General features: G+C 66.3%; 42 protein-coding genes and 1 pseudogene. 24 read left to right on the top strand and 19 right to left on the bottom strand.

Going from position 1 to position 41,501, the window contains the following annotated elements:
* Positions 1–62: 62 nt before the first annotated feature.
* Positions 63–1,295 carry an extracellular solute-binding protein gene (locus tag VHL31_RS01825; RefSeq protein ID WP_329659492.1) on the bottom strand — a complete coding sequence of 411 codons (1,233 nt, stop codon included), beginning with the start codon at positions 1,293–1,295 and terminating at the stop codon, positions 63–65.
* 68 nt (positions 1,296–1,363) lie between these two features.
* Between VHL31_RS01825 and VHL31_RS01820 the strand changes: the two genes are divergently transcribed.
* The 4 genes from VHL31_RS01820 to VHL31_RS01805 all read left to right on the top strand — a co-directional run bounded on the left by VHL31_RS01820 (position 1,364) and on the right by VHL31_RS01805 (position 5,117).
* Positions 1,364–1,510, top strand: coding sequence for a hypothetical protein (locus tag VHL31_RS01820; protein ID WP_329659491.1), 147 nt, complete (start codon positions 1,364–1,366; stop codon positions 1,508–1,510).
* Between the two features lie 204 nt (positions 1,511–1,714).
* Positions 1,715–2,413, top strand: a complete 699-nt coding sequence (locus tag VHL31_RS01815; RefSeq protein ID WP_329659490.1) for a GntR family transcriptional regulator — start codon at positions 1,715–1,717, stop codon at positions 2,411–2,413.
* Positions 2,414–2,941: 528 nt separating this feature from the next.
* The gene (locus VHL31_RS01810; RefSeq protein ID WP_329659489.1) at positions 2,942–3,640 is read left to right on the top strand and encodes a hypothetical protein; all 699 of its coding nucleotides are present in this window, start codon (positions 2,942–2,944) and stop codon (positions 3,638–3,640) included.
* 328 nt (positions 3,641–3,968) lie between these two features.
* Positions 3,969–5,117 carry an MFS transporter gene (locus VHL31_RS01805; RefSeq protein WP_329659488.1) on the top strand — a complete coding sequence of 383 codons (1,149 nt, stop codon included), beginning with the start codon at positions 3,969–3,971 and terminating at the stop codon, positions 5,115–5,117.
* Positions 5,118–5,161: 44 nt separating this feature from the next.
* Here the strand turns inward: VHL31_RS01805 and VHL31_RS01800 are convergent, their stop codons facing one another.
* Together VHL31_RS01800 and VHL31_RS01795 are read right to left on the bottom strand one after the other, a co-directional pair.
* A complete protein-coding gene (locus tag VHL31_RS01800; RefSeq protein ID WP_329659487.1) occupies positions 5,162–5,782 on the bottom strand; it encodes a glutathione S-transferase in 621 nt (206 codons plus the stop codon).
* A 193-nt stretch (positions 5,783–5,975) separates the two neighbouring features.
* Positions 5,976–6,581, bottom strand: coding sequence for an invasion associated locus B family protein (locus VHL31_RS01795; RefSeq protein WP_329659486.1), 606 nt, complete (start codon positions 6,579–6,581; stop codon positions 5,976–5,978).
* A 500-nt stretch (positions 6,582–7,081) separates the two neighbouring features.
* On the opposite strand from VHL31_RS01795, the gene VHL31_RS01790 reads away from it, so the two are divergent.
* The 3 genes from VHL31_RS01790 (at position 7,082) to VHL31_RS01780 (ending at position 11,673) form a co-directional block, all read left to right on the top strand.
* Entirely contained in the window at positions 7,082–9,154 is a 2,073-nt protein-coding gene (locus VHL31_RS01790; protein ID WP_329659485.1) for a hydantoinase/oxoprolinase family protein, read from the top strand.
* 11 nt (positions 9,155–9,165) lie between these two features.
* Positions 9,166–10,953, top strand: coding sequence for a hydantoinase B/oxoprolinase family protein (locus VHL31_RS01785; RefSeq protein ID WP_329659484.1), 1,788 nt, complete (start codon positions 9,166–9,168; stop codon positions 10,951–10,953).
* A gap of 528 nt (positions 10,954–11,481) precedes the next feature.
* On the top strand, positions 11,482–11,673 hold the full coding sequence (locus VHL31_RS01780) for a hypothetical protein (protein ID WP_329659483.1): 192 nt from the start codon (positions 11,482–11,484) through the stop codon (positions 11,671–11,673).
* 18 nt (positions 11,674–11,691) lie between these two features.
* Here VHL31_RS01780 and VHL31_RS01775 read toward each other — a convergent pair whose 3' ends face one another.
* Positions 11,692–12,543: a DUF2189 domain-containing protein gene (locus tag VHL31_RS01775; RefSeq protein ID WP_329659482.1), complete on the bottom strand. Its 852-nt coding sequence runs from the start codon at positions 12,541–12,543 to the stop codon at positions 11,692–11,694.
* A gap of 204 nt (positions 12,544–12,747) precedes the next feature.
* Here VHL31_RS01775 and ccoN point away from each other — a divergent pair, with 204 nt between their 5' ends.
* Genes ccoN through ccoS form a run of 8 tightly spaced genes read left to right on the top strand, consistent with a single transcriptional unit; the run spans position 12,748 to position 20,541 of the window.
* Positions 12,748–14,223: a cytochrome-c oxidase, cbb3-type subunit I gene (gene ccoN / locus VHL31_RS01770; protein WP_329659481.1), complete on the top strand. Its 1,476-nt coding sequence runs from the start codon at positions 12,748–12,750 to the stop codon at positions 14,221–14,223.
* Between the two features lie 15 nt (positions 14,224–14,238).
* On the top strand, positions 14,239–14,967 hold the full coding sequence (gene ccoO, locus VHL31_RS01765; RefSeq protein WP_329659480.1) for a cytochrome-c oxidase, cbb3-type subunit II: 729 nt from the start codon (positions 14,239–14,241) through the stop codon (positions 14,965–14,967).
* 19 nt (positions 14,968–14,986) lie between these two features.
* A complete protein-coding gene (locus VHL31_RS01760; protein WP_329659479.1) occupies positions 14,987–15,145 on the top strand; it encodes a cbb3-type cytochrome c oxidase subunit 3 in 159 nt (52 codons plus the stop codon).
* Entirely contained in the window at positions 15,142–16,071 is a 930-nt protein-coding gene (gene ccoP, locus VHL31_RS01755; RefSeq protein WP_329659478.1) for a cytochrome-c oxidase, cbb3-type subunit III, read from the top strand. Before VHL31_RS01760 ends, ccoP begins: the two co-directional genes overlap by 4 nt.
* Positions 16,072–16,086: 15 nt before the next feature.
* Positions 16,087–17,586: a cytochrome c oxidase accessory protein CcoG gene (ccoG, locus tag VHL31_RS01750; RefSeq protein ID WP_329659477.1), complete on the top strand. Its 1,500-nt coding sequence runs from the start codon at positions 16,087–16,089 to the stop codon at positions 17,584–17,586.
* Positions 17,583–18,134, top strand: coding sequence for a FixH family protein (locus tag VHL31_RS01745; protein ID WP_329659476.1), 552 nt, complete (start codon positions 17,583–17,585; stop codon positions 18,132–18,134). The genes ccoG and VHL31_RS01745 overlap by 4 nt, the downstream gene beginning before the upstream one ends.
* Entirely contained in the window at positions 18,131–20,368 is a 2,238-nt protein-coding gene (locus VHL31_RS01740; RefSeq protein ID WP_329659475.1) for a heavy metal translocating P-type ATPase, read from the top strand. The genes VHL31_RS01745 and VHL31_RS01740 overlap by 4 nt, the downstream gene beginning before the upstream one ends.
* Positions 20,365–20,541 (top strand): cbb3-type cytochrome oxidase assembly protein CcoS, encoded by a 177-nt coding sequence (ccoS, locus tag VHL31_RS01735; protein WP_329659474.1) that lies wholly within the window; start codon positions 20,365–20,367, stop codon positions 20,539–20,541. Before VHL31_RS01740 ends, ccoS begins: the two co-directional genes overlap by 4 nt.
* Here ccoS and VHL31_RS01730 read toward each other — a convergent pair.
* On the bottom strand, positions 20,532–21,818 hold the full coding sequence (locus VHL31_RS01730) for an RNA polymerase sigma factor (RefSeq protein ID WP_329659473.1): 1,287 nt from the start codon (positions 21,816–21,818) through the stop codon (positions 20,532–20,534). The two genes, ccoS and VHL31_RS01730, sit on opposite strands and share 10 nt — an antisense overlap.
* Before the next feature lie 45 nt (positions 21,819–21,863).
* Complete coding sequence (locus tag VHL31_RS01725; protein ID WP_349262337.1) at positions 21,864–22,292, bottom strand: YciI family protein; 429 nt, start codon at positions 22,290–22,292, stop codon at positions 21,864–21,866.
* A 262-nt stretch (positions 22,293–22,554) separates the two neighbouring features.
* On the opposite strand from VHL31_RS01725, the gene VHL31_RS01720 reads away from it, so the two are divergent.
* The 3 genes from VHL31_RS01720 to VHL31_RS01710 all read left to right on the top strand — a co-directional run bounded on the left by VHL31_RS01720 (position 22,555) and on the right by VHL31_RS01710 (position 24,767).
* The gene (locus tag VHL31_RS01720) at positions 22,555–22,704 is read left to right on the top strand and encodes an entericidin A/B family lipoprotein (protein ID WP_329659471.1); all 150 of its coding nucleotides are present in this window, start codon (positions 22,555–22,557) and stop codon (positions 22,702–22,704) included.
* An 83-nt stretch (positions 22,705–22,787) separates the two neighbouring features.
* Positions 22,788–22,946 carry a YqaE/Pmp3 family membrane protein gene (locus VHL31_RS01715; RefSeq protein WP_349262336.1) on the top strand — a complete coding sequence of 53 codons (159 nt, stop codon included), beginning with the start codon at positions 22,788–22,790 and terminating at the stop codon, positions 22,944–22,946.
* A gap of 759 nt (positions 22,947–23,705) precedes the next feature.
* Positions 23,706–24,767: a polysaccharide lyase gene (locus VHL31_RS01710; RefSeq protein WP_329659470.1), complete on the top strand. Its 1,062-nt coding sequence runs from the start codon at positions 23,706–23,708 to the stop codon at positions 24,765–24,767.
* Positions 24,768–24,801: 34 nt separating this feature from the next.
* On the opposite strand, the gene VHL31_RS01705 is transcribed toward VHL31_RS01710, so the two are convergent.
* The 7 genes from VHL31_RS01705 to VHL31_RS01675 form a co-directional block, all read right to left on the bottom strand.
* Positions 24,802–25,227, bottom strand: a complete 426-nt coding sequence (locus tag VHL31_RS01705; protein ID WP_329659469.1) for an ester cyclase — start codon at positions 25,225–25,227, stop codon at positions 24,802–24,804.
* Positions 25,228–25,393: 166 nt separating this feature from the next.
* Complete coding sequence (locus tag VHL31_RS01700) at positions 25,394–25,819, bottom strand: ester cyclase (RefSeq protein ID WP_329659468.1); 426 nt, start codon at positions 25,817–25,819, stop codon at positions 25,394–25,396.
* Between the two features lie 97 nt (positions 25,820–25,916).
* Positions 25,917–26,864, bottom strand: a complete 948-nt coding sequence (locus VHL31_RS01695; RefSeq protein ID WP_329659467.1) for a TonB family protein — start codon at positions 26,862–26,864, stop codon at positions 25,917–25,919.
* 10 nt (positions 26,865–26,874) lie between these two features.
* Positions 26,875–27,318, bottom strand: coding sequence for a biopolymer transporter ExbD (locus tag VHL31_RS01690; RefSeq protein ID WP_329659466.1), 444 nt, complete (start codon positions 27,316–27,318; stop codon positions 26,875–26,877).
* On the bottom strand, positions 27,319–28,044 hold the full coding sequence (locus VHL31_RS01685; RefSeq protein WP_414653624.1) for a MotA/TolQ/ExbB proton channel family protein: 726 nt from the start codon (positions 28,042–28,044) through the stop codon (positions 27,319–27,321).
* 74 nt (positions 28,045–28,118) lie between these two features.
* Entirely contained in the window at positions 28,119–28,532 is a 414-nt protein-coding gene (locus tag VHL31_RS01680; protein WP_329659464.1) for a hypothetical protein, read from the bottom strand.
* A gap of 154 nt (positions 28,533–28,686) precedes the next feature.
* Positions 28,687–29,478, bottom strand: a complete 792-nt coding sequence (locus tag VHL31_RS01675) for an ATP-binding cassette domain-containing protein (protein ID WP_329659463.1) — start codon at positions 29,476–29,478, stop codon at positions 28,687–28,689.
* A 951-nt stretch (positions 29,479–30,429) separates the two neighbouring features.
* Between VHL31_RS01675 and VHL31_RS01670 the strand changes: the two genes are divergently transcribed.
* The 3 genes and pseudogenes from VHL31_RS01670 to VHL31_RS01660 all read left to right on the top strand — a co-directional run bounded on the left by VHL31_RS01670 (position 30,430) and on the right by VHL31_RS01660 (position 33,537).
* Positions 30,430–31,731: a sugar ABC transporter substrate-binding protein gene (locus VHL31_RS01670; RefSeq protein ID WP_329659462.1), complete on the top strand. Its 1,302-nt coding sequence runs from the start codon at positions 30,430–30,432 to the stop codon at positions 31,729–31,731.
* Positions 31,732–32,102: 371 nt separating this feature from the next.
* Positions 32,103–32,690 (top strand): annotated as a pseudogene (locus VHL31_RS01665) (carbohydrate ABC transporter permease); the annotation flags it as partial.
* A gap of 1 nt (position 32,691) precedes the next feature.
* A complete protein-coding gene (locus VHL31_RS01660) occupies positions 32,692–33,537 on the top strand; it encodes a carbohydrate ABC transporter permease (protein WP_329659461.1) in 846 nt (281 codons plus the stop codon).
* Between the two features lie 15 nt (positions 33,538–33,552).
* Here the strand turns inward: VHL31_RS01660 and VHL31_RS01655 are convergent, their stop codons facing one another.
* The 5 genes from VHL31_RS01655 to VHL31_RS01635 are packed head-to-tail and all read right to left on the bottom strand — an operon-like array spanning position 33,553 to position 38,177.
* Positions 33,553–34,617, bottom strand: coding sequence for a Gfo/Idh/MocA family oxidoreductase (locus VHL31_RS01655; RefSeq protein ID WP_329659460.1), 1,065 nt, complete (start codon positions 34,615–34,617; stop codon positions 33,553–33,555).
* Entirely contained in the window at positions 34,614–35,807 is a 1,194-nt protein-coding gene (locus VHL31_RS01650) for an extracellular solute-binding protein (RefSeq protein WP_329659459.1), read from the bottom strand. Before VHL31_RS01650 ends, VHL31_RS01655 begins: the two co-directional genes overlap by 4 nt.
* A complete protein-coding gene (locus VHL31_RS01645; RefSeq protein ID WP_329659493.1) occupies positions 35,804–36,595 on the bottom strand; it encodes an IclR family transcriptional regulator in 792 nt (263 codons plus the stop codon). The genes VHL31_RS01650 and VHL31_RS01645 overlap by 4 nt, the downstream gene beginning before the upstream one ends.
* Positions 36,596–36,608: 13 nt before the next feature.
* Positions 36,609–37,067 carry a MaoC family dehydratase gene (locus tag VHL31_RS01640; RefSeq protein ID WP_329659458.1) on the bottom strand — a complete coding sequence of 153 codons (459 nt, stop codon included), beginning with the start codon at positions 37,065–37,067 and terminating at the stop codon, positions 36,609–36,611.
* A gap of 12 nt (positions 37,068–37,079) precedes the next feature.
* The gene (locus VHL31_RS01635) at positions 37,080–38,177 is read right to left on the bottom strand and encodes a lactonase family protein (protein ID WP_329659457.1); all 1,098 of its coding nucleotides are present in this window, start codon (positions 38,175–38,177) and stop codon (positions 37,080–37,082) included.
* A gap of 123 nt (positions 38,178–38,300) precedes the next feature.
* Between VHL31_RS01635 and VHL31_RS01630 the strand changes: the two genes are divergently transcribed.
* The 3 genes from VHL31_RS01630 to VHL31_RS01620 all read left to right on the top strand — a co-directional run bounded on the left by VHL31_RS01630 (position 38,301) and on the right by VHL31_RS01620 (position 41,156).
* Complete coding sequence (locus VHL31_RS01630) at positions 38,301–39,461, top strand: CaiB/BaiF CoA-transferase family protein (RefSeq protein ID WP_329659456.1); 1,161 nt, start codon at positions 38,301–38,303, stop codon at positions 39,459–39,461.
* Complete coding sequence (locus tag VHL31_RS01625) at positions 39,458–40,588, top strand: extracellular solute-binding protein (RefSeq protein ID WP_329659455.1); 1,131 nt, start codon at positions 39,458–39,460, stop codon at positions 40,586–40,588. The genes VHL31_RS01630 and VHL31_RS01625 overlap by 4 nt, the downstream gene beginning before the upstream one ends.
* Before the next feature lie 190 nt (positions 40,589–40,778).
* Positions 40,779–41,156: a hypothetical protein gene (locus tag VHL31_RS01620; RefSeq protein ID WP_329659454.1), complete on the top strand. Its 378-nt coding sequence runs from the start codon at positions 40,779–40,781 to the stop codon at positions 41,154–41,156.
* Between the two features lie 30 nt (positions 41,157–41,186).
* Here the strand turns inward: VHL31_RS01620 and VHL31_RS01615 are convergent.
* Positions 41,187–41,501, bottom strand: a 315-nt coding sequence (locus tag VHL31_RS01615) for an ATP-binding cassette domain-containing protein (RefSeq protein WP_329659453.1), incomplete at its 5' end; no start/stop codon positions are given.

Here is a 41,501-nt window from a genome sequence, read left to right as displayed (position 1 = left end):
CGAGCCAACAGCGAATGTCGGTGATCTGCATGGAGTGTCCCTGGAAGGATGGGCCGGACGCGTCAGGCGTCGTCCAGACCCTTCATCATGACGTCGACGGCCTGTTCGACCGTCGCGGAGCCGATCAGCACGCTTTGCATGGCGGGTAGGACGACGTCTTCGCGCCAATGGTTCGAACCGATGAAGCTCGGGGGCGGCTCGCCGGTGGGCAGCGTGTCGCTCGCGGCCTTGTAGACCGGGTTGTCGGCGACGCGCGGGTGCTTCAGTGCTTCGGTGGAGGCCGGGAAATAGCCGGTCGCCTCCAGCATCGCGATCTCCGGCTCGACTTCGCCCCAGTAGCTCGCCCACTTCCAGGCTTCATCGGCCTGGGTGTCACGCATCAGGCCGTTATAGCCGTAGGAGACGCGGCGGTAGGCATTGGCCGGGCCCGCCGGCACCTGGGCGGTCATGAACTGCTCGCCTTGCTTCAGCGCCTGGGAAATCTCGACCAACGAGCCGGTATGATGCCAGATCATGCCGGTCTGACCGGTGCGAAAGCCCTCCATGACCTGGCGATAGCTGTCGCCGGCCGCGCTCGGCGGGACCGCCTTGCGCTTGGTGGCGAGGCCCGTCCAGTAGTCGACGGCCTCGATCGCGAGCTGGCGGTCGAGTAGTCCGCGGCCATCCTGGACCTGCAGGGCCCCGAACTGGCGGAGGACGCTGACCATGTAGGTGTCGCCGCCCTGGCCGCCGCGCATGCCGTAGCCGTACCGTCCCTTCGACGGGTCGGTCAGCTTCTCGGCGATGTCGGCGAATTCTTCCATCGTCTTGGGCGGGCCATCAATGCCGGCATCCTGGAACCAGTCGGTCCGATAGTAGATCCAGTCGACGAAGGTGAAGGCGGGGGCGCCGTAGATCTTGCCGTCTCGGGTGATCGTGTCCCATGCGGTCTGGGGAAAGTTCCCCTTGAGGTTCCAGGATTCGATCCGGTCGGAAAGATCAACCAGCCCCTCCATGGCGACCAGATCGTCGATCCGCTCCGCCAGGACCATCAGCGTGTCCGGCTGACTCTGGGTCAGGACGGCGGAGGTGACCTTCGCCATGAACTCGCTGTTCGGGATGTTCTCCTGGACGATGCTCGATCCGGCATTGGCCGACTGGAACATCGAGATGATGCGCTGGAGCCCGGCGAACTCGCTCTGGCTGGTCAGCGGGTGCCAGTAGGTCAGGCGAGCGTCTGCACGTGCCGCGCCGCGCGGGCAGATCGAGGCGCCTGCCGCCAGGGCAGCAGCCAGCATCATGTGACGACGGCTCAAGGATGGAGTGGATCCCATGGCGGCCTCCCTCAGGCTTCATGCTTTCAAGCCGCATCCAGGCGCGTTAGGTGGGCTGGCCTTTTCCTGATGCTCCCGGCCAGATGCATCCTCCATGTGCAGAGCGGATCACCTACGTGATGCTGCTGCAGCAGGACGAACAAGCCCACCCGATCGTGCCTTCTGGCTTTGTTGATTTTATTAACTGGACCATCTGATGGCATCAGATGGTGGATATGGCAACAGGCTTTTGGCGTATCAGATGTGGGGTACGTTGGAGACGAGGCTGACCGGACCTGTTCTTCTCTGGCGGCCTGGGCTGCAATCTCTGTCGTCTCCTCCTGGAACGTCGACGGAGCGTTCTTTCTCCGGATAGATTCGCTACGTTGCTCCACCAACATCGACGTGCGGATATGCGTTGAATGACCTCATCTGATCCAATCAACGAGAGTTTACAATCTGATGAGAAGCGGCCGATCAAGGCCGGCCAGGTCGCGTATCAGCGCTTCAAGGAAATGCTGTTCGCCCAGCGAATCCAGACCGGCGCCGTGTTGACCCAGGCCGAGCTGATGACTCTTCTGGACGTGCCGATCGGGCCGCTGCGCGAGGCACTTCAGAGCCTGGAGAACGAGGGGCTGGTCACCATGCTGCCGCGCTCCGGCATTCGGATCGTCAAGCCGGACCTGACCTTGATTCGCAACGCCTTCCAGCTGCGCCGGATCATCGAATGCGAGGCCGTCCGGAAGTTTGCGGAGCGCGCGACGTTGGCTGAGATCGACCGCTGGATCGAGCGCCACCGCAGCGTGATGGAAAAGAGCCAGGCCGGCATGGCCGCAGAGGCATTGATGGAAGAAGCGAGTGGAACCGACGCCGCCTTCCACACCGTCCTGGTTGCATCGCTGCGCAACCCGCTGATTGACGAGATCTACGAGCGGACCAAGGACCAGATCCGGTTGATCCGGCTGGACAACCTTTATCTGCTCTCGGGCGTGGCGGTGGCGAACACCATGATGGAGCACCTCCGCATCCTGGAAGCTGCGCGATTGCGGGATCATCCGGCGGTCGTTCGCGCCATGGAAGATCACCTCGCCGCCTCGCTGCACCGCGCGATCGGTCTCTAGAGCGTCGTTGACCGTGCATGCGTCCGCAGGACAGCCCCGAGGTCTTGAAGCGACGTCGGGGCTGTTCGATCGGCAACGCGAACCCGAGCCCGTCGCGCTGGGCTGCTTCACCTGCCGCCTTGGCCCCGACTTCCATCCAAGCGCAAGACCTTCGCCAAGCTCAAGGCCCGCGGGCATCCTCGTGCGGATCGGATGCGAGTGCGCCGGTCATCGCTCCGGCGACAGGCTTCCCGCGATCTTCGGCCACGCGACTCCCTGTCAGGTGCGGCCCAGCCGCCTGGCTGAAGGCTCGCCGCACCAACCACCCGTTGAAGGCCAGGCTGTTCGCATCCACCCATCCGGCAGGTTCGCCCCGGGCCCCGACGCCTCGCGCACGCCCGCCATTCGTCCGGAGCGAGCCGAGCGACCACAGGAGCGAAGAATTCAACATCAATGGATGTAGAATATCGACGTGGCCGCTTGAGATGCAATTCCGGGCCCGGCTATGGCACTTGCCTGATCAAGTCTCCGCAGAAGAGGCACGACATCATGGACAGGAAGTGGAAGTTCGCGGTTGCCGGCAGCCTGGTCGTAGTCCTGGCCCTCATCGCGAAGTTCGGCAGCGACAGCATGGAGAGCATCGGTGTCCTGGGCACGGCAGCGGACGGCGGGACCGGCGCTTTCCCATGGCAGCCGGGAGGCCTCGTTCTGTCTCCATGGTTCTGGATCGGGATGATCCCGGTTCTCGTCGCCTTTTATGCGGCTCACCGCGCAGGATGGCTACGGTCTGCCTCCTCACGGTCTGCGAAGGCGACGGCGCCCTCCGTCCTGTCCCGCCAGCGCCGGCTGACCCAACCGCCGGACGATGCATTGATGGACATCATCCTGGAGACGTTTCCCAGGGACGGGACCTGGGAGCTCATGGTCCGGCATGACGACCCGGAAGCATGCACCTTCGGGCTCGAGATCCGCACGTTCATGGAAGACCATGGCTTCCAGGTCGCGGGCACGGGAGTCATCCGGGCGGTGCTCGAACAGCCCACGCGGGATCTGCGCCTCGAGCGACGCGGTCCTCGCTACCGGCTCATCGTCGGCAGCGCCATGCCGGCCACCGGCAAGCCTCCCCGGTCCCAGGGCATGGCCAGACACCGTCCCTGGTCGGCGTGGCGATCCTGGCTTGGACCGATCGGGCCGCAGAAATTGCTCGCACCCTTGCGGTGGCCCAGGGAGCGGGCATCGGTCGAATAGCCCCTGCGGTCAGGCGCCGCGATGCCGGACGCTGGGGGATGTCCGGGCGCTTGTCCTGGCGCACGCTGCCATGGAGCACAGGGTCACCCGGCCGGCTCGGACCGCGGGAGGCTCCAGCCTGTCATAGGGACGCAGCCTGGCGGCAGAGCCGAAGCGTCGGTTGATTGTCCCGCGGATCCCCGGCATCTCCGTCGGCGCGTCCGGCGGCCAAGAAGGCCGCACCGCCCGTTCGCCTGAGGGCACCAGCGGAAATCTTCGTCCCGCCGTTCCGGCCGGGCGACATTTTTTCGCCGCCTGGCGGTCCACCCGCGTCACGACGGTACCCGCCATGGCATCGACCCAAACGTTGGCCTTCAGTCCCGGCCGACCCGAGCAGCTCTCCACGCGCATCGCCTTCTTCATCACCGGCTTCGGCATGGCAGCCTGGGCGCCGCTCGTGCCGTTCGTGCAGAGCCGCGTCGGGCTCGACGAGGGTGGGCTGGGCTGGCTGCTCCTGTGCCTGGGCGCCGGCTCGATGATGGCCATGCCGGTGGCAGGTGCGCTCACGGCGCGGTTCGGGTGCCGGCGGGTCCTGATCGGAGCTAGTATCCTGGTCTGCCTCACCCTGCCGCTGCTGGCGACGCTGTCCAGCCTGCCGCTGCTGGCCGTCGTCCTGCTCGCATTCGGTGCCGCGGTCGGTTCGCTCGACTGTGCGGTCAACATCCAGGCGGTGATCGTGGAACGGGCCAGCGGGCGCACCATGATGTCGGGCTTTCACGGCCTGTTCAGCGTCGGCGGCATGGCCGGGGCCGGTGGCGTCAGCGCGCTGCTCACGATGGGCGCATCGCCGCTCCTGGCGAGCTTGTGCGTGGTGGCCGGCATCCTGGCCGCGCTGGCGAAGGCCGGCCCCTATCTGCTGCCCTATGGAAGCAGCGGCGACGGACCGGCCTTCGCCATCCCGCATGGCATCGTGCTGTTCATCGGCATTCTCTGCTTCGTCGTGTTCCTGACGGAGGGGGCGGTCCTGGACTGGAGTGCTGTATTCCTGGCGTCGGTGCACGACGTGCGGCCCTCCCTGGCCGGCCTTGGCTATGCCGCGTTCGCATCGGCCATGACCCTCGGCCGGCTCACCGGCGACGCCATCGTGCGCCGGATCGGCGGCAGCACCGCGATCATGCTGGGCGGCCTTTGCGCCGCCGCAGGCCTGGCGCTGGCGACACTGGTGCCGGCCTGGGAGGCGGCCCTCCTGGGTTACGCCCTGGTCGGTGCCGGATGCGCCAACATCGTGCCGGTGCTGTGCACCGCGGTTGGGCGCCAGAAGGTCATGCCGGAACATGTCGCCATGCCGGCGGTTATCACGATCGGCTATGCCGGCATCCTGGTAGGACCTGCCGCCATCGGCTTCGCCGCCGAAGCCACCAGCCTGTCGACCGCCTTTCTCGCCATCGCCGTCATGCTGGTCGGGGTAGCCGCGAGCGGTCGTGCCTTCCGATCCTAGCCAGCAGGGACTTGGACCGTCACCCGGGCATCGCTTCACGCACCTCAGGCGGCGGTCGTAGCGGGGTCGGCGACGGCCGGCGGGAAGGGCACGAAGCCGGGGAGTGCTTCGACCCGGCGCAGCCAGGCGTTCACGTTGGCGTAGCCGGCGAGATCGACATGACCTTCGGGTGCGCGTCCGACATAGCTGTACAGAGCGACGTCGGCCAGCGTGGGTCTTGCGATCGCGATCCACGCGCGATCGGCGAGTTCCGCGTCCAGCACCTGGAGCAGCGCGTGCGCCCTGGCCGTCACCTCTTCCGCATCGCGCTTGGCACCGAAGACGGCGACCAGCCGTGCCGCCGCGGGGCCATGGGCGAGCTCGCCCGCTGCAACCGACAGCCAGCGCTGCACGGCGGCAGCTTCGGCCGGATCGTCCGGCAGCCAGTCCGTCCGGCCCAGCTTCTTGGCGACATACACCATGATGGCATTGGAATCGGCCACAATCGTGCCGTCGTCGTCCAGTACCGGCACCTGCCCGAACCGGTTCAGACGGAGGAATTCCGGCCTCTTGTGTGCGCCGGCCAGCAGATCGACGTGGCTCACCTCGTGAGCCTGGCCGACCAGCGAAAGGAAGAGATGCGCCCGATGCGCATGGCCCGACAGCGGATGATGATGGAGCTTCATGACCGGCATTCCCTTGCTTGACCGCGGGATGGGTCGCCCGATCCCGTCATCCAGACTGGCCGGCCGCCGGTGTGGGCAGAAGCTGCGCAATGTGGAAGGCCGTCTTCCGGGCCATGGAATGGTGCCGGCCTGCCGACCGGCGCTCCTTGACGGGGACGGCCGGACGACCGCCATGCTCATCCGGATGGCTGGTTCAGCCGGGGGCGTCGGCCTCCAGGGCGGCCTTCAACCCTTTGAAGGAAACGGGCAGGGCCACCAGCTTGCGCGCACCGTTGACATATTCGAGGCGCCCAGGTCCCGGCGCCGTCTTCAGGTCGTCCACGAGATCGTCGGGAACGACGACGTTGGCCAGGCAATCCTGAAGGCAGATGGTGAACGGGGCGGCCAGGCCGGCCTTGGTCTCGGCGTCCAGGAAGAGCGTGGCTCCGCTGGGCAGCCAGGTCCCGAGCGGGAGCTGCACCACGAGGCGCAAGGGACCGTCCTTTTCCAGCCGGCCCAGCACGAGCCGCGCGATCAGGCCCTGCCGGTCCGCCAGCTGGATCCCCTGCGTCACCTCGCAGAACCGCTCGCCCGGTGCGCCACCGGCCTTGGGCAGGCAGCGCACCAGCCAGTCGCCATAGGTCGCCGTCGTGACGCTCGGCTGGTCGAGCATGGCCGGGTCCGGCTTGGCCGACGGCGGAGGTGCCACCGGCGCATCCGCAGCGCCTGCCAGGGCCGGCACGAGCAGGAACAGTCCTGCGAGGGCAGCGCGGGCCTTGCGGCTCGGACGAAGGCTACCGGACGGAAAGATCGAGCGCATCAGACAAGGCTCCCCCTTCAGAATCGACAGGCTGCCCGAGCATCGAGGAGCATGGATCGCATCAAGCCCGGCATAGGGGCGCCCGTACCGGTTGTCGAACGGGATCTGGCAGGTCGCCCGCCAGGAGTCCGCTGACCATGGCGGCCTTGTCGCGCTGCAGCGCGACGGGAAGAAGCGGAGGTGGCCGTGCAGCGGCTTGCAGCCGCCTTGTGGGCAATCAGCAACCCCTGGTTGGCACGCTAGGCCTGTGCGGCCGCAAGTGCGCATTTGTGGGCTGCCCGGTATTTGATCGTTCTGTGCATGAATTGGGCAGGCGCTGCTGTCATTGCTTGCGAAGATCTGTCGGCCGGACCTCATTTTCCTGTCGAAGATCGGGTATATCTGGCTGGCTACTGTTCTTGACATCTTTCGGTTGCAGGGAGAGTTTTCGGCCTGCCCGTCTGGTGCGGTGCATCCGCCGCTTCCACGGCTAACCGACAGCCGCTCAGCACAAGGTCATCATGGCGTATCGTATCTCCGTCGATACCGGCGGCACCTTCACGGATGTGGTCGTGGCGGACGCCACGGGCACCATGACCATCGGCAAGGCACTGACCACGCACGAGCGCATCTTCGACGGCATGAGCGACGCCATCGCCGATGCCGCCGAGCAGCTCGGCACGACGCTCGGCCAGCTGCTGGCGGTAACGCGCCTGCTGATCTACGGCACCACCCGCGCCACCAACGCCATCGTCACCAAGCGGATCGCCAAGACCGCTTTCCTCGCCACACGCGGCTTTCCCGACGTGCTGCTCCTCAAGGAAGGCGGCAAGTTCAATCCGCACGACTTCTCCAAGGACTTCCCGGAGCCCTACATCCCGCGCAGCCACACCTTCGAGATCACCGAGCGGATGAGCTCGGAGGGCACCGTCTCCGTCCCGTTCGACGAGGCGCAGGCGCGCGCGACGCTGAAGAAGATCAAGGCACGCGGGTTCGAGGCGCTGGCCGTCTGCTTCCTCTGGTCCATCGCCAACCCGGCGCACGAGCAGCGCATGGGCGAGCTCATCGCCGAGATGCTGCCGGGCCTGCCGGTCACCTTGTCCCACCAGCTGATCCCCGTGGTGCGCGAATATCGCCGTGCGTCGGCCACCGCCATCGACGCCTCGCTGAAGCCGCTGATGCAGGCCCACCTGAAGGGCCTGGAGCGCGATCTGCGTGCGGCCGGCTACAAGGGCGAGATCCTGATCAGCACGACGGCCGGCGGCTGCGGGCATATCGACGCCATCACCGAGAAGCCGATCTACACGGTGGGCTCCGGTCCGGCCATGGCGCCGCTGGCCGGCATCGTGTTCTCCAAGCTGGAGAATCTCGGCGACAACGTCATCATCTGCGACACGGGCGGCACGACCTTCGACGTCGGCCTCGTGCGCGACGGCCGCCTGACCTTCAGCCGGGATACCTGGCTCGGGCCGATGTACACGGGCGATCTGCTCGGCATCTCCGCGGTCGACATGCGCTCGATCGGTGCTGGTGGCGGCTCGATCGCCTGGATCGACGAGGGCGGCCTGATGCGGGTGGGCCCGCAATCGGCGGGCTCCATGCCAGGCCCAGCCTGCTATGGCCGCGGCGGCACGCTGCCGACCGTGTCCGATGCCGCGACCGTGCTGGGCTACTTCGATCCGCACAACTTCCTGGGCGGCCGGATGCGGCTGGACGTCGAGGCCGCACGGCGTGCGGTGGCCAGCGTGGCGGAGCGGATCGGCCTGACGGTGGAGGAGGCGGCCTACCGCATCATCAGCCTCGCCAGCGACCTGATGATGCGCGCGGTGGGCGACATCACCATCAACGAGGGGGTCAGCCCGCGCGAGAGCACGATCGTGGCAGGCGGCGGTGCGGCCGGCCTCAACATCATGAAGATCGCGGAGGAACTGGGCTGCCGCCGCGTGGTGCTGCCGAAGGTGGCATCTGCCCTGTCCGCGGCCGGCATGCAGCATGCCGACATCGTGGCCGAGGAAGCGGCGAGCCTCGTCACGCTTTCGACCAGCTTCGATGTCGATGGCGTCAATACGATGCTGAAGGACTTGGCCGGCAAGCTCGAGTCGTTCCGGGCGGGGCTTGCCAGCGGGAGCGACGACTATGCAGTCGAGTGCATCGCCGAGGCGCGCTACCTGTCCCAGGTCTGGGAGCTCGACACGCCCCTGCCCAAGCACCGCTTCGACGGACCGGAGGATGTCGCTGCCCTGGTGGAGAGCTTCCACCAGGTCCACGAGCGGGTGTTCGCCGTGCGCGACACCTCCTCGCCGGTCGAGGTCGTGAACTGGCGCATGCGCCTGGTCGTGCGCCTGAGCACGCCGCCGCTGACCTCTCCGGAGGCCCCGGAAAAGCCGTCGGGCGAGGCGCGCCATCATCGCAACTGCTACTTCGGAGGCTCCCAGCCGGTCTCCACCGGCATCTTCCGCTCCGAGGAGCTGGAACCGGGCCTTCGGATCGAGGGGCCTGCGATCGTCGAGGAGCCCACCACGACGCTGGTCGTCTATCCCGGCATGGCCGCCGTCGTGAGCGGTGCCGGCAACTACCTGCTCCACGTCGCCTGAGGAGGCCCATCATGACGGTGACGGACGAGACCAGCTTCGACCCCTACATGACCGCGATCATCGCGAACCGGATCGACGGCATCGTGCGGGAGATGACCAACACGCTGCTGCGCGCGGCGCGCTCGGCGGTCATCAACAGTGCCCGCGACTTCTCCTGCTCGATCTGCACGGCGGACGACCAGCTTCTGGCCTCCGCGGAGGGCCTGCCGATCCATATCTTCGGCAGCCACATGCAGGCGCGCGCCATGCGGCTGGCCCACGAGGGCGACCTGAAGGACGGGGACTGCTACCTCCACAACGACCCCTATACCGGTAACACCCATGCGGCCGACCACACCTTCCTGGTGCCGGTCTTCTTCGAGGGCGAGCATCTCTTCACCACGGTCGCCAAGGCGCACCAGGCGGATACCGGCAACTCGCTGCCCACGACCTACATGGCCGGTGCGAAGGACCAGTACGCCGAGGGCTCGCTGATCTTCCCGTCCGTGCGCATCCAGCGCGACAACGAGATGATCGAGGACATCGTGCGGATGTGCCGCTCGCGCATCCGGGTGCCGGACCAGTGGTACGGCGATTTCCTGGCTGGGATCGGTGCGGCGCGTGTCGCCGAGCGCCGCCTGAAGGAGCTGTGCGCGAAGTACGGCAAGGCCCAGATCAAGACCTTCATCCGCGACTGGCTGGACTATTCCGAGCAGCGCATGGTCCAGGCGCTGCGCAAGCTGCCGAAGGCCACCCTGTCGGCCAGCGGTGCCCACGACCCGTTCGGCGACCTGCTGCCCGAGGGCATTCCGCTGAAGGTGAAGGTCTCGATCGATCCTGATGAGGCAATGGTCGAGCTGGACCTGCTCGACAATGTCGACAATGTCGATTGCGGCTTCAACGAGAGCGAGGCCTGTGCCACCGCCGCCAGCATCGCCGGCGTGTTCAACTCGATCGACCCGACGATCCCCCGCAACTCCGGCTCGTTCCGACGCATCAAGGTCCTCCTGCGCGACGGTGCGGTCTGCGGCCGGCCGAAATTCCCGCATAGTTGCTCCGTCGCCACCACCAACGTCGCTGACCGGCTGGTCAACCTCACCCAGTCCGCCATGGCGCAGATCGGCGATGGCTGGGGCCTGGCTGAGGGCGGGATCGGGCTCGGCGGCGGGATGGCGGTCGTGTCGGGCAAGGACCATCGCTACGAGGACGGGCGCTACATCAACCAGCTCCATCTGGGCAGCTCCGGCGGCCCGGGCGCACCCTCCGCCGATGGCTGGCCCACCTACGGGATCCCGGTTATCGCCGGCCTGATGTACCGGGATTCCATCGAGATCGACGAGCTGAAGCACCCGATCGAGGTCCGCTACATGCGCCTCAAGGCCGGCACCGCCGGTGCCGGCCGCCAGCGCGGTGCGCCGGCGCTGGAGTTCGAATACGGGCCGAAGGAGCTGCCGATGGACGTGCTCTGGCCCTGCGACGGCACGCATTACCCGCCCAAGGGGGTGCGCGGCGGCGGGGACGGCGTCACCGCGAAGCATTTCAAGATCGCGGCCGATGGATCCGAGAAGGAGCTTCCCAACATCGTCGTCGACAAGCTCGTGAAGGGCGAGCGCATCCGCGGCCACCACACCTCCGGCGGCGGATACGGCCATCCCTTCGAGCGCTCACCCGCCAAGGTCCTCAAGGACGTGATCGACGGGTTCGAGACGGTCGAGCGGGCGGGGCAGGTCTATGGCGTCGTGCTGACAGGCTCGCTCGACCAGGAGACGCTGGCGGTGGATGAGCCCGCCACCATCGATCGCAGACGCGGCCGCTCCTGAGCGGAGGTTAGGCGACTGGATCCCCGGGGACTGCCGGGGATCCCTTCCGATCGATCGCCGTGGCGTCTCGCAAGATCGTCCAGTGCAAGAATCGTGGGATAATTTCCTCAAATTCTACCAATATTATCGCCTCTCCAGGTGACAGCGTCTTTCATTTGACGTGCTCACTTCCGGCCGTGATCATGTAGTTGCAGTGACGAGCATCGCTCACGGTCAGGCGGGGAGGCAGGTGGCGCAGGGATGTGTCGACCGACGCGGAAAGGCAGCATGTGTCCCACGATGCCCGGGACCAGCCGGCTCAGCGTGCCGTCGGACGATGCTCACCCATCCGGGTGTGCCTTCCTGCGGCCGATCTCGCGGGAAGACGTGCGCCGCGTTGATTCAAATCAATGTGTTCTTGCCGCGTTGCAGTAGCGTGTCGCGCCAGCGTGGCCGCGGTGACGGTGCCTTGCTGCGTCGTCGGGACAGGCCGAAAGTTCCGATGCTCGCTGCGTCCAGCCGGATCCACACCCACTTCTGGGGACACTCATGATCGACACAGCACCTTGGGTCGTCACCGCGCTGATGAGCCTGGTCTCGTTGTTGGGCCTGGCGCTCGCAAGCCGCGCCCAGGATGGGGCCTTCGCCCTGTTCGGCTGGGCGTTGATGCTGTTCGGCATCGCCATGATCATCGGCGTGTTCCATCGGGGCGGCGCCACCCGTGGTGACGACCGCCCGTGATGTGCTGCTACCGCCCGATCACCTGGTACGTGGCCTAGCGATGAAGCCTGACGCCATGACATCGTCCCGCGCACCGGCCGGCATCGCGCTCGTCCCGGCCAGTACGAGGTCCTTGTACGCATGCCAGGTGGCATGGCCGATCAGCGGCAGGGTGACGATCAGCCCGAGGAAGACCGTCGCGATGCCGACGCCGACGAAGCCGGCGATCAGGGCCGCCCAGAACAGCATGACCAGCGGGTTGTGCCGGACCACCCGCACGCTCGTCACGACGGCCGTGAGGACGTCCACCTTGCGGTCCAGCATCATCGGGATCGAGACGACGGAGACGGCGAAGGTAAGGCCGGCGAACACTGCGCCCACCGCCGTGCCCAGCACCAGGAAGGGCAGGCTTTCCGGCCGCAGGAAGGTGTTCACGATGAGGTCGTGCAGCGGCGGCGGGTCCATGCCCCAGTACAGCATGAAGATCATCGCGCCGATCCGGATCCAGGTGAGCAGGATCAGCAGCAGGATGAAGCCCATGACTCCGAAATGCCTGGGGTTGCGCGTGATGGCGAAGGCGATCGCGCCGAACGTGATCGGCTCGCCGGACGCGCGCCGCCTGCTGACCTCGTAGAAGGCCAGGCCCATGAAGGGACCCACGATCATGAAGCCCGCGGCGAGCGGCAGGACGAGGTACACCATGCCCGCCATCCACAATCCCACGGACAGCAGGGCGCCGGCGAGTGCCAGGATCAGCCCGAACGTCATGCTGATGGCCGGCGCCCGCAGGAAGTCGCGCCAGCCGGCGGCCAGCCATTCCCACGGGCGGTCCAGGCCGACCCTCCGGATGTCCGGCACGCGGACATCGAAAGATGGAATAACTTCCGGCAACTGGTTTCTCCATGTAACGTCGAGTCTGTCGGCGTTCATAGCAAGAAGATTGCAATAGGACTATACCTATCTTGAACAAATATGCAACATACTTCTGCGTAGGTGGTGAGATAAGCGTCTTGCCGACATGAATATTATTGCTTTTCTCATGTTGAAAGTCTCAAGGTGGCAGATCGGGCTGCCGAGAACCGGGTGAACTATACTATGGCTACTGTCTTGGCCTCGCCCATGGATCGTCCCATAGGTTCCCGCTACGATGAAGACGTCGTTCGGCTCTTCGTCATCGCAGCGACCTTCTGGGGCATCGTCGGCTTTTCAATGGGTGTGCTGATCGCGTTCCAGCTGGCGTATCCCGCGCTCAACCTGGGCAGCGAATGGACGACGTTCGGCCGGTTGCGGCCGGTCCACACCTCCGCCGTGATCTTCGCGTTCGGCGGCAATGCCCTGATCGGCACCTCGCTCTACGTCGTGCAGCGCACCTGCCGGACACGGCTGTGGGGCGGCGACTATCTCGCGAACTTCGTGTTCTGGGGCTACCAGCTCTTCATCGTGCTGGCGGCGTCGGGCTATGTTCTGGGCATCACCCAGAGCAAGGAGTACGCGGAGCCCGAGTGGTATGTGGACCTGTGGCTGACGATCGTCTGGGTCGTGTACCTGGCGGTCTTCATCGGCACGATCCTCAAGAGGACCGAGCCGCACATCTATGTGGCCAACTGGTACTACCTGGCTTTCATCATCACGATCGCCATCCTGCACCTCGTCAACAACATGGCGGTGCCGGTCAGCTTCTTCGGCGCCAAGAGCTACTCAGCCTTTGCCGGCGTGCAGGATGCGATGGCGCAGTGGTGGTACGGCCATAACGCGGTCGGCTTCTTCCTGACGGCCGGCTTCCTGGGCATGATGTACTACTTCCTGCCCAAGCAGGCGAACCGCCCGATCTGGTCCTACCGGCTCTCCATCATCAATTTCTGGGCGCTGATCTTCCTCTACATGTGGGCGGGCCCGCACCACCTGCACTACACCTCGCTCCCCGACTGGACCCAGGTCCTCGGCATGACCTTCACGATCATGCTCTGGATGCCGTCCTGGGGCAGTGCGGTGAACGGCGTGATGACCCTGTCAGGTGCCTGGGACAAGCTGCGCACCGATCCGGTCATCCGGTTCATGGCCGTGGCGGTCGCCTTCTACGGCATGAGCACGCTGGAAGGCCCGCTCATGGGTATCCGGCAGGTCAACTCGCTCAGCCACTATACCGACTGGACCGTCGGCCACGTCCATTCAGGTGCGCTTGGCTGGGTCGCCTTCATCTCCTTCGGCGCCCTCTACTTCCTGGTGCCCAAGCTCTGGCGCCGCCAGCAGCTCTACTCGAACCGGCTGGTCGAGGTGCATTTCTGGATCGCGACCCTCGGCATCGTCCTCTACATCACCGCGATGTGGGTCTCCGGCATCATGCAGGGCCTGATGTGGCGGTCCTACGACCAGCTCGGCTTCCTGCAGTACTCGTTCATCGAGACCGTCGCCGCGATGCATCCCTACTACGTGATCCGCGCGCTGGGCGGGGTGCTCTTCCTGATCGGCGGCCTCGTCATGGCCTACAATTTCTGGCGGACGATCCGCGGCGACGTGCGCCAGGAGTCACGGGACACCAGCCTGGCCGCACCGCCGGTCGCGGCCGAGTAAGGAGACGATCCAGTCATGTTCTACCGTCTCCATCAGTTCGCCGAGCAGCGGGCCTTCATCCTCGCGATCTTCATCCTGCTGACCGTCTCGGTAGGTGGCATCGTGCAGATCGTGCCGTTGTTCGCGATCGAGAACACCATTGAACGGGTGCAGGGCGTGCGTCCGTACACCCCGCTCGAGCTGGCCGGCCGCAACATCTATATCCGGGAGGGCTGCTACGCCTGCCACAGCCAGCAGATCCGGCCGCTGCGCGACGAGGTCGAGCGCTACGGCCATTACAGCCTGGCTGCCGAGAGCATGTACGACCACCCGTTCCAGTGGGGCAGCAAGCGTACCGGCCCGGACCTGGCGCGGGTCGGCGGGCGCTACTCGAACGAGTGGCATGTCGAGCATCTGGTCGACCCGCAGGCACTCGTCCCGGCCTCGGTCATGCCGAGCTATGCCTTCCTCCTGGACAAGCGGATCGACCCGGACGACATCGCCGATCATCTGCGCGCCAACCGGGCCGTCGGCGTCCCCTACAGCGACGACATGATCACGAGCGCGCGTGCGGACCTTCTGGCCCAGTCCGACCCGAATGCGGATACGACCGATTTCCTCGCGCGCTACCCGAAAGCGGCCGTTGGCAACCTCGACGGCAACCCGGCCAACGTCAGCGAGATGGACGCGCTGGTGGCCTATCTGCAGATCCTCGGCCGGATGGTGGACTTCACCGACGTGCGGATCGAGGACCTGACGCAATGAGGTCGATAGGACCAAGACCATGTCGGAAGTTTATGTCTGGATCCGCTCGCTCTGGCTGCTCTGGCTGTTCCTCGTCTTCGTGGCCGGCGTCGCCTGGATCTACTGGCCCAAGCGCCGCGACGAGCTGGAGCGGCACGGGCAGATTCCGTTCAAGGACGATGGGGAGCCCCTGCCATGACTGACCGTCTCGACCCGGGCCGCCCCGTCACGCATGAGGGGATGCAGGCGACCCGCGAGATCAAGGACGTCCAGGACAAGATCGCGTTCGGCGACAGTCTCGAGCATCTGGAATGGGACGGGATCCGCGAACTGGACTACCCGCCGCCGCGCTGGTGGGTGCTCACCTTCATCGGGACCATCCTGTTCGCCGCCTTGTGGATGGTCCTGTATCCATCCTGGCCGACGCCGTTCGGCACTTGGCGCGGCGTGTTGGGCTATGACCAGCGCGAGGTCGTGGCGGAGGACGTCGCGCGGGCCGAGGAGGCGAGGGCACCGCTGGTCGGCGCGATCGGTGCTGCTGAGCTCGCCGGCATCCAGTCGGACCCGGGCCTGATGAACTACGCGCTGCGCGGTGGTCAGGTCGCCTTCAACAACAACTGCGCGCAGTGCCATGCGCTGGGTGGGGCCGGCCAGGGCTTCTTCCCGTCACTGGCCGACGACAACTGGATCTGGGGCGGCACGCCCGAGCAGATCGAGTACACGATCCGCCACGGCATCCGTAATGGCGGCGACGAGGCCCGCGACAACATCATGCCAAATTTCGGCGCCGATCAGATCCTGACGCGCGAGCAGATCCAGGATGTGACGGAATACGTCCTCTCGCTGACCGGTCGCAGCCGCAGTGCCGAGGCCGCCGAGCGCGGTGCCACGCTCTATGCGGAGAACTGCGCAGCCTGCCATGGCGAGGGAGGCGCGGGACTGCAGGAACTGGGCGGCCCCAGGCTGAACGACGCGATCTGGCTTTATGGCGGCGACCGCAACAGCGTCTTCAACCAGATCTACCGCCCGAAGCTGGGCGTGATGCCGGCCTTTGGCGAGCGGCTGGACGACGCCACCATCAAGATGCTGGTGCTCTACGTCCACTCCCTGGGTGGCGGTCAGTAACGGACCCCTGGAATCATGGCGACACAAGGCATCGCGGCGCAGCGTGAGGCCGCTCAGGGGCTGGATCTCGCCGATCCGGCCGCCGAGCGGGTCCTCCCGAAGCGCAAGCGCAAGGAGCCTTCCTCCGCAAACGGAAAGATCTACCCGCGCTCCGTGCGCGGGCAGTTCCGCACGATCAAGTGGGCGGCACTGTGCGTCCTGCTGGGCATCTACTACATCCTGCCCTGGATCCGATGGGACCGGGGCCCGGATGCGCCGGACCAGGCCCTGCTGTTCGATTTCATCCGCCAGCGGATCTACCTGTTCGGGATCGAGATCTGGCCGCAGGAGATCTACTATGCGACCGGCCTGCTGATCCTGGCGGCCCTGGGATTGTTCCTCGCGACCAGCCTGTTCGGCCGGATCTGGTGCGGCTATGCCTGCCCGCAGACGGTCTGGACCGACCTGTTCATGTGGGTGGAGCGGCGGATCGAGGGGGACCGGCGCGAGCGGATGAAGCTCGACGCCCAGCCCAACTCGACCGGGAAGATCGCCCTAAAGGTTGCCAAGCATGCCGTCTGGCTGCTCATCGCCATGCTGACCGGCGGCGCGTTCGTGATGTACTTCAACGACGCGCCGACCCTGCTTCGCCAGTTGCCGACCGGCCAGGCCGGCGGCGTCACCTATTTCTTCTTCGGCCTGTTCACGCTCACCACCTACCTGCTCGCCGGCTGGGCACGGGAAACGGTCTGCAACAACATGTGCCCCTGGCCGCGCATCCAGGGCGGCCTGCTCGACCAGGACAGCCTGACCGTCACCTATCGCGACTGGCGTGGCGAGCCGCGCGGCCCGCACAAGCGCGGCGAGAGCTGGGAGGGCAGGGGCGACTGCATCGACTGCCACCAGTGCTTCATGGTCTGCCCGACCGGCGTCGACATCCGCAAGGGCCTGCAGCTCGACTGCATCGGCTGTGGCCTTTGCATCGACGCCTGCAACGAGGTGATGGCCAAGGTCGACCGGCCGCCCTTCCTGATCTCGTGGGACAGCGCCCGCAACCAGCAGCTCAACGCGGCGGGCAAGCCCGGCCTGTGGCGCCTGGTGCGGCCACGCACGGCTGTCTATGCGGGCCTGTTCGTGGCGGTCGCCGTCTTCATGTCCGGCGTGTTCGCGCTCCGCTCGAACGCCAGCGTCGACGCCCTGCACGACCCGGCACCGCTGTTCGTGCAGCTTTCCGACGGCAGCATCCGCAACGGGTACAGCCTGAAGATCCGCAACACCGAGCATGCGGCGAGCCGGTTCGAGCTGGGCGTGGTGGGCTTCCCGGCCCGCTACCGACTGATCGGCGACACCGAGGACCGGGCCCTGCCGCCGGTGGTGACCGCCGATCCGGATGGCGTGACCACCGTCCGCCTGTTCGTCATCCTGCCACACTCGGTCGTGCACGAGCCGTCGATGGAGATTGGCTTCGTGCTGCGCAACGTCGACACGGACGAGATCGTCCGGACCGAGAGCATCTTCCGGGGTCGGCATTCATGAACGCCCACCGAGGGATCACCATGCCCGACCATGGTCGCATGGCGGCCCAGGCCCGTCCTGCCACGTCCCGCCAGGAGCAGCGCAGCCGTCGCATCGCGCTCACGGCACTCGCTGCCTTCGCGGCGATCGTGTTCCTGGTCAACGGCTTCATGATCATGACGGCCGTGCAGACCTTCACCGGCATGGCGGTGGAGGGTGCCTACGAGCGGGGCCTGACCTACAACCAGACGCTCGAAGAGGCGCGCGCGCAGGCGAAGCTTGGCTGGACGGGAGAGGTCGAATTCGTTCAGGCCGAGCCGGCCGCGGGCAAGCTGTCGTTCCGCCTGCAGGATTCGGCGGGCCAGCCGATCAGCGGTGCACAGGTCGAGGCGGTCATGTTCCGCCCGACCCAGCAGGGAAGCGACTTCCGCGTCTTTCTCACCCGCGTCGGCAGCGGCCTGTATCAGGTTGACCTGGACTTTCCGGCAGCGGGCCTGTGGGATGCCTATCTGGCCGCACGTACCGACGACGCCTCCTACCAACGACGTGAACGACTGCTGGTGCAATGAGTGTCATCACCGCCGGGCTGACCGCAGGCGGCCAGATCGAAATCCAGCCGACCCGGCCCGACGACATCCTTCCGTTCATTCGCCGGCACCCGGACGGATCCTGGTCGCTCGACCTGATGGTGGAAGGGGCGCATTGCGGCGCCTGCATTTCCAGGATCGAGCGCACGCTGCTGCGCTATGACGGCGTACGGTCGGCAAGGCTGAACCTGTCCACCCGGCGGCTCCACGTCGCCTGGACCGGTGCACGCGACGAGGGCGTGGCGCTCCATGCCGCCCTGGAGCAGCTGGGGTACCGGGCGGTCGCCTTCGACCCGGAGCGGCTGGCCGGCAAGGACCTGGCGCGCGAGCAGGACCTGCTCCGCTGCATGGCCATCGCCGGGTTCGCCGCCTCCAACGTGATGATCCTGTCGATCTCGGTCTGGGCCGGGCATTCGATGGGCATGGGGCCCGGCACGCGCGGCCTCCTGCACTGGCTCTCCGCGCTGATCGCCCTGCCGACCGTGGCCTATGCCGGCCGTCCGTTCTTCACCTCCGCCTGGCGCGCCCTGCGTGCCGGCACGACCAACATGGACGTGCCGATCTCGGTGGGCGTGCTGCTGGCCTGCGCGATGAGCCTGTCGGAGACCATCCGCCACGCGCCCTACGCCTATTTCGACAGCGCGGTGACGCTCCTCTTCTTCCTCCTGGTAGGCCGATACCTGGACAGCCGGGCACGGGGCCATGCGCGCGCCGCGGTCGAGCGCCTGATGCTGCTGCGGACCGCCACCGTCACCGTGCTGGCCCCCGATGGCACCCGCTCGTCCCTGCCGGCCGATCAGGTCCGGCCGGGTGCCATGATCCTGGTGGCACCGGGCGAGCGGATCGGCGTCGACGGTCGCGTCGCCATGGGAGCGTCCAGCCTCGACAACAGCCTGGTGACGGGCGAGTCGATGCCGGCGCAGGTAGGGACGGGCGACCGCGTCTATGCCGGCACCCTGAACCTTGACGGCCTGCTGCATGTCGAGGCGCTGGCGGTCGGCGAGCAGACCCTGCTCAGCGAGATCGGCCGGCTCATGGAGATGGCCGAGCAGCGCCGCGGCCGCTACGTGGCACTGGCCGACCGGGTGGCCCGGCTCTACGCGCCGGTGGTCCATGTCCTGGCGCTCGCGACCTTTCTCGCCTGGACGCTCGTCATGGGCGTGTCCTGGCAGGTCGGGCTCCTCCATGCGGTGGCCGTGCTCATCATCACCTGCCCCTGCGCCCTGGGGCTGGCCGTGCCAGCCGTCCAGGTGATCGCCAGTGGCCGGCTGATGCGGGCCGGCGTGCTCCTGAAGTCCGCAACGGCCCTGGAGCGCCTGGCCGCGGTGGATACGGTGGTCTTCGACAAGACCGGCACCCTGACCATCGGACGGCCGGAGCTGGTCGACCGGGACAAGCTGCCGCGCGAGGCGCTGGAGCTCGCGGCCGCCATGGCGGCCGGCAGTCGCCACGTCCTGGCACGTGGATTGGTCGCGGCCTGCCCCGACATGCCACTCCGGGCCGGCGTGCGCGAGGTCCCGGGCTGCGGCCTCGTGCTGCAGACGCCCGAGGGCGAGGTGCGCCTGGGGCAGCGCAGCTGGGCGGTGGGTGGTATCGAAGAAGACCAGGCGCCGCATACGCCGCTGCCCGAGATCTGGCTGGCCCGGCCGGGCCGTCCGCCGGTCGTCTTCCGGTTCGAGGACCAGCTGCGCATCGATGCCGCCGCCACCGTCCGCAAGCTGCGCCAGCAGGGCTACCAAGTCGAACTGCTGTCGGGTGATCGGGAGGACGTGGCGGCCGGGGTGGCGCTGGACCTCGGGATCGAGACCTGGCGGGCCGCGGTGATGCCCGCGGGCAAGACCGCCCATCTCGAAGCCCTCAAGCGCGCCGGCCGGCATGTGCTGATGGTAGGCGATGGCCTGAACGATGCGCCGGCGCTGGCCGCCGCCCACGTCTCGGCCTCGCCGTCCACGGCCGCCGACATCAGCCAGACGGCCGCCGATGCCGTGTTCCAGGGACAGCGCCTGGGTGCGGTGGTCGAGCTGCTGACGGTGGCGAGGCAGGCCGAGCGGCTCGTGAAGCAGAACATGGTCATGTCGATCGGCTACAATGTCCTGGCCGTGCCGCTGGCCATGTTGGGCCTGGTGACGCCGCTGATCGCCGCGGTGACCATGTCCAGCTCGTCGCTGCTGGTCGTCGGCAACGCGCTGCGCCTGGCGAGAAGCCGGGGCCGATGAACATCATCGGCTTCCTCATCCCGATCGCCCTGATCCTGGGCGGGCTCGGCGTCATCGCCTTCATCTGGTGCCTGCGCAGCAACCAGTACGAGGACCTGGAAGGAGCCGCCTGGCGCATCCTCGACGACGATGACGACGAGCCGCCGGCCGACCGGAACAAGCCTCAGGCCTGACCATCCCGTGCCTGCCCGCAGGCGGACGCGCGGTCCAGCAGCAGCTTGCGTTCCCGCGCGTTGCGGGCAAGGCCCGCCGCTTGCTCGAAGGCCGCTGCTGCCTCGGCGAGCCGCCCGAGCTGCTGGAGCAGGTTGCCCCGGACGCTCGGCAGGAGGTGGTAGTCCTCCAGCATCGGCTCGGCGGCAAGCTCGTCCACCAGCGCCAGTCCCGCCTCCGGCCCGAACGCCATCGCGACCGCGACGGCGCGGTTCAGTTCCACGACCGGCGAGGGGGCCAGCTGCGCCAGGGCGGCGTACAGGGCCGCGATGCGGATCCAATCGGTCTCGGCAGCCGTCCGCGCCCGCGCATGGCAAGCCGCAATGGCGGCCTGAAGCCCGTATGTACCCAGCCGCTTCGACAGGGCCTCCGCACGTTCCAGGGCCGTCAGCCCTCGCCGGATGAGCAGATGGTCCCAGCGTGAGCGGTCCTGCTCCAGGAGCAGGATCGGCTCGCCGTCAGGCCCGGTCCGTGCCTTGGCGCGCGATGCCTGGATCTCCATCAGCGCCAGGAGGCCGTGTGCCTCCGCCTCGTCCGGCACCAGGCCGACCAAGATGCGGCCAAGGCGCAGCGCTTCCTCGCACAAAGCAGGGCGCATCCAGTCCTCGCCGGCCGTGGCCGCATAGCCTTCATTGAACACGAGGTAGACGACCTCCAGGACTGACTGGAGCCGCTCCGTCCGATCCCACCCTCGTGGCGTCTCAAACGGCACCCCCGCTTCCTTGAGTGTGCGCTTGGCCCGGACGATCCGCTGCGCGATCGTCGGCTCCGCTGTCAGGAACGCGCGAGCGATCTCTGCCGTGGAGAGGCCGCAGAGCAGGCGCAGGGTCAGGGCCACTCGTGCGTCCGGCGGCAGCACGGGATGGCAGGCCGTGAAGACGAGGCGAAGGAGGTCGTCGCCGATATCGTCGTCGAGGGCCTCGCCCCTTTCCATGCCCTCCATCTCCTGGAGGATCTCGACCTCGCGCTCCAGCTCGGCATGCTTGCGGTGCTGGAGGGAGCGACTGCGGAACAGGTCGATCGCGCGATGCTTGGCCGTGGCCATGAGCCAGGCACCCGGGCGCTCGGGAAGGCCGGTGGCCGGCCAGCGCTCGAGGGCCATGACCAGCGCCTCCTGCGCCAGTTCCTCGGCGAGGCCGACATCGCGCACGAGCCGCATGAGCCCGGCGATCAGCCGGGCCTGCTCGATCCGCCAGACGGCCTCGATGGTGCGCTGGATGTCGGTGGCCTTCACAGCCACCGATCAGAGCATTGCGGTCCCGGCGATGCAACGGGCGACGGTAGCCTATCGCTGCCGCGGCTGTCCTGCCTGGTCCTGCATGCCCGGCAGCCCCGACGCCGCCTCCTGCACGTCGGCAGGAAAGTCGGACATCTCCTGGACCTGGCGGACCTCGATGATCTCGTTGTCGGAGGCGGGGCAGCGCGAGGCCCACTGGATCGCCTCGTCGCGCGACGATACCTGGATCATCCAGTACCCGCCCACGACCTCCTTCGCTTCAGCGAACGGGCCGTCCGTCACCTTCGGCCTGCCGCCGGCAAAGCTGACCCTTGCTCCCATCGACGGCGGATGCAGGCCGTCCAGGGCCAGCAGCACGCCCGCCTTCTGCAACTCCTCGTTGTACCTCATCATGGCCGCGACGGCCTCGACATCCGGGACGGTGCCCGGCTCGGCCGTCTCGTAGCCCTTCGGGATCATCAGCATCATGAACCGCATCATCTCTTCTCCTGAATAAGGTGAAGGAAGCAATGGCGGCATCCGCGGCGGCCATGTTCCTCCTCTTCGTCACGACGAAGAACGGCCCGCCGGATCGACAGGCGTCGGAAGAAAAATGTCGCCTGCGCCATCGGCCGCCCTGGTGGCGGCTTGCCCCTGAGGCCCGAACGGAAGCCGAGACGGTCAGCAATGGACAGCACGGGAACCGTCTATCGGTTCATCCGCTACTACCCTGTCGATCCGCATTCATTGGAGAGAGTTCATGTCCACCCTGCGCTTGCTGTTGGCACTCGCTCTGCTGGCTTCCGGCAGCCTCACGCTTTCTGCCTGCAACACGTTGGGCGGTGCTGGCGAGGATCTCTCTGAAGGCGGCGACGCGATGTCAGACGCGGCCGACGACGCCGAGGACTGAGAAGGCGACGAGCCACGGACGCCGGGTTCCTTCACTACACTGCATCGTCCTCGCTCGCACCCGATGGACGATAGGAGACCGAATTGGACGTAGTGCGCATCCTGATCGCCATTCTTCTTCCGCCACTCGGCGTCTTCCTGCAGGTCGGCATCGGCCTGCAGTTCTGGCTCAACATCCTGTTGACCCTGCTCGGCTACATCCCGGGCATCATCCACGCGATCTACATCATCCTGAAGCGGTGAACTCGCCGGCGGCCGGTTTTCCGGCGGCCGGTCGTTCCCCATCCTGCGCTGGTGGCGCCGCAAGGCCGACCCGGTAACGGGAAATGTACAGGCTCCTGACTCGGCTGCTCGTGATCATGAACAGCCGGACAGGTTGGGACGCCTTCGTCCTGGTCGACAGCGCGGGGATGGCCATTTTTGGCTGTGGCCAATCCGCCACAAAAATCGACTGGCCAACCAAAACCAGCGTGATGACGAAGGCCAGGTGGAACCTCCCACGAGGCTGCCAAACGGCCAGATTGGTGCCCTCAGCCTCCGGTAGACGTCCGTCCCTGGCGATCCGTTCCCGCCAATATCACTGATATATCCTGGGCTTATCCCGACTCTGCGCCTGGGCACGTTTTACAGTTAAAGAATGTATAAAATTTCATGGTTATTTGATGCTATAGGGAATCCGGAAAAATAAAAGTTTTCCGCAGTAATGGTGCGCTATTTTGCGCAACTGACAATTGGCCTACCACTTTGACTATCCCCACTGGCAACGCCACTGCCGTAAAGGCGTGGTTGATCCGGGGCATTAGCTTAACGAAGCGTAATGTCTTCTCTGACTGGGGAAGGTCAACAGTGATGTCGATGCGTTCAACTGCGTTCGCGGTAACGATGGCGCTTGCCGTATTTTCAGGGTCAATGATTTCATCGCCGGCATCTGCTACCCACTTAGGCTACTGCGGTGGCAAGTATCAGACCGGCAACAAGTTTTGGGAAACCAAGGAGCCGAGCGTGTCGACGGTGCTGAGCCACCTGCCGTTGAGCAAACGGAAGACGTCGGGCAACATCGTGTCGCTCAACTATGCCAGGAACTCGTCGGGCGACCTGATCTACCAGTCCTACTTCGACGACCACTGGAAGAATATCTTCGGCACCAGCACGTCCAGCGGGTACGGGCGAAAGTTGGCTGGTTCCTGGGTTCCCTCGGCCAGCACGAGCTGGGGCATCCCGACCTGGCTCAACCGGAAGAACCTTTCCGAGTGCGTCGTCGACGGCAAGGAGTCGGCGATCTGCCTGGGTATCCCCAGCGGGCGGATCAACGTGTCGTCGCTCGGGCACCACAGTGGCTGGGCCATCCTCGACACGGCCAAGATGAACAGCAGCCTTGGACAGTATGCCTGCCTCACCTATGAGGTGATGTTTTCCAGCAACTTCGACTTCAAGAAGGTGGACGGCAAGCTACCGGGCCTGACCAACACGCCGCCAAGGACGAGCCCGCCCAACGACCATCTGTGTCAGGGGCGCAACCGCCTGAAGAACACGGGTGCCACCTTCTCCACGCGGCTGGGATTCACCGATGCCGGCGGGTCGTCGGAAGTCGCCACGACCAAGCTGATGAACAATTTCAAGAACGATATGTTCGGCTACAACTGCTCGTCGGACGGAAGCAGCTCGAACAACGAGTTCCTCACCGAGATGCACGCCCAGGACCCGAAGGGAGCGTTGCAGGTCATCAAGCGCGGGGTCTGGTACAGGTTCGAGCACGAGATCAACCTGAACACGAACTACGACTCGTCCAAGAACGAGTATTCCGGTGCCACCAGCAAGGTCTGGCTGTACCGCAAGAGCGACAATGCCCTGCTGCAGTCGTTCAGCAAGAAGGACATGTTTTCATTCGACGCGGACAATAACGGCCGGTCCGAGCTCTATCCGCTGATGCCGCGAACCAGCAGTGCCAAGAAGGTCAGCGGCATCTTCCTCTCGATCCAGCAGGGCGGCAACCTTCCGGGCTCCGGTCCCTGGTCCCTGAACCACGTGATCGCGCTGCGCAGCTTCGGCCTGTTCCTGAAGTGAGCTGAAGCATGCTGGCGGCGGCCATCCGCCGCCGTCAGCCCTGCGTTCCGACAGGCTCGCCCTTCATGCAGCGATCCAGGGTGTCCGGCGGGAGCAGGCCCAGCTGCATGAAGAAGCCCAGGAAGTCGAAATAGTTGTAGGCTTCCAGGACCTTCCCATCGGCGACACGGGCATGGATGGCACCTTTCGCGGTCGCCTGCCGCCCGTCCGACATCCGCCCGGTAAAGGTGCATAGCGCCGCCATCCACCCGTCCTGCTCGACATAATGGTTCACCTCGAGCCGGGTCTCCTGGAGCAGCCGACAAAGATGCTGGTGAAAGGCCTTGTACGCCTCCGCACCCACCAGCGGTTGCCGGCCCAGGCCATGCCAGCAGCTCTCGGACGTGCACATCTCGTCGATGGCGGCGGGATCACGTTCGACCCATACCCGATGTGCCCAGGTTTCCAGCGTGTCCAGCATGCCGTTCCTCCCTCGACTGCGGCTGTTCCGTGCCACGGTTCGGGTTCAGCATAAACTGTTCGGTCTGAATTGGCACCGGTTCACAGATGGGCAATATGTTCTTGTCCATCCTCATCTGAAGCGAGCCATGGTTTTACTGTGCAGGACGGCAGCGAAGGCCCGTGCCTCAGGAATGACCCATGACCGGCTCGCCGTTCATGCAACGGCTGAAGGTATCGGGCGGCAGCAGTCCCAGCTGGACGAACAGGCCCAGGAAGTCGAAGTGGTTGTAGGCTTCCACGATCTTCCCGTCGACGATGCGGACATGGATCGCGCCGTTCATGGCAACCTCGCGTCCATCGGCGGCCCGTCCGGTGAAGGTGCACAGCGTCGCCAGCCAATCGTCCTTCTGCATGTGATGGTCGATCACGAGGTTCGTGTCGCGCAGTAGCGTGCACAGGCTGCGGTGGAACGCCTTGAACTGCTCGGGCCCCAGCAGGGCCTGCATGCCCAGCCCATGGGAACAGGCATCCGGAGATCGCAGTTCGTCGACCGCGGAAAGGTCCCGCTCGACCCATACGCGCCGTGCCCAGGTTTCCAGCGTCGCCAGCATGTCGTCCTCCCCTTCCGCAGCGCAATGGCTGACCGGTTGCCTACGATATACGCGAGACCATGAGGTTTGACGCGGGAATTATACTTGGCGGTTACTGTCAGCGCAGCCCGAAGCGGATCGGTACCGTCACGTCCAGGCGCGCCATCCTGACCTCCTCGGGCATGGCCGGCATAGGCTGGGCACGTTCCAGCATCGTGCCGACCTCGCGGTCCAGGATGGCGTAGCCCGAGCCTTCCACGATCTTCCAGCCCAGCAGCCGGCCGGACCGGTCGATCGTGAAGCGCAGCAGGACCGTTCCCTCCTGACCGCGCGAGCGCGCGAGCCTCGGGTACTCCTTGTGGCGCTCCAGCCAAGCCGAGAGGAGCGCGAAATAGTTCTGCAAGTCGCCGACCTGTCCGCCGCCCTGGCTGGCATCGCCGCTGCCGGCATCGGGTGCCGCTGTATTGCCGGTGGACCCGCTCCCCGTACCTGGCGGCGGCGGTGCGGCCTTCGCAACCTCCTGCTCGGCCACCGGCTCCGGGCGCGGGGGACGGGGCCTGGGAGGACGGCGCGCCGGCGGAGGAGGCGTCTGCGCGACCGGACGCGCCTCCACGGGCTCGGCCGCCACGACTTCCTCTACCTGCACCGGCTCCGGCGGCTCGACGGCTGCTACTTCTTGCGTCGGCACCGCATCGGGAGGCGGTGGCTCGGCTTCGGCGGCTTCGGTCGGCGGCACCGTCTCGCTCGGCACCGCATCCACCGGAACTTCCTCGGCCTCGACGACGGACATCTCCTCCACCGGCGCCGGTGCCTCCTCGACGGCTGGTGCTTCTTCCTCGACGGTCGCGACGTCCTCGATGACGTCGATCGCGTCGGCCGTCGGCAGTTCGGTCGGCGCCGTGGCACCCGCCGTGCTTCCGGCCGGACCCATGGCCACCGCCAGTCCACCGGTGCCGATGGCCACCGCGCCGGCCTGATCGGGTTCCGGGGCCAGCCAGAGCCAGGCGCCTACCAGCGCATGAGCCATGATCGAGCCACCGACGGCCCAGGGGTGGGCTGCCTGCATCGCCCTTCCTTCAGCGCGCCTGGACGGCGGCCGTGGGTGCGGCTTCCGCGATCAGCAGGACCTTGGCGAAGCCTGCACCCGAGATGGTGCCCATCAGGCGCATCACTTCGCCATAGGCGATCGACCGGTCGCCACGCACATAGATGATCCGCTCGGGATCTTCCCCCGCCAGCGCCTGGAGCCGCTGGCCAAGCTCGGTCGTCGGCACATCGTCCTCGCCGACGAACACGGCACCCGTCCGGTCGATGCTGACGATCAGCGGCTCCTGGGGCTCGCCCAGCCGCTTCGCATCGGTCTTGGGCAGATCCACCGGCACGCCCGCCATCATGAGCGGTGCCGCCACCATGAACACGATCAGCAGCACCAGCATGACGTCGACGAGCGGCGTCACGTTGATCTCTGCCAGGGGACGATAGCCGCCGCTGCCCCCGCCGCCGGCGGGCGTGATCGCCATCTATTCGGCCGCCTGCAGCATGGCGGCGTTGTGCCGCTCGCGGGTCAATTCGCCACCGATCTTCGCGATCGTGCGGTCGAGCCGCTGGCCGAGCCGGCCCAGGTCCGTCGTCAGCTTGTTGTAGGCCATGACCGCCGGAATGGCGGCAATTAGGCCGATGGCCGTGGCGAACAATGCCTCGGCAATGCCGGGAGCCACGACCGCGAGGCTCGTATCGTTGGAGGCCGCGATGCCTGCAAAGCTGTGCATGATGCCCCAGACCGTACCCAGCAGGCCGACGAAGGGAGAGATGGAGCCGATCGTGGCGAGCATGGGCAGCCCCGGCTCGGCCTGGCGCAGGTGATCCGCCGCCGCCTCGCGCATCGACTGCTCGATTCGGGTACGCCATTCCGCCCGGCTCTCACGGGGATCGTGCTCGCGCCACTCGGCCAGGCCGACATCGAGCATGCTGGAGGCCATGGGCCCCAGCTTCCCGACCGGCCGTGCCGCGGCATCGCCGCGTGCCGCATGCCGCTCCAGCCGGATCGCCTGGCGGCGCAGGGCACCGATCCGGAACAGCTTGTCGATCAGGATCGCCCAGCAGGCGACGGAGGCCAGCACCAGCAGGATCATTACGCCCTGCACCACCGGATCGGCCTGCAGGAACAGGGAGAGTGGCGAAAGATCCGGTGCCGCATGGCCCGTGACAGCCTCGGCGGGAAGTCCTGCCTGAGCCGCCGGGTCGATGTTGCCCGAAGCTGCCGGATCGACAGGCAGGGTCTCGGGTGCGGGATCAGGGTCCAACGGTCAGCCTCGCATGGTCACTTGTTGAAGCCGGCCGGCGTACGGGTCGCGAGCGCCAGCCGCGGAAAACAGTGGGCGGCCTCGCCGGACGCTCCGCAGGCCAGGACGTCGTTGACCAGGATGCTGCCCAGCCCGTCGCAAGGAAGGTCGGTCAGGTCGAACAGCTTGACGCTGGTCTTGGCGGCACGCAGCGGGCCCGTTTCCAACGCCAGGCGCCGATCGATCACGCCGTCGCTGCGGAACAGGACAAGATCGAGCTTCAGGCTCTGCAGCGCTTCCGCGCCCTCGTTGCCGACGACCAGATAGACCCTGCAGCCCTGCTCGACCGGCTCCAGGCGGTTCAGTTCCAGCCGGATCGGCGCCGGGTCCATCGCCAGCGCCGCACCGCCGCTCATCCATGCCACCACGGCACCTGCCAACATCCGCCGCATGGCGCCACGTCCGTTCCGTTCACGACGGCGCGCGGTTACCACGCGTTCCATGGGCGACCAAGACAAACCGACCTTCCCTGGAATTAGAAGAAATGCAATCTGCTCAACCAGTTAGCCGTGACGCCGCACGCCGCCGACGGTCCAGGCGGGGCAGTCAGGGAACATAGCTCATCGGCTGCCCGCTCACCGGGTGCGGCACGATTCCCATCGGCAGGCCATAGACCGCCTCCAGCATGTCCTCGCGCATCAGCTCCCTCGTCGCACCATGCGCCAGCAGGCGACCCCGGCGCAGCGCCGCCAGCTCGTCGCAGAAGCGCGCGGCCAGGTTGACGTCGTGGAGGACCAGCAGGATTGCAAGGCCACGCTTGTGGCTGAGCTGGCGGACCAGGCGCAGCACCTCGAACTGATGGGCCACATCGAGGGCGGAGGTCGGCTCGTCCAGCAGGAGGCAGGCAGCGTCATGGGCCAGCAGCATGGCCAGCCAGGCGCGCTGCCGCTCGCCACCGGAAAGGCTGCCGACTTCACGGTCGCCGAAGGCATCCACCTGTGCCAGGGTCATGGCCTCGTCGACCTTGGCGTGGTCGTTCGAGGAGAAGCGGCCGAGCGGCCCGTGCCAGGGATAGCGTCCGAGCGCTACAAGCTCCCGCACCAGCAGCCCCGGCGCCACCGGTGGCGATTGCGGGAAGTAGGCGGCCTTGCGGGCGAACGCACGGTCCTTCCAGCTGTCGAGCGACGCGCCGACAAGGCGGATCATGCCCTTGCTCGGCGAGAGCTGCCGCGCCAGCAGCTTCATCAGCGTCGTCTTGCCCGACCCGTTATGCCCGATCAGGCCCAGGACCCGGCCGGGCGACACGGTGAGGGTCACATCCTGCAGGAGCCACCTGCCGGCGATCTGGAACCCAACCTGGTTGGCTTCGAACAGGGCGGCGCTCTTGGTCGTTGTCATGGGAGGACTTCTGCTGTGGGGATGAGGGGCGCGTAGTATCCGTGGTGTTGGGGGCCGGCCAGGCGGTGCCATGGTCGTTGCCGGTGACACGGGATGGCGGGCTTGGCTGATAACTGCGGTCGTCGCTGCGGGCCTGCATGACCAGTGCCGACACTGGATGGGGCTCGTATCCTTGCATCCAAACACAGCCATCCTGTGAAGCTGGTACTGGCGTCCATGCTGGCTCGGGGCGGGACCGATGTCGCCGACCTCGTCACCGTCCTCCTCGGGCCTTGCTCCGTCCCCTTCTGCCCGAGGCCCGGCACAGGCAGCGGATGCCATCGTGCCCGGGCAGCCGAGGATCATGCGTCCGCGAACGCAGCCAGGCCGCCCGCGCATAGCTGGCGGCCCGCACCACCTGCAACATCAATTCAGCACCCAGGAAATAGAATGTAGTAATTCCAGTTCATGTCATTGTGACGGCAAGCCTGCTGCAGCTTCTCGTTCAGTTGACCGTCCGCCGGGTATGCCTGCTCGACCCGCCTGATCCTCAGGCACAGGCTAGGATGGCTGATGACGGGCGCAGGATCTTGTTGTTCGTCGGCATTGGCTGCCTCTTCCCTTGGATGATGCCAATCGCGCAATCGAAGCGATTTGACCGGACGTGAAGCGAGTGGCCGGCCGCATTACTTCCGGTCGGCCGCAGCCAGCAGGCTCTGACCGGTCCTTTGCCCGTTTTCTGCGCCGCTTTGCTTGCGACGCTGCGGCCGCACTCGAGGTCGGGGCTTTGCTGGACGACGGACCGGCAGTCCTCCATGAATCCAGCCGGCCACCGCGCATCACGTTTCCGAGGGTCGTCAAGAACAGACCTTGGCTTCGTGTAGAATCCGGAGTAATAAGATCGCACCGGGAGTGCGTCGTCCTCAGGGGCGTGCCCGCGATGTTTTGGACAACCCAGAAGGGAAGTTGCGCATGAGTGACGGAACTCGCGTTGCGAGGCGCGTCCTGCTGGCCGGCGCCGCCGGTGCCGCAGCACTGCCCATCATGCGCAGCCGTCATTCCTTTGCGCAGAATGCCAAGACCAGGATCAGCTTTGCTTGGCCCTTCGCGAACGGCCAGAAGGGTATCCGGGATCTGGCGGCAAGCTTCAACGAGCAGAGCAACTCGATCGAGGTCGAGGTCCAGATCGTCCCGCAACTGCAGGCGATCCCGAAGCTCACGACCGCCTTTACCAGCGGAGCCGGCCCGGACTGCCTGGCGATCTCCGACATCTGGCTGGCGCAACTGGCCGGCGGCGGCTGGCTGGAAAGCCTGGAGCCCTATCTCCAGGCCTCCGGGATCGAGGCGGACATCACGCCCGCCTCGATGGGCATCGCGCGGATGTACAATAATACAGCCTACTATATCGGCTTCGTCGTCGAAGCTTTTACCCTCTTCTACAACAAGAAGCATTTTGCCGCGGCCGGACTGACCGAGCCGCCGGCCACGCTCGACGAGTTCCGTGTACATGCCGAGAAGCTGACCGACGCTTCGAACAACAAGTTCGGCTACTATGTCGAGGGCGGCGACGGGTGGAGTTTCCAGCAATGGACTACCTGGGCCATCGGGACTGGCGGACTCGGGGTGAATCGTACCTTCTTCGATGCGAATGGCCGCTGCGTCCTGAACTCGCCGCAGCACGCTGACGGCCTGCAGCAATGGGTCGACCTCTACCAGAAGAGCAAGGTGTCGCCGCCGGCCTCTGCGGTCGGGACCTTCCAGGACCAGATCAGCGCCTTCAGCGCCGGCCAGGTCGCCATGAACTTCGGGTGGGGCTCGTTCCTCTCGATCATGGCCAAGGGCGTGGGGGAGGAAAATCTCGGCACCGCCAGGACTCCGGCGGGACCGACCGGCTCGAACTTCTACTTCGCCGGCAATGGCTTTGCGCTGAACGCTGCTTCGCCCAACAAGGAAGCAGCATGGGAGTTCATCCGGTTCTTGCTTCGCCCGGAAAACAACGCACCATGGAATCGCGAATACGGTGCTATTCCGACCAATATCAGGACATGGGACCAGGAGTGGCTGAAAAAGCCCATCTATGAACCGATTCTGGCCATGCTGAGCGACACTCCGTCGCTGGTTTACCATCCCCGTTACATCCCGGGCTACGGTAGCTTCCAGAGCCAGTTCAGTCCGCCGCAGATCCAGAAGACCCTGCTGGGTGGACAGACCGCGGCTCAGCATCTCGAGCAGATCGCTTCGGCCTTGAACGAGTTGCGCAACAAGAACCTTTGACCCTCGGCCGTGGATCTCCCGGCCGCTTCGGCCAGTGACGTCCACAGATCCGCAGGTCAAGATGAACGGGATCGGCAGCAGGATACCGGCGCAACTGTTCCCTTACATCCTCGTGGCGCCGGTCACCCTTCTGGTCGCGGCTGGTGTCGTGGTTCCCGTCGCCTACATCGTTTCGCTGGGCTTCTACGACTTCTCGCCCTATCTGGCCCGCGTCGCCACCTGGGTCGGCGTCGGCAATTATGTGCTGGTACTTACCGATCCCGTCTTCTGGTCGTCCTTGCGCGCCTCCGTCTACTGGGTGATCGGCTCGGTCATCCCGCAGTTCCTGCTGGGCCTGGCCATGGCGCTCCTGTTGAACCAGGTCGTTCCGCGGCCGGGGCATCGTCCGGACGATCGTGATGGCTCCATGGGCGGTGTCCGGCATCGTGACCGGGACGATCTGGCTCTGGCTGTTCGATGGCTCGATCGGCTTTGCCAACGATCTGCTCATGCGGACCGGGCTCGTCGCCTATCCGGTGGCCTGGGGCATCTATCCGGAGACGGCATGGCTCACCTTGTTCGCCGCCAATGCCTGGCGCGGCGCCCCGTTCTTCGCGATCGTGCTGCTCGCGGCGCTTCAGTCGATCGACGGGGTGCTCTACGAGGCGGCCAAGATCGACGGCGCATCGCGCTGGCGGCGCTTTTGGCACATCACCCTGCCGCTCGTGTCCAGCGCCATCGTCCTCGCCACGCTGCTGCGGGCCTTGTGGACGTTCAACTTCATCGACCTCATCTGGATGATGACCCGCGGGGGGCCGATGGACGCAACCAAGACCCTGCCGCTCTACATCTTCGACGTCGCCTACCAGCGCGGCGACTTTGGCTATGCCGCTTCTTTGTCCGCGGTCCTCTGCCTGATCCTGATGGGATTTGCTGTCTGCTACTGGCAGCTCCACCGCCTGGTCGACCGGGGAGCGTGAGGTGACGGACGTCGACATCCGCGTTGGGCCCGGCAGGAAGGCGCTCACCTATCTCGCCGCTTCCGTTCTGGTCCTGTTCACCCTGTTCCCGATCTACATCCTGGTGATTTCGTCCCTGAAGGGGCCGGACGAGCTGTTCACCTACCCGCCGAGCTACTGGCCGGACCTGCCGACGCTGGAGAACTACATCCGGGCACTGAGCGAGAGCAGGCTGGTGACGCTCTACCTGAACAGCCTGCTGGTGGCGGCCGGGGCCTGTTCCGTGACGATCGCCATGGCGATCTTCGCCGGCTTTGCCATGGCCAGATTCGAATTCAGCGGCCGCTCGATCGTGATCGCCCTGTTCCTGCTGGCCCAGATCGTCCCGCAGGTCGTCATGCTGATCCCGGTCTTCTCGATGTTCAAGGCGCTGGCCCTGGTCGATTCGAGGTTCGGGCTCCTGATCGTCTACGTGGCGATGCTGCTGCCGTTCTCGGTGATCATGATGCGCGGCTTCTACCTGGAGATCCCGGTGCAGCTCGAGGAGGCCGCCATGATCGACGGCTGCTCGCGCCTGGGCGCGCTCCTGCGGGTGGTCCTGCCGGCGGCGCTTCCCGGCCTCGTCGCGACGACGATGTACGGCTTCATCAACAGCTGGAACGAGCTCTTGTTCGCCGTGATCCTCATCAACAGCCCGAAGCTTCAGACCCTGCCGGTCGGAATCATGAGCATGGTCGACGAGGCCGGCTCCGAGCGCGGCCTGATGCTGGCCGTGGCGGTGATGGCGCTCGTCCCCAGCCTCGTCCTGTTCGGCTGGATCCAGCGCTACCTGACCTCCGGCCTGGCCGCTGGCGCGATGAAGGGCTGAGCCTGGAGCCCGGCCTCAGGCGTCCGGCACCGCTATCCCCGGCATGGCCAGCGACCGATAGCAGCTCTCGACCAGCGCCATCGTGTGCCAGGCATCCTCGACCGAGGTCGCCAGCACCTGGTCCTCGCCGGCGGCAAAGCGCTGCAGGTTCGCCATCACGCCGATGAACGCATCCGGGAACCAGCTGCCGCACAAGGTCACCTGCTCCCACGGCCCACCCTTGCGCGCCAGCCACAATTCGTCCGGTTCGCCCGCCGGATAGTCGAGCAGGAGCCCGAGCTTCACCATCGCGGCACCCTGGTCGCCCTCGAACCGGAAGCTCGCATCCTGGAAGCGGCGGCCGAAATCGTGGTGATGGTTGATCGACAGAGTGACCCGCCGGTCGTCGTCGCCATAGTCCAGGATCGCCGAGGTCCGCGTCTGCGCCAGCCGCGTCGACGGATGCCCGCAGGATCGCGCGAAGACCGAGCGGGGATTGCCGGCCACGCTGCGGATCATGTCGAGATAGTGGATCGAGTGCGAGACGATCTCGACCCGCTCGTTGGCCAGCAGATGCGGAAACAGGTGCCAGGGCGTCACCAGGTTCAGATGCACCTCGACGTCGATCAGCCGGCCGAGCAGGCCACGGCGCAGCGCATCGGCAACCCCCATCATCATCGCGGAGAAGCGCAGCTGGAAGTTGACCGCCGCGGTCAGGCTGCGCTCCCGGCAGACGTTGCGGATGGCCGTCGCCGCTTCCAGGTCCAGCCCCATCGGCTTTTGCAGGAGCACCACCGAGCCTGCCGGCAGGCGCGACAGGATGGCATGGTGCGCCACCGGCGGTGCCGCCACGTCGACCACGCAGCCCGGCGTCGCCACCGCTTCCTCCATGGTGGCGAACACGCGCGGCACCCCGAACCGCGCCGCCAGCGCGCGCGCCTTCTCCTGGTCCAGGTCGAACAGCCCGGCCACCGGGAAGCCCGCCTTGCGATAGGCTGGCAGGTGCGCGTCCGCCGCGATCCCGCCCGTGCCGACGATCACGATCGGCCGCGGGTTCGAGGGCAGGGGATGCTCCTGGCGCAGGTCGGCCGGCACGATCATCGGACAATCTCCAGGATCTGCCGCTGCGCCCGTTCCAGCAGCGCGGCACTGGGCTCGGCCGTGGTCGTCGCCTGCGCCAGCATGTCGTCGACCACATGCGCGATCGCCGCCAGGTGCCGCGAGACCGGCAACGACCTGGCCTGCGCGTGGAGCGCGTCGAGCTTGTGGTAGTAGGGGATCGTCCGGTTGACCTCCGGGTCGCTCCAGGTCGAGCGGCGCACGCCGATGGCGCCTTCCGTGGTAGTGAGCCTGTCCATCGCGGGCGTCGCCAGGTGCCGCAGGAAGCGCCAGGCCAGATCCTTGTTGCGCGACCCCGAGGCAATCGCCAGCACCCAGAACACGTTGAGCGACAGGCTCTGCCCGCCAGGCGCGCAGGGAATGGGGGCGACATCGACCAGCCCCTTCACCCTGCTCTCCGCCCAGGTCTCGCCGAGCGCCGCAAAGCCGAACCAGTTGGTCATCAGCGCGACCTTGCCGGCGCAGAACAGGAGGCCCGACTGGACGCTGTCCAGCGTGCGCGCGTCGGGCGCCATGGCATCCTGGTCGTTCGCCAGCCTGCGGATGAAGTCGAGGGCCGCGACGGCCTGCGGCGTGACCAGCGTGGGCGTGCCATCCGCCGCGAACGGCTCGCCGCCGCGCGTCCAGACATGGATGCAGAAGTCGTAGAAGCCGTTATGCCCGTCCGGGAACAGTGCCAGCACCGTGCCATACTGCTCCTGATCCGGCGCATGCAGCGCGCGGGCAGCCGCATGGAAGGCGTCCCAGGTCTCCGGCACGCCGATTCCCGCGGCCTGCAGCAGGTCGCGGCGATAGATCAGGCATTGCGGCCCGTCATGATAGGGCATTCCCCAGAAGCCGCCCTCGAACTGCTGGAGCTGGAGCAGCGACGAACTCCAGCCCTCCGGGAACCCCTTGACCGGGGCGCTGGCGAGCCAGGGCCGCAGGTCCAAGATCAGCCCATCCGCCTGCGCGCGGGCCAGCCAGTCGGTCGAGAGGAACGCGATGTCGAAGCTGCCGTCCGCCAGCTCCCGCCGTGCGAACAGGGCCTCCTCCATGGGGTTCAGGTCCATCGCCACCGCATCCAGCCAGGCGTCCACGCCGCTGGCGGCGACGAAAGCCGCGAACTGCTTGGCGATGGCGCTCTCGAACGCGTCGAACTTGCGTACCGCGATGCGAAGCGTGCTGGTCACGACCGGCTCCCCCTGATGACGAGGCCCGCCTCGCTGCCGATGGCCGCGGCGGTAGCCTCAAGATGGGGCAGGAGCGCATCCAGGTCCGGCCCGTCCTTGTACTTCAGCGTCGAAATGGTGAGTGCTGCCCCGATCGACGATCCAGGCGACCCTACCGGCACGCCCAGGTCGAGCGTACCGACGAACCGCTCCCCCTCCGAACGCTCATGGCCGCGCACACGCAACGCCTCCAGCCGTCGGCTGAAGGCCTCACGCGCCGCTTCCTGTTCCATGGCCCATTCCGGCAGCCGCGCCAGCAGCGCGTCGCGCGCCTCCGACGGCAGGTGCGCCAGGAGGATCCGGCCGGATGTCGTGTGCAGCGGTGAGTGCAGCGAGCCCACCTCGACCGACAGCCGGAACGGCCGCGGGCTTTCCTCCTGCGCCAGCACCAGCACGCGATCCCGATAGAGCACGCTCAGATGGCAGCTCTCCCGGACTTCGCTCGATAGCCGCCGCATCCAGGGCTGGGCTGCCGCCAGCAGGTCCTCGTACGGCGAATGCGTCCTGGACAGCTCGAACAGCTTCAGCGTCAGCGCATAGCCGCCCGTATCGGCGTCGCGGCGCAGATAGCCGCGCACCTCAAGGCAGGTGAGCAGCCGGAAGATCTCGCCCGCCTGGCGGCCCAGCGCCCGCGCGATCTGCGCCTGGCTCACCGGCACCGCCTGGTCGGAAAGATACTCCAGCACGTCCAGCGCCTTCTCGACCGCCGGCACCGAGTATTTCGCCCGGCGCTCCTCCGCGGTCAGCATCCCCGCCACGACCCTATCCCGCGTCCACGGGCGTCCGCCGCTCGACCAGGTAGAGATGCTCGCACACCAGCACCGCTTCCTTGCGCTGGTTCACCATCTCGATTCCCTCCACCACGATCCCGTGCGTCCTGCGCCTGGGATGGTCGCGCTTCTCGGCGATCCTGGCGGTCACGTTGATCGTGTCGGCGATGAAGACGGGCCGAATGAAGCGCAGCCGGTCGTAGCCGTAGGACATGGCGCGTGGATTGATCGTGCTGGCGGTCATGCCGATGCCGACGCTGAACACCAGCGTCCCGTGCGCGATCCGCTGCCCGAAATCCTGCGTCTTGCACCACTCCGCGTCCATGTGGTGCGGGAAGTGGTCGCCGGTCTGCCCGGCATGGATGACGATGTCGCTCTCGGTGATGGTCCGCCCGAACGTCTTGCGCTCGAAGCCGACCTCGTAGTCCTCGAAGAACTGCTCGACGATCATGCCGTCCTCCGCTCAGCCGGCGACGAACTTCACGCACATGGGCGTGCCCGTGCGAATCGGGTTGCCCGTGTCGGTCAGCGATCCGTCCTCGGCGTTGCGCCGGAACACGGTGATCACGTCGGCATTCTGGTTCGCGACCAAGAGGTGCCGCCCGGACGGCGAGAGGCCGCAATTGCGTGGCGTGCTGCCCCCGCAAGGCACGTGCCCGACGGGCGCCAGCGCACCGGTCGTCGCGTCCACCGACAGGATCGCCACGCTGTCATGCCCGCGGTTGCAGCCATACAGGAACCGCCCGTCCGGCGAGATCTGCAGGTCCGAGCTGTCGTTGGGCATGGTCGCCCCTTCGGGCAGCGTCGATACGGTCGCGATCTCCGTCAGGCTGCCGTCCATCCCGAACCGCAGGCTGCTGACCGTCGAGCCCAGCTCGTTGATCACGAACACCAGAGGCTCGGTCGGGTGCAAGGCGATGTGCCGGGGTCCGGCCCCCGGTGCCGCATGGTGGCTCCCCACCTTCTCTAGCTGTCCCTCACCAGTCAGCCGATAGACCAGCACCTGGTCGATGCCCAGGTCCGCCACCAGCACGAAGTCCGTTCCCGGCACCTGCAGCGCGCAGTGGGCATGCGAGCGCTCCTGCCGTTCCTTGTTCGGCCCGGTACCTCGATGGGCGACGCTGCCGACGGGCGGCAGCAGCCCGCCGTCTCCACGGATCGGCAGCACCACCACCGACTGGTCTGGCCCGCCTTCGCCCATGGCATAGTTGGCGATCAGAAGGACGCGGTCACCGTCCGCCAGGCTGGCATAGCAGGAGATGCTGCCGAGTGCCGGCTGCATGTTGATGTAGTCGAGCCGCCCAGCCTGCAGGTCGTACCGGTAGGCGGTGACGATGCCTTCCTTCCACCCGAACACCTCGCTCACCGCGTAGAGCGTGCGCCGCTTCGGATCGACCGTCAGGTAGCTAGGATTGTCGACATCGCCGACTTCGCTGACCAGCTCGGCGGCACCGGTCTCGTCGTCGAAGCGGAAGAGCGACAGCCCGACTCCGTTGGCCCCCTGGAAATAGGGCGCTTTGCGGTTCAGCGCGCCGACGAACAGATGGATGTGGTCGGCCATGCTTTTCTTCCTCCCGATGCGGCGTCCCGGCGTCGCGCCGATCTTGCGCCTTTCGCTCATATATGAAAATGACTTTTGTAGAAGAACAACGCGGCGTTCGATGCCGCGGTGAGCGGGGACCAGATGCCAACCGAGAACGACCTGCCGCTCGCGGGCCTGCTCGTGGTCGACATGAGCCAGTTCCTGTCCGGCCCCTACGCCTCGCTGCGGCTGATGGATCTGGGCGCGCGCGTCATCAAGATTGAGCGCCCGGACGGTGGCGACCTGTCCCGGCGTCTTTACTTGAGCGACACCGAGATCGGCGGCGATTCGACGATCTTCCACGCCATCAACCGCAACAAGCAGAGCCTGGCCCTCGACCTGAAGGACAAGGATGACCTGGAGGCGCTGAGGAAACTTCTCGCGGCCGCCGACGTCGCCATCCAGAATTTCCGCCCCGGCGTGATCGAACGCCTGGGCCTCGACTACGAAGCGACGAGGAAAATCAACCCGCGCCTCGTCTACGCCTCGATCACCGGCTACGGCGAGGAAGGCCCCTGGGTGAAGCTGCCGGGGCAGGACCTGCTGGCCCAGTCCCGCTCGGGCGTGATGTGGCTGAATGGCGACGAGGACCAGGGTCCCGTCCCCTTCGGCCTCGCCATCGCCGACATGCTGGCCGGTGCTGCCGTGGCCCAGGGCATCCTGGCAGCATTGGTCCGCCGCGGCATCAGCGGGGAGGGCAGCCATGTCGAGACCAGCCTCCTGGAAGCCCTGGTCGATTTTCAGTTCGAGGTGCTGACCACCTACCTGAACGACGGCCGCCGCCTGCCGCGCCGCTCCTCCTTCCGCAGCGCGCACGCCTATCTGTCGGCACCCTATGGCGTATACCCGACCAAGGACGGCTTCCTCGCCATCGCGATGACGCCGATCCCCAAGCTCGCCAGCCTCATGCAGATCGGCGGCCTGGAGCCGTACCTGGACGACCCGTCCACCTGGTTCACCGCCCGCGACGAGATCAAGGCGATCATCGCCCAGCACGTCGCCCGCGAGACCACCGACCATTGGCTGAGCATCCTCGAGCCCGCCGACGTGTGGTGCGCCAAGGTCCTGCAATGGCCGGAGCTGCTGGAAAGCGAGGGCTTCCAGGCGCTGGACATGCTGCAACTGGTCGAGCGCGACGACGGCGTGCGCATCATGACCACCCGCTCGCCCATCCGGGTGAACGGCGAGCGTCCGCCGACCTCGCGCGCCGCCCCCACCATCGGCGAGCATAGCGACGCCATCCGCCGGGAGTTCAACCTGTGAGCGTCACCCTGAAAGGCATGACCTGGAGCCATCCGCGCGGCTACGACCCGATGGTCGCCTGTGCGAAGCTCTGGCAGGAGAAGACCGGCGTCACGGTCCACTGGGACAAGCGCTCGCTCCAGGACTTCGAATCCTTCCCGGTCGACGATCTCGCGCGTGCCTACGACCTGATCGTGATCGACCATCCCCATGTGGGCCAGGTCACCGCCGAGAACTGCCTCCTGCCGCTCGACGTGCCCGGCCGCGAGGCGGAGCGGGCGGAACTGGAGAAGGCCTCTGTCGGGCCCTCCTACCGCTCCTATCGCTGGCAAGGCCGCCAGTGGGCCTTCCCGATCGACGCCGCCACCCAGGTCCAGGCGTTCCGCCCGGACCTCCTGCCGGCTGCGCCGACGCGGTTCGACGAGGTCCTGGAGTTGGCCCGCGCCGGCAAGGTGCTGATCCCGCTGCGCTCGCCGCACGCGTTGATGACCTTCGACACGCTGGCCGCCAATCTGGGCCATCCCTGCGCCACCCAGCCGGGCGACCTGCTCGACGAGATCACGGGCCACCGGGTGTACCGGCTGATGCAGGATCTGGCGGCGGCGGTTGATCCCACCTGCTTCGACATGGACCCGATCGCCGCGTCCGAGCGCATGGCGGAAGCAGGCTCACCCATCGCCTGCATCCCCTATACCTATGGCTACGTCAGCTACGCCCTGGAAGGCTTCCGCCCGAACCGCCTGGCCTTCGCGAACATCCCGGCCGCCGGCTCCAACGGCCCCGTCGGCGGCACGCTGGGCGGCACCGGCATTGCCGTCTCCGCCCGCACCCAGTACCCGCAGGAAGCCCTGGACTTCGCCTACTGGATCGCCAGCGCGGAGGTCCAGCGCGGCCCTTATGCCGCTGCCGGCGGCCAGCCCGGCCACGCCACCGCCTGGGAAGACCCGGAGGTCAACCGCCCCGTCGGCGGCTTCTACCTGAACACCCGCGCCACCCTCGAAGGCTCCTACCTGCGCCCGCGCCACGACGGCTACATGGCCTATCAGCCCGAAGCCTCGGACCGCATCAGCCAGGGCCTGCGGAAGGGCGAGGGCGCCGCCTCTGTCCTGGCCGACCTGAACCGGATGTTCCAGGCGAGCTTCCGGTGAAGCACAGATTATGGGTGACTAATAGCTCCAGCATTCTGTAGGACGGTGCCGATGGATCAGATCTGGAAATTGACTGGGCATGTCATGCTTGGCCCATTTCTGCGGCCTAATCGGAACAAGCTCAAAGACTGACGAACAAGTAGTATTCGTTGCGCTGAAGCGACCGCAAGCTATGAGGAGTGAGGCTAAAGTGGCAAATACTCGCGTGTTGAATTCAAATGACATCGATATCGCCGAATTCTACTTTCCTATCCTTGTTCAATGCGCTAAGAACCGGACTAAGATTACGTATGGAAAATTAGTTGAAACGGCGCAGCGTCAACCTTCTGCTCCTGCTTTTGTAAATGGCGAGACGGCAGTCGGAACAGGTAGACGGTTGTATGCCTTGCGGCTTCTAACAGTTGCGGCTCATCTCCCTGACTTAAGCCCGCTGGTTGTTCAGCAAGATACGGATCACCCCGGTGAAGGACTAATAAAAGTCCTGGGTAAAAATCCCGATCTAGATCCAATTTTCGACTACGATTGGTCTCATGTAGTTTCGCTATCTCATCAGGCTAAATTTTTTTAGGTCTGCTATAAAAGCAGGCCAACTAATTTTTTAAGTTTTTGTATCTGCAGTTAAGCATTCGAAGGCGGCGGAGAGGACTTCCTCTTCCGCCAGCCCCTGGTTCGGCGCAAGGAGCGTCGGCCGCCCCTTCGACAGCACCAGCACGGTCGACGCCAGCGCCAGCACCTCCGGCAGCTCCGACGACACGAAGATCACCGCCGTTCCCTGGGCGGCCAGCGCCTGGATCGTGCGGTAGATGTCCGACTTGGTGCGCACGTCCACGCCATGGGTCGGCTCGTCGAGCAGCAGGATAGCCGGCTCGGTCGCAAGGCAGCGGGCCAGCAGCACCTTCTGCTGGTTGCCGCC

It is taken from the genome of Geminicoccus sp., from assembly GCF_036263595.1.
Classification (GTDB): Bacteria; Pseudomonadota; Alphaproteobacteria; order Geminicoccales; family Geminicoccaceae; genus Geminicoccus.
This window is presented reverse-complemented; position numbering and strand designations above follow the sequence as displayed.

Bases quoted from the DNA above. Each gene is read 5' to 3' on its own strand.
- VHL31_RS01675 (WP_329659463.1), bottom strand. From the start codon at position 29,478: ATGACAACGACCAAGAGCGCCGCCCTGTTCGAAGCCAACCAGGTTGGG.
- VHL31_RS01780 (WP_329659483.1), top strand. From the start codon at position 11,482: ATGATCGACACAGCACCTTGGGTCGTCACCGCGCTGATGAGCCTGGTC.
- ccoN (WP_329659481.1), top strand. From the start codon at position 12,748: ATGGCTACTGTCTTGGCCTCGCCCATGGATCGTCCCATAGGTTCCCGC.
- ccoG (WP_329659477.1), top strand. From the start codon at position 16,087: ATGGCGACACAAGGCATCGCGGCGCAGCGTGAGGCCGCTCAGGGGCTG.
- VHL31_RS01690 (WP_329659466.1), bottom strand. From the start codon at position 27,318: ATGGCGATCACGCCCGCCGGCGGCGGGGGCAGCGGCGGCTATCGTCCC.
- ccoS (WP_329659474.1), top strand. From the start codon at position 20,365: ATGAACATCATCGGCTTCCTCATCCCGATCGCCCTGATCCTGGGCGGG.
- VHL31_RS01700 (WP_329659468.1), bottom strand. From the start codon at position 25,819: ATGCTGGCGACGCTGGAAACCTGGGCACGGCGCGTATGGGTCGAGCGG.
- VHL31_RS01630 (WP_329659456.1), top strand. From the start codon at position 38,301: ATGCCAACCGAGAACGACCTGCCGCTCGCGGGCCTGCTCGTGGTCGAC.
- VHL31_RS01785 (WP_329659484.1), top strand. From the start codon at position 9,166: ATGACGGTGACGGACGAGACCAGCTTCGACCCCTACATGACCGCGATC.
- VHL31_RS01695 (WP_329659467.1), bottom strand. From the start codon at position 26,864: ATGCAGGCAGCCCACCCCTGGGCCGTCGGTGGCTCGATCATGGCTCAT.
- VHL31_RS01720 (WP_329659471.1), top strand. From the start codon at position 22,555: ATGTCCACCCTGCGCTTGCTGTTGGCACTCGCTCTGCTGGCTTCCGGC.
- VHL31_RS01740 (WP_329659475.1), top strand. From the start codon at position 18,131: ATGAGTGTCATCACCGCCGGGCTGACCGCAGGCGGCCAGATCGAAATC.
- VHL31_RS01795 (WP_329659486.1), bottom strand. From the start codon at position 6,581: ATGCGCTCGATCTTTCCGTCCGGTAGCCTTCGTCCGAGCCGCAAGGCC.
- VHL31_RS01760 (WP_329659479.1), top strand. From the start codon at position 14,987: ATGTCGGAAGTTTATGTCTGGATCCGCTCGCTCTGGCTGCTCTGGCTG.
- VHL31_RS01705 (WP_329659469.1), bottom strand. From the start codon at position 25,227: ATGCTGGACACGCTGGAAACCTGGGCACATCGGGTATGGGTCGAACGT.
- VHL31_RS01725 (WP_349262337.1), bottom strand. From the start codon at position 22,292: ATGCGGTTCATGATGCTGATGATCCCGAAGGGCTACGAGACGGCCGAG.
- VHL31_RS01745 (WP_329659476.1), top strand. From the start codon at position 17,583: ATGAACGCCCACCGAGGGATCACCATGCCCGACCATGGTCGCATGGCG.
- VHL31_RS01805 (WP_329659488.1), top strand. From the start codon at position 3,969: ATGGCATCGACCCAAACGTTGGCCTTCAGTCCCGGCCGACCCGAGCAG.
- VHL31_RS01670 (WP_329659462.1), top strand. From the start codon at position 30,430: ATGAGTGACGGAACTCGCGTTGCGAGGCGCGTCCTGCTGGCCGGCGCC.
- VHL31_RS01655 (WP_329659460.1), bottom strand. From the start codon at position 34,617: ATGATCGTGCCGGCCGACCTGCGCCAGGAGCATCCCCTGCCCTCGAAC.
- ccoO (WP_329659480.1), top strand. From the start codon at position 14,239: ATGTTCTACCGTCTCCATCAGTTCGCCGAGCAGCGGGCCTTCATCCTC.
- VHL31_RS01645 (WP_329659493.1), bottom strand. From the start codon at position 36,595: ATGCTGACCGCGGAGGAGCGCCGGGCGAAATACTCGGTGCCGGCGGTC.
- VHL31_RS01635 (WP_329659457.1), bottom strand. From the start codon at position 38,177: ATGGCCGACCACATCCATCTGTTCGTCGGCGCGCTGAACCGCAAAGCG.
- VHL31_RS01790 (WP_329659485.1), top strand. From the start codon at position 7,082: ATGGCGTATCGTATCTCCGTCGATACCGGCGGCACCTTCACGGATGTG.
- VHL31_RS01815 (WP_329659490.1), top strand. From the start codon at position 1,715: ATGACCTCATCTGATCCAATCAACGAGAGTTTACAATCTGATGAGAAG.
- VHL31_RS01810 (WP_329659489.1), top strand. From the start codon at position 2,942: ATGGACAGGAAGTGGAAGTTCGCGGTTGCCGGCAGCCTGGTCGTAGTC.
- VHL31_RS01800 (WP_329659487.1), bottom strand. From the start codon at position 5,782: ATGAAGCTCCATCATCATCCGCTGTCGGGCCATGCGCATCGGGCGCAT.
- ccoP (WP_329659478.1), top strand. From the start codon at position 15,142: ATGACTGACCGTCTCGACCCGGGCCGCCCCGTCACGCATGAGGGGATG.
- VHL31_RS01680 (WP_329659464.1), bottom strand. From the start codon at position 28,532: ATGCGGCGGATGTTGGCAGGTGCCGTGGTGGCATGGATGAGCGGCGGT.
- VHL31_RS01640 (WP_329659458.1), bottom strand. From the start codon at position 37,067: ATGATCGTCGAGCAGTTCTTCGAGGACTACGAGGTCGGCTTCGAGCGC.